The organism is Xenorhabdus doucetiae (assembly GCF_000968195.1).
GTDB classification, from domain to species: Bacteria; Pseudomonadota; Gammaproteobacteria; order Enterobacterales; family Enterobacteriaceae; genus Xenorhabdus; species Xenorhabdus doucetiae.
In genome coordinates this window covers 2,306,022-2,363,692 of the sequence record NZ_FO704550.1, presented here as the reverse complement: position 1 = coordinate 2,363,692, position 57,671 = coordinate 2,306,022, and the positions used below count along the sequence as shown (strand labels likewise).

The following is a 57,671-nucleotide window of genomic DNA, read 5'->3' as shown; positions in this document are numbered from 1 at the left end:
CCGGTTCGGCAGAGAACGGGTCGGCGAGGAAACGTTCGGCAGTCAGTTCAGGGCGATTGAGATAACCGCGCGCCACACCGGCACCGCCAATGTGGATTTCACCGGTCACACCGAGGGGAACCGGTTGACCCTGCGGGTCGAGGATATAGATCTGGGTATTGGCGATCGGGCGGCCAATGGGAATGGTTTGGTGGCTGTCTTTATTTTCTTCCGCCTCAGGGATGATATAGGCGGTAGCAAAAGTGGTGGTTTCCGCTGGCCCATACATATGCAGCAAATATTGGGGGGGATATTCGGTGCGCAGATGAGTCGCCGGACGCGTGTCAGTCTGTTCTCCCCCGAACAGGACATAACGTAACCCCGCCAGTGAAGGCCCAATCAAATGGGCGTAGTGGTTGAAGAGAGCAGAAGTGAGGAACAGGATACTCACCCCTTGCGCTGACAGGCAATGACCAAATTCGGCGGGTTGCAGCAGAGCTTTTTCGGGGATCAACAGAAGACGGGCACCATGAACCAAGCCAGACCACACTTCCCACGTAGCGGCATCAAATGAGATATTGGCGCAATGGGCAATGCAGTCATCCGGGCTGATATCCGCGAAACCACTGTTAACGATAAGACGCAGCACATTGCGGTGCTCCACCATCACCCCTTTGGGCTGGCCGGTGGAGCCGGAGGTGTAGATCACATAGGCCAAATGACGGGCAGTCAGCCCCAAGGCTTGAACATCAGGGTTGTCAGCCGGCTGTGCGGCGAGTTGTGCCGCTAACAGCGGGTCTTGCTCATCAAGGACGTGATCAAGTAACACCGTCGGCAGGGAGCCGGGCAGTTTGTCGCGTTGGGCGGTCTGGGTCAGTAAGACCGCGGGAGTCGCATCTTCAAGCATATAAGCCAACCGCTCGGCCGGATAAGCGGGATCGAGCGGCAGATAAGCTCCGCTGGCTTTCAGGATAGCGAGCAGGCCGACGATCAGTTCCGGACTGCGTTCGGCACAAATGGCGACACGATCATCCGGGTGCACCCCCAGTGCAATCAGATAATGAGCCAGTTGATTGGCCCGACGGTTCAGTTCGCCATAGCTGAGTGTTTTATCCTCAAATACCAATGCAGTAGCATCAGGACGTTGTTCCGCCTGAGTCTCAATCAGTTGGTGGATCAGGGCATCTTGCGGGAAATCCGCCTGAGTCGCATTGAAATCGATTAACAGTTGTTGTCGTTCCGATGCCGGCAGCATCGGCAAAGTCGCAACAGGTTGCGTTTCATCCGCCGCCATCGCCGTCAGAGTATGGGTAAAATAGGCGACCATACGCTCAACGGTTGCGCGATCGAACAAATCAGTGGCATATTCCAGATCCCCCACCAAACCGGTCTCGGTTTCACTCAGCGATAATTCACTTAAAGACAATTCACTCAAAGACAATGCTAAATCAAAATGGGCACCACGACGAGCCGGCTCCATCGCTGTCAGTTGTAAATTTGGCAACGTTAGCGCTTGGGTTGGCGTATTATTCAACGCCAGCATCACCTGAAAGATCGGGCTGTAGCTGAGGCTGCGTTCCGGCTGGAGGGCTTCCACCACTTGCTCGAAGGGCAAATCTTGATGGGCATAAGCCGCCAGCGCCCGTTCCCGTACCTGCACGAGGAGTTCTTTCACGCTGAGGTGATCATTGAATGTCACGCGCAAGGCCAGTGTATTGACAAAGAAACCCATCAGCCCTTCCAGTTCATGCTGCGAACGGTTGGCCACCGGCGTACCAATGACAATCTCCTCCTGACCGGTCAGCCGGGCGAGTACGCTACTCCAGGCGGTCAGCATAATCATAAACAAGGTGCTGTGATGGCGCTGTCCCAGCGCCTTAAGGGATGCCAGCAGCGGAGCATCAAGCTGGAAAGCAACGTGGTCGCCGGCGTAAGTCTGTACGGCGGGGCGCGGCCGATCCGTGGGCAATTCCAGTAAGGCTGGCGCGCCCTCAAGTTGGGCACGCCAGAAATCACGCTGCTCGGTAAGGGCAGTCTCTTTTAACTGCTCGTGTTGCCAGACCGCATAATCCGCATACTGAATCGGCAGGGGTGGCAAAGAGGCATCACGGCCATCAAGGGCGGCGCGGTAGAAAGCCCCCAGTTCGCGCACCAGCACCCCCGTAGACCAACCGTCAGTGATAATGTGATGCAGGGTCAGCAGCAATACATGCTCTTCATCAGCCAGTTGCAGCAATTGGCCGCGAATCAGTGGCCCCTGGGCAAAGTCGAAAGGGGTCAGGGCTTCAAGATCAGCGAGTTCGGCCACCTGACGGGGATGTAAGTCGGGATCGGTTTGGCGCAAGTCATGGTAAGACAGGGCAAAACCGATATCGGCCGGATCGAGTTGCTGGCAGGGTTGGCCTTCGACCAGCACAAAACGGGTGCGCAGGCTTTCATGGCGGGCTATCAGGCGGTCGAGTGATGTCGCCAGCGCGTGGAGGTCAAGCTGACCGGTGAGTTGCAGTATCACCGGCAAGTGATAGGCCAGCGCCGCCGCCGGATCGATTTGGCTGAGAAACCATAACCGCTGTTGCGCGAAAGAGAGCGGCAGAGGCCGATGCCGGTCTGCGGGGGTGATCAATGACGGTTGTTGTTGACACCCACGGACTTGCAATTGTTCTTCAATTCTTTTTTCCAGCACAGCGCGTTTCAAATCATCGAGGTTCATATGAGTTCTTGCCATTAGTGACTGTCTCCGCGGGGATTTTCTCCGCCTAAAATTGCCATCAATTCTTCTGCCGACATTGAGTCAAGATCGCTTTGCAGTGATTCAATCTCGTTTTCCCCTAGCGCTCCCATTTGCGCTGATAAAATGACGGCGGCTTGTTCCGTCAATGTGGGCGACATAAATAATTCGGTCAGGGGAATATTGACCAAGAATCGGTTTTTTATCCGTGTTATCAGCCTGACGACCATCAATGAGTGGCCGCCAAGTTCAAAGAAATGGTCGTGACGGCTGATACATTCCAGACCTAATAATTCTTGCCAGATCTGAGCCAAAGCCGTTTCTATTCTTCCCTGTGGTGGCTCATGCTCATGCGCCACCATGGCCGACGAATCCGGCGCAGGCAGTGCCTGACGATCAAGTTTACCGTTGGGGGTGAGCGGGAAAGCCTCAAGCAGGACAAAGGCGCTGGGCAGCATATAGTCAGCGAGGTGTTGGGCGAGTTGCTGACGCAGATCCGCCGGAATCAGTTCACAACCGTCCAGCGGCAGCAGATAGGCCACCAGCCGTTTCTGATCCGGTTGGTCTTCGCGCGCCAGTACGACCGCTTCGCGCACGCCGTGGCACTGCCTGAGCCTTGCCTCGATCTCCCCCGGCTCAATGCGGAAGCCGCGCAATTTGACCTGAAAATCATTGCGGCCAAGGTATTCCAGCGTGCCATCGGGCAGCCAACGGCCGAGGTCGCCGGTCTTGTACATCCGGGCATCGGGTTCGGCAGAGAACGGATCACGCAGGAAACGTTCCGCCGTCAGTGCCGGCTGGTTCAGATAACCACGGGCGACGCCGGCACCGGCAATATGGATTTCGCCGGCCACACCGAGCGGAACCGGTTGACCGTGTGGGTCGAGGAGATAGATCCGGGTATTGGCGATCGGGCGGCCAATGGGAATTGAACGTGCCGAATCGACGGGGGAGGCAATGGCATAAGTGGCCGCAAAGGTGGTGGTTTCCGTCGGGCCATAGCCGTTAATCAGATGGGCGGGTTGAGATTCAGCCTGTTGCACCTGTTGGATTTTCCGTGGGTCGAGCACCTCACCGCCGACCAGCAAGTAACGCAATTGCCCGAACAACGGCTTGAGCGCCTCCAGATATTCGTTAAATAACCCCGCCGTTAACCAAAGGGCGGTGACTTGCCCGTTGATCAGGGTCTGGCAGAACTGCGCCGGGTCAAGCAACACTGATTGAGGAACCACATGCAGGCGTGCGCCATTGAGCAGGGCCGCCCAGATTTCCCAGGTGGAGGCATCAAAAGCCGGATTGGCACAGTGGGCAATGCGGTCATTCGGACGGATATCCGCAAAACCACTATTCACGATCAGACGAAGGACATTGCGATGCTCAACCATCACGCCTTTCGGTTGGCCGGTCGAACCGGAAGTATAGATTACATAGGCCAAATTTCGTGATGTCAGCCCCAAGCGCTGTGTCTCTGGGTTATGTGTTGGCTGTTCTGCCCAGAACGAGGCTTGTGTATCAAGCAATACGGTCGGTATCAGCGTGTCCAGTTTGTCCGATTGGGTTGTCTGAGTCAGCAAGACCACAGGTTCAGAATCTGCCAGCATATATCTCAGCCGTTCAGCCGGATAGGTGGGATCAAGCGGCACATAAGCCCCGCCGGCCTTAAGGATGGCAAGCAGGCCGATGATCAGCGCCGGACTGCGTTCGAGGCAAATGGCGACCCGATCATCCGGGCGCACTCCCAGCACAATCAGGTGATGAGCCAGTTGATTGGCACGACGATTTAGCTCACCGTAGCTGAGGGTTTGTTCCCCAAAGACGACAGCGGTCGCATCAGGACGCTGTGCGGCCTGCGCCTCAAACAGTCGGTGGATCAGCGCCTCTTGCGGAAAATCGGCTTGTGTTGCATTGACATCCACTAATAATTGCTGCCGCTCTGTTGCCGGCAGGATGGCGATATCCCGCATCAACCGTTGGGGGTCATGAGCCAGTGCCTCGATTAAGCCACCGATGGCTGTGACCAGATAGTGAGTGATGCGGTTCGGGTCAATACCCGCTACCGTCTGGGCAATAAGCTGGAAACGGGTGCCTAAATCATCCACGGACAGGGTGATGGGATAGTTGGTGCGCTCCTCCGCGGCCAAAAGACGGATGCCTGCCCAAGTGGTAGCAACCGCCCCTGTTTTATCGGATTGGCTGTGACGATAATTCAGCAAGGTACTGAACAGGGGGACTGACTGCGCCATACCGCTGCAACGTTGTGCCAGTACCAAGGGAGCTTGTTCGTGTTCCAGCAACATCATCAAACCGTGATAAGTATCTTGTACCACTTCCTGAACGGTGCGATCAGTCAGGGAAACCCGGATTGGCAGGGTATTGATAAACATGCCCAATACGCGTTCTGCATTGGCACCGCCCTGAAGCCGGCCCAACAGCACGGAGCCAAACACCACATCATCACGGCCGCAGGTCTTGGCCAGTACCTGAGCCCAGGCAACATGGAATAGCACACTGGGGCTGACGCCCAGACGGCGCGCTTGAGCACGAACCGCTGTGGCCAGATCAGGCGCGACAGGGAGACGAGCTTCAGTCACGAGTTCACCATCTGTTTGCACTTTCAGTACCCCAAACGGTGCTGTCGGTTCATCAACATCCGCCAGTTGGGTACGGAAATACGCTTCGTGCTCGTCAGTGGGTGTGCTCACGCTTTGAGCGATAAAGTTGCGATAGGGCAGTGCAGCCGGCAACCTCTCCGCTTTTTCCTGCAAAATCAGCGCAATTTCGGCAAAGATAAGCTCCAGTGTCAGATGGTCACTGACCAAATGATGAAAGCGCAGCGCCAGTAACCATTCACCTTGTGCCGGATCATGGGCGATATCGGCGGTGAACAACGGCGCGCGGTTCAGGTCAATACGATGCCGGCGTGGATCAGTGTCAGCCCGTAGCTGGGCAGAGACCTCCTCCGTCGTGATGGGGGTAAAGGTGTTGATCGCCAGTGGTGCCTGACGCCAGACCACTTGAACGGGTTGAGCCAGATCTTGCCAGTAGGCCGCCGTGCGCAGAATATCATGACGGTCGATAACCTGTTGCAGCGCCGTCAGGAAAGTATCGAGGCGCTGACGATGATCGAAGGCAAGCAAACTTTGCAGCAGATAATTATCCCCCTGAGTCTGGAGCAGATGATGGAACAAGATCCCTTCCTGCAACGGTGAAAGCGGATAGATATCCTGCACATTGGCGGCACCCCCCGGCACCGTCGCGACAATGGCATCAATCTCGGCTTGGGACAGTGAAACCAAAGGCAACATGGCGGGCATGATGGCCGTGCAGTTTGCCGGGATCAGGTTAGGCGGCACGACAAACGTCTCGGTCTGACGCCGGATAGCTTGCGCCATCTCAACAAGAACGGGGGCGACAAATACGCTGCGAACGTCAAGCTGCCAATCCAGCTTACGTAACTCTTCGATCAGACTGACAATCATCAGCGAATGGCCGCCGAGTTCGAAGAAGTGATCATGGCGACTGACTCGCTCCAGCCCCAGTAAGTTTTGCCAAATCTGGGCGAGCGCCATTTCCATTTCACCCAGCGGTGCCGCATATTGACGTACCACAACCGAGGATGAATCGGGGGCAGGCAGTGCCTTGCGGTCCAGTTTGCCATTGGGGGTCAGTGGGAAGGCGTCAAGCGTGACAAAGGCGCTGGGCAGCATATAGTCAGCGAGGTGTTGGGCAAGCTGTTGGCGCAGTTCTGCCGGTATTAGCTCGCTGCCTGCCTGTGGCCGCAGATAGGCCACCAGCCGTTTCTGATTGGGTTGGTCTTCGCGCGCCAACACGACCGCCTCGCGCACACCGTGACATTGCTCAAGTTTGGCCTCGATTTCCCCCAGTTCAATGCGGAAACCCCGCAGCTTGACCTGAAAATCGTTGCGGCCGAGATATTCTATATTGCCGTCGGGAAGCCAGCGGCCGAGATCACCGGTCTTATACATGCGGGCGGCTGAATCCGGGAAGAACGGATCGGCAAGGAAGCGCCCGGCAGTGAGTTCAGGGCGATTCAGATAGCCACGGGCCACACCGGCACCGACAATATAGATTTCCCCTGCCACACCAAGCGGAACCGGTTGGTCGTGGGGGTCGAGAATATATATCCGCAGATCAGCAAGCGGCCGGCCAATCAAGCTGCCACGCCCTGAATGGATATCGGACTCCGTCAGTTCACGGTAGGTGGCATGTACCGTAATCTCGGTGATGCCATACATATTCACCAGACGGGTTTGCGACGTCGGATTGCGGGCCACCCATGGGGCAAGCGTATGCAGTTCCAAGGCTTCGCCGCCGAAAATGATGCAGCGCAGGGTGTGCACAGTGGCATCCTGGGCGGCGATTAACTGGCGAAACGCACTGGGCGTCTGGTTGAGGATCGTGACGTGTTCACGGCACAGCAGCGCATAGAATTGCTGGGGTGAGCGGGCACATTCGGCTGAGATAATGACCAACCGGCCGCCATAAACCAAGGCGCCCCACAATTCCCAGACTGAGAAATCGAACGCAAACGAGTGGAACAGCGTCCATACATCTTGGTCATCAAACTGAAAACGCGATTGGGTTGCGGCCAGCAGGCGAATGACATTGGCGTGTTCAACCATCACCCCTTTCGGTACGCCGGTTGACCCTGATGTGTAAATGACATAGGCCAAATGACGTGATGCCAACCCCAGTGCCTGTGCGTCTGGGTTGTCAGTCGGTAGATTGTCAGCCGAAAACGATCCGTGACTCTCCAGCGTATTATCCAGCAAGACCGTCGGCAAGGTGCTGTCCAGCTTGTCGCGTAATTCATCGTGTAACGTCGCTTGAGTCAGTAAGGCCACCGGTGCCGCATCTTCCAGCATATACGCCAGCCGTTCAGCGGGATAGGCGGGATCAAGCGGCACATAAGCTCCGCCGGCTTTGAGGATCGCCAGTAAGCCGACCACCATCGCCAGACCGCGCTCAACACAAATGGCGATGCGATCATCCGGTTGGACACCGAGTGCAATCAGGTGATGCGCCAGTTGATTGGCCCGGCGATTGAGTTCGCCATAACTGAGAGTTTGTCCCTCAAATACGACGGCGGGAGCATCAGGACGTTGTGCGGCCTGCGCTTCAAATCGTTGGTGGATCAGTGTGTCTTGCGGGAAAGTTTCGTGATGGGCATTGAATCCCACCAACAATTGTTGCCGCTCCGCTTCCGGTAGCATGGGCAGGGCCGTAAGGATTTGGGTTTCATCGTCCGCTATGGCTGCCAACACATGGGTCAAATAACCGACCATACGCGCAATGGTTGCCGCATCGAATAAATCAATGGCATAGGCCAGCTCACCGATCAAACCCGATTCGGTTTCCGTCAGGGAGAGGGTCAAATCAAAGTGGGCGCTCTGGTGTTCCTGCTCAACCGGGGTGAGTTGCAGATCAGGTAATGCCAGTGCCTGTAATGTCGTACTCAGCGGCGTATTGTTCAAGGCCAGCATCACCTGAAAGATCGGGCTGTAACTCAGGCTGCGTTCTGGCTGGAGGGCTTCTACCACCTGCTCAAAAGGCAGATCCTGATGCGTGTAAGCCGCAAGGGTCTGTTCCCGTACCTGTGCGAGCAAGTCGGTAACACGGGCAGAATCATTCAGGGTGACACGCAGCGCCAGCGTATTGACAAAGAAACCGAGCATTCCCTCCAGTTCATGGTGCGGACGGTTAGCCACCGGTGTACCGATCACAATCTCATCCTGACCACTCAACCGGGCCAGTACAATACTCCAGCCAGTAAGTACCGTCATAAACAAGGTGGTGTTATGGCGTTGCCCCAGCGTCTTAAGCGCAGCCAATAAGTCAGCATTCAAGTGAACCGGTATTCGGCTGCCAACATAGCGCTGCACCGCGGGACGTGGCCGATCCGTGGGCAGGGTCAGCAAGGCCGGCGCCCCTGCGAGCCGGGCGCACCAGAAATTGCGTTGCGCAGTCAGGGCAGCTTCTTGCAGCCTGTCACGCTGCCAGACGGCATAGTCGGCATACTGAATCGGCAGGGGAGGTAAAGGCGCGTCCTGACCATCAAGGCTGGCACGATAGAGGGCGGTTATCTCATCTATCAGCACACCGATCGACCAGCCATCAGAGATAATATGATGTTGGGTAATCAGCAAGACATGCTCTTCATCGGCCAGTTGCAATAAGTGACCGCGGATCAGCGGGCCTTGGCTGAAATCGAAAGGTGTCTGTGATTCAAGCGCAGTCAATTCCGCGATCCGGTTAGCGTGGGCTTCTGGCGTTAACGAACGCAGATCTTGGTACGACAGGGCAAAACCCATGTCAGCCGGATCGATGTGCTGGTAAGGTTGGCCTGAAACCAGCACAAAACGGGTACGCAAAATTTCCTGACGGGCAACTAAGCGATCGAGGGCGTGGATTAAGGCAGGGCGATTAAGCCGCCCGGTCAGGCGTAATGCCACGGGGATATGGTAGGCCAGGCTGGCCGCCGGATCGAGTTGCCCCAGGAACCACAGCCGTTGCTGGGCAAAGGATAACGGCAGGGGCTGATGACGGTCAGCCACGGGAATGGTAACCTGCGTGGTCACCGCCGCCTCCGTCAGGCTTTGAGCCAGATCGCTCAGCCGCGGCTGGTCAAAGAGTTGCTGCAAGGGTAGCTCGCGTGCGAATACCTGACGCACCCGTGAAGCAAGCTGAACGGCCAGCAGGGAATGCCCGCCGAGTTCGAAAAAGTGATCGTGGCGGCCGATGTGTTCCAGCCCCAGCAACTCTTGCCAAATCTGAGCCAACGCGATTTCTGCCTCCCCCAGCGGCGCTTCATACGTTTGCGTCACCACGGACGATGAATCAGGGGCAGGCAGGGCCTGACGGTCAAGTTTACCGTTTGGCGTCAGCGGGAAAGTGTCGAGCGTGATGAACGCGCTGGGTAGCATATACTCGGTAAGGTGTTTGGCGAGTTGTTGACGTAGTTCAGCCGGCACCAATTCAACCCCTGCCTGCGGCCGCAGATAGGCCACCAACCGTTTCTGATTGGGTTGGTCTTCGCGCGCCAGTACGACCGCCTCACGCACGCCATCGCACTGCATCAGCCTTGCCTCGATTTCCCCCAGTTCAATGCGGAAGCCACGCAGTTTGACCTGAAAATCATTACGCGCAAGGTATTCGATATTGCCGTCGCGCCGCCAGCGACCGAGGTCGCCGGTTTTGTACATCCGGGCACCGGGATCTGAAGCGAACGGATCAGCGAGGAAACGCCCGGCAGTCAGTTCAGGCCGGTTCAGGTAACCGCGCGCCACACCGGCACCGGCAATATAAATTTCCCCTCCGACCCCGATGGGAACCGGCTGACCTTGTTTATCCAGAATATAGATCTGGGTATTCGCGATCGGCCGGCCGATGGGAATGGCTTGGCGGCCGTCTTTATCTTCCGTCTCAGGGATAACATAGGCAGTGGCGAAAGTGGTTGTCTCCGTTGGCCCATACATATGCAGCAAGTGCTGGGGGGGATATTCGGCACGCAGGTGAATGGCAGGGCGGGTGTCAGCCTGCTCACCCCCGAAAAGAACATAACGCAACCCCGATAAGGCAGGCCCAATCAAATTGGCATAGTGGTTGAACAGGGAGGTAGTGAGGAACAGGGCACTCACGCCTTCCGATGACAGGCATTGGGCAAAATCGGCGGGTTGCAGCAAGGTTTTTTCCGGGATCAACAGAATACGGGCGCCATGAACTAAACCAGACCACACTTCCCACGTAGCGGCATCAAATGAGATATTAGCGCAGTGGGCAAGGCAGTCATCCGGGCCGATATCGGCGAAGCCATTATTGATCAGCAAACGCAGGACATTGCGATGTTCGACCATCACCCCTTTGGGTTGACCGGTGGAACCGGAGGTGTAGATCACATAGGCCAAATGACGGGCGGTCAGCCCCAAGGCTTTAGCGTCGGGATTATCGGCCGGTTGTGCCGCCAATTGCGGGTCTTGACCATCAAATAAATGGTCAAGTAACACCCTTGGCAGGGTGCCGGGCAGTTTGCTGCTCTGGGCGGCCTGAGCCAGTAAAACAACCGGGGCTGCGTCTTCCAGCATATAAGCCAACCGTTCAACCGGATAGGTGGGATCGAGGGGCACATAAGCCCCGCCGGCTTTGAGAATAGCGAGTAAGCCGACAATCAGCGCCGGACTACGTTCGAGACAGATTGCTACCCGATCATCCGGACGTACGCCCAGTGCAATCAACTGATGGGCCAGACGATTGGCGTGTTGGTTCAATTCGCGATAGCTCAAGGTTTGGCCTGCACAAACCACTGCCGTCGCATCGGGGCGTAACAATGCCTGAGCTTCAACATGTTGATGGATCAGCGCGTCTTGTGGAAAATCCGTCTGCGTGGCATTGAAATCGACCAGTATTTGCTGCCGCTCTGCCGCCGGCAGGATCGGGACATCCAGAATCCCTTGTTGCGGATTGTGGACTAAGGCATCAACCAAGCCGCCAATGGCCGTTGCCAGATAGGCGGTGACTTGTTCTGGTACAACCTCGGTGACAGTCAGGGCGGTCAGTTGGAAATCATCCCCTAAATCATCGACAGATAGCGTAATCGGGTAGTTGGTTCTTTCCTCAGCCCTGATCAGGCGGATATCAGACCATAGGGTATCAACGATCTCATCCTGACCCGTTTGACTATGGCGATAATTCAGCAAGGTACTAAACAGGGGCGTAGGCTGCGCCACGCCACTGCAACGCTGTGCCAGCGCCAACGGTGCCTGCTCGTGTTCCAGTAAGGTGGTCAGGTTGCGATAGGTCTCCTGCACAATGTCTTGTACGTTGCGTCCGCTCAAAGCAATACGCATTGGCAGGGTGTTGATAAACATGCCCAAGATTTGGTCGGCACCCGAAATACCTTGCAGACGTCCCAGTAGCACGGAACCAAACACCACATCATCACGGCCGCTGGTTTGCGCCAATACCTGTGCCCAGGCGACATGGAACAGCACACTGGGGCTGACGCCCAGACGACGAGCCTGAGCGCGAATGGCCTTAGCCCGTTCAGGCGTCAGTAAAAGCCGGGCTTTTGCCACTGGCTCGCCATGGTTGTCGGGCCATTCACCCGATTTGGGCGCTGCTTTTGGCATGGTCAGCACACCGAACGGTGCGGTGGGTTCGTCGATATCGGCCAGTTGTTGGCGGAAGTAATCTTCATGGATTGACGCCGGAACACTCAGCGTTTGCGCGATGAAATTACGGTAGGGCAGTACCGTGGGCAGGGTTTTCATATTTCCCTGTGCCACCCGAACAGAGAGTATCCGGACAATCTCAGCGAAGACCAGATCAAGCGTCGTATGGTCACAGACCAGATGATGGAAACGCAGTGCCAGCAACCACTCCTGTTGTTCCGGATCATGGGCAATATCCACTGTGAACAAGGGCGCACGGGTCAGGTCGATACGGTGCTGACGAGGATCAGTCTGTTGTTGCAGTTGCGCCGCGATAGCGTCCGTCGTGGCAGGGGTGAACACATTAATATTCAGGGATGCCTGACGCCAGACGACTTGAACCGGTTGCGTCAGATCTTGCCAGTAGGCTGCGGTACGCAAAATATCATGGCGGTCAATCACCTGTTGCAGGGCACTCAAGAAAGCATCAAGGTGCTCACGCGTAGCAAACGCGAGCATGATGTGCAATAAATAGTCATCGCCTTGGGTTTGTAACAGATGGTGGAACAGAATGCCTGACTGCAAGGGTGCCAGTGGATAGATATCCTGCACATTGCCCGCTCCATCCGGAATGTGAGCAACGATGGTATCAATCTCAGTCTGGGACAGCGAAACCAGCGGCAACATCGCGGGAGTGATGGCCGTGCAATCTGCCGGGATCAGGTTAGGCGGTACGACAAAAGTGTCGGTGTTATGCTGGATAGCCTGAGCCATATCCGCGAGGACGGGGGTGGCAAATACATTGCGGACACTGAGTTGCCAACCCAGATGGCGTAGTTCTTCAATCAGGCTGACAATCATCAACGAATGGCCGCCGAGTTCAAAGAAATGATCATGGCGACTGACTTGCTGCAATTTCAATAGCTTCTGCCAGATCTGAGCCAGAACCGTTTCCGTTTCACCTGTTGGAGGCTCATGGCGGCGTATGACGATCGAAGACGCATCAGGCGCAGGCAGTGCCTGACGGTCGAGTTTGCCATTCGGCGTCAGCGGGAAGGATGGAAGCGTGACAAACGCACTGGGCAGCATGTGTTCAGCGAGATGGTGAGTCAACTGTTGGCGCAGTTCAGCCGGAAGGAGTTGGGCCTCCGGTTCAGGCAGCAAATAAGCCACCAGACGCTTGTGATTGGGTTCGTCTTCGCGTGCCAGTACAACCGCTTCACGCACGCCGTGGCACTGTCTGAGACGGGCTTCTATTTCACCCAGCTCAATACGGAAACCACGCAGCTTGATTTGAAAGTCATTGCGGCCAAGATACTCAATATTGCCGTCGGGCAGCCAACGACCGAGATCGCCGGTTTTGTACATCCGGGCATCTGGATCGGCAGAGAATGGATCACGCAGGAAGCGTTCAGCCGTGAGTTCAGGCCGATTGAGATAGCCGCGGGCGACGCCGGCGCCCGCAATATAAATTTCCCCGATAACGCCCAGCGGGACAGGTTGGGCATGGGCATCAAGCAGATAGATTTGGGTATTGGCAATCGGGCGGCCAATCGGCGGTGCATTCTCTTCCTGACTATTTTCTTCCTGACTATTCTCTTTCTGATTACCACATGGATAAAGGGTGGCACAGACGGTGATTTCCGTCGGGCCATAGGCATTGAGCATCCGCCTGCCGGGTGACCAGCGTTTGACTAAGGTTGGCGGGCACGCTTCACCGCCCACCAGCAAGGTGTGTAAGGTATCGGGCAAAGCATCCATGGCCGCCAGTACGGTCGGTGACAACAGCACATGGCTGATGGCATTGGCGGCCAGATAACCGGACAGTACCGCCCCCGGCAGCAGATCGGCACGTTTGGCGAGATAGAGACGACTCCCCGCCCCGAAAGCCATGCCGCATTCCCAAATACAGGCATCAAAACTGTTCGAAGCAAACTGTAAGACACGACTATCAGGGGTCAGTGCCAGTGCCTGTTGTTGCGTGGTAATCAAGTTGCACAGACTACGATGTTCGATCATCACCCCTTTCGGCTGGCCTGTTGATCCTGACGTGTAAATCACATAGGCCAGATGGCGTGATGTCAGCCCCAGCGTTTGCGGATCTGGGTTATCTGCGGGCTGGGTCGCCAAGAACGGATTAGGGTTGTCAAAGGCGTTATCAAGCAAGACCGTCGGCAAGGTGCCGGAAAATTTATCCATCCACTCGGTTTGCGTCAGTAAAGCGACAGGGGCGGCATCCTCAAGCATATAGACCAACCGTTCGCTGGGATAGACGGGATCGAGAGGGACGTAAGCGCCCCCCGCCTTGAGGATCGCCAGTAAGCTCACCACCATCGCCGGACTGCGTTCGACACAGACCGCGACCCGATCGTCTGGGCGTACCCCCAACGTCATCAGATGATGAGCCAACTGATTGGCCCGGCGATTTAGCTCTCCGTAACTGAGGGTTTGTTCCTCAAAGACAACTGCGGTGGCATTAGGATGTTGTAATGCCTGATTTTCAACGAGCTGGTGGAACAACGCCTCTTGCGGGAAATCCATCCGGGTTGCGTTGAAGCCCAGCAGAAGTTGTTGCCGTTCTGTTTCCGGCAGCATGGGCAGAGTCGCGATGCGTTGTGTCTCATCCGCCGCCATGGCGGTCAACACATTGGCTAAATAACCGACCATACGTTCAACGGTTGCGACATCGAACAGATCGGCCGCATAGACCAGCTCCCCGACCAAGCCCGCTTCGGTTTCAGTCAGCGACAAGGTCAAATCAAAATGGGCGCTGGGATACCTCTGCTCAACGGGCGTACATTGTATATCGGGTAAGGTCAGCGCTTGGGGTGGCGTGTTGTTTAAGGCCAGCATCACCTGAAAGATTGGGCTGTAGCTCAGGTTGCGTTCCGGCTGGAGGGCTTCCACCACTTGCTCAAAGGGCAGATCTTGGTGGGCATAGGCCGCGAGTGCCCGTTCACGGATCGCCTTGAGGAGATCAGCCACACGGGTGGAATGATGCAGGGTGACCCGCAAGGCCAGCGTATTGACGAAGAAACCGATTAGCGGTTCAAGTTCATGATGCGGGCGGTTAGCCACCGGCGTGCCGATGACAATCTCATCCTGACCACTGAACCGGGCGAGTACGATACTCCAGGCGCCCAGTACGGTCATAAATAAAGTGGTGTGATGGCGTTGCCCAAGCCCTTTGAGTGACGCCAGTAAATCCGCATCAAAATGGACAGGCAGCCTGCCACCGACAAAGGATTGTGTCGCCGGGCGTGACCGATCGGTCGGCAGGGTCAGTAAAGCCGGAGCGCCTGCAAGTTGGGAACACCAGAAGTTACGCTGTGCCGTCAGTTTAGCTTCCGGTAACCATTCGCGTTGCCAGACGGCATAATCGGCGTATTGAATGGGCAAGGGTGGTAGGGGATCGTTTTGACCCGCAAGGGCGGCACGGTAGAGGGCGCTCAGTTCACGCATCAATACGCCGATGGACCAGCCATCAGAGATAATGTGGTGTTGGGTGAGCAGTAATACATGCTCCTCATCGGCCAGTTGCAGCAAATGACCACGGATCAAGGGGCCTTGGCTAAAATCAAAAGGTGTCTGCGCTTCGAAAGCGGCGAGTTCAGCGAGACGGTCGGTCTGCGAGGCTGGCGCTAATGCGCGCAGATCTTGGTAAGACAACATTGAACCCATAACAGCCGAGCCGCTGTCAGCCGCATCGATTTGTTGGCAAGGTTGACCGGCGACCAAGACAAAGCGGGTGCGCAGGATTTCATGCCGGGCGATTAACTGGCTGAGTGAGCGGGTCAAGGCCGGGTGATTAAGGTGCCCGCTCAGGCGCAATGCCGCAGGAATATGGTAGGCCAGACTGGCAGCCTGGTCGATCTGACTCAGGAACCACAATCGTTGCTGCGCAAAGGACAAAGGCAGGGGCGGGTGACGGTCAGCCACCGGGATCGCGGCCTGAGCGGTTGCCGCAACGCCAGTGAGCGTTTGAGCTAAATTCATCAAGACAGGCTGGTCGAAGAGTTGTTGTAATGATAATTCCCGTGCCAAATCCTGACGGATATGGGCCATGAGTTGGACAGCCAGCAATGAGTGCCCACCCAGTTCAAAGAAATGATCATGGCGGCCAACCTGTTCCAGCCCCAGTAATGTTTGCCAAATTTGAGCTAATGCAATTTCCACCTCACCCATTGGCGCTTCATAACGGTGAACTGCCACATCTGTTGAATCCGGCGCAGGCAGTGCCTGACGATCCAGTTTACCGTTGGGGGTGAGCGGGAAAGCCTCAAGCAGGACAAAGGCGCTGGGCAGCATATAGTCAGCGAGGTGTTGGGCGAGTTGCTGACGCAGATCCGCCGCAAGTAGCTGGCAACCCTCCAGCGGCAGCAGGTAGGCCACCAGCCGTTTCTGATCCGGTTGGTCTTCGCGCGCCAGTACCACCGCTTCGCGCACGCCGTGGCACTGCCTGAGCCTTGCCTCGATCTCTCCCGGTTCAATGCGGAAGCCACGCAGTTTGACCTGAAAATCATTGCGGCCAAGGTATTCCAGCGTGCCATCGGGCAGCCAGAGGCCGAGGTCGCCGGTTTTATACATGCGGGCATCGGGTTCGGCAGAGAACGGATCACGCAGGAAACGTTCCGCCGTCAGTGCCGGCCGGTTCAGATAACCACGGGCGACGCCGGCACCGCCAATATGGATTTCGCCGGCCACACCGAGCGGAACCGGTTGACCGTGTGGGTCGAGGAGATAGATCCGGGTATTGGCAATCGGGCGGCCAATGGGAATCGAACGGTCAGTATCGACGGGGGAGACAATGGCATAAGTGGCAGCGAATGTCGTGGTTTCCGTCGGGCCATAGCCGTTAATCAGATGGGCGGGCTGGGATTCAGCCCGTTGCACCTGTTGGATTTTCCGTGGGTCGAGCACATCACCGCCGACCAACAAATAACGCAATTGCCCGAACAACGGCGTGAGCGCCTCCAGATATTCATTAAATAACCCCGCCGTTAACCAAAGGGCGGTGACTTGCCCGTTGATCAGGGTCTGGCAGAGCTGCGCCGGGTCAAGCAACACCGATTGGGGAACCACATGCAGGCAAGCGCCATTGAGCAGGGCCGCCCAGATTTCCCAGGTGGAGGCATCAAAAGCCGGATTGGCACAATGAGCAATACAGTCATTCGGACTGATATCAGCAAAACCACTATTCACGATCAGACGAAGGACATTGCGATGCTCAACCATCACCCCTTTCGGTTGGCCGGTCGAACCGGAGGTATAAATGACATAGGCCAGATGACGTGACGTCAGCCCCAACGCCTGAGCCTCTGGATTGTGCATCGGTTGTGCTGCCCAGAACGAGGCTTGTGCGTCAAGCAATACGGTCGGTATCAGCGTGTCCAGTTTGTCCGATTGGGTTGTCTGAGTCAGCAAGACCACAGGTTCAGAATCTGCCAGCATATATCTCAGCCGTTCGGCCGGATAGGTGGGATCAAGCGGCACATAAGCCCCGCCGGCCTTAAGGATGGCAAGCAGGCTGATAATTAGCGCCGGACTGCGTTCGAGGCAAATGGCGACCCGATCATCCGGCCGTACTCCCAGCACAATCAGGTGATGAGCCAGTTGATTGGCACGGTGATTTAACTCACTGTAGCTGAGGGTTTGTTCCCCAAAGACGACGGCGGTCGCATCAGGACGCTGTGCGGCCTGCGCCTCAAACAGAGAGTGGATCAACGCATTGTGTGGGAAATCCACTTGAGTAGCATTAAAGTCCACCAATAACTGTTGCCGCTCTGTTATTGGCAGAATGGAGATATCCTGAATCCGTCTTTGTGGGTTGTGGGCCAAAGCCTCAACCAGCCCCCCAATGGCGGTTGCCAGATAGGTGGTGATGCGGGCGGGATCAATACGGGTCACCGTCTGCGCGGTTAAACGGAAACCGGCCTCCATATCATCCACCGATAAGGTGATCGGATAGTGAGTCCGTTCCTCAATGGCGACGATACGCATATCTATCTGAGGTATTTTAATGACATGGGTTTCGCCATCTTCGCTGATTTGGCTGTGACGATAATTCAGCAAGGTACTGAACAGGGGGACTGACTGCGCCATACCGCTGCAACGTTGTGCCAGTGCCAAGGGGGCCTGTTCGTGCTCCAGCAAAGTCGTCAAATTGTGATAGGTGGCCTGTATGGCTTCTTGCACACTACGGTGCGCTAAAGCGATCCGTATTGGCAGGGTATTGATAAACATCCCCAGCGTTCGCGAGGCACCTTCACCGCCCAGTAACCGCCCCAAGAGCACGGAACCAAAGACGACATTGTCGTTGCCACTGGTTTGTGCGAGCACTTGTGCCCAGGCGACGTGGAACAAGACGCCTGGACTGACGCCCAGACGGCGGGCTTGAGTGCGGATCGCCTGCGCCAGAGCCGGATCGAGTGAAAGATGAGCTTCTGCGATCGGGGCATTATCATCCTGAATGGCAAGTACACCGAATGGCGCGGTCGGTGTGTCGATATCAGCCAGTTGAGCACGGAAATATGTTTCGTGCACCGTGGGCGGCACACTTAACGTTTGGGCGATAAAGTTGCGATACGGTACGGTTTCGGACAGGTTATCAGCCTGTCCTTGCTGTATCTGGGCAATCTCAGCAAAAATTAGCTCCAGTGTCATATGATCGCAGACCAGATGATGGAAACGCAGGGACAACAACCATTCATCCTGTTGCGGATCATGGGCGATATCCGCCGCGAACAGGGGGGCGCGACTCAAATCGAGACGATGACGGCGTGGATCAGTGTGCGCTTGTAGTTGAGAGGGGACATTATCCGCTGCTGTATTAGAAATAGTATCAGGAACAAACACATTGATGCGCAATGGCGCCTGCCGCCAAACGACCTGAACAGGTCGTACTAATCCCTGCCAGCAGACGGCAGTACGCAGAATATCGTGGCGAGCGATGACTTGCTGGAGCGCAGACAGGAAAGCGTCCAGCCGTTCGCGACTTTCGAAAGCCAGCAGGCTCTGTAACAGATAAGTATCACCTTGCGCTTGTCGCAAGTGATGATACAAGATCCCTTCCTGAAGCGGTGCCAACGGATAAATATCCTGTATATTGCGGACCCCATCGGGCGTTGCCTCGGCGATGGCATCAATCTCGGCTTGGGACAGTGAGATAAGCGGCAGCATCTCCGGCGTAAGGGTGGTGCAGTGGGCGGGAATGCGGTTGGGTGGCACGATAAAGCTATCGATATCCCCTTTAATCGCCTGGGCCATTTCAGCCAGGATCGGGGCGGAGAACACACTGCGGACATCAAGCTGCCAGCTGAGAAGGTAGAGTTGCTCGATCAGGCTGACAATCATCAGCGAATGACCGCCAAGCTCAAAGAAATGGTCATGGCGCCCGACTTGCTCCAGTCCCAGTAGCTCTTGCCAAATCTGAGCCAGTGCGGTTTCCGCTTCACCGCATGGGGCGGCATAATCACGCGAAATCACCGCAAGCCGATCAGGGGCGGGGAGCGCCTGACGGTCAAGTTTGCCGTTGGCCGTCAGCGGAAATGTGTCGAGCATGACGAAGGCACTGGGCAGCATGTACTCAGCAAGGCGTTGGGCGAGTTGCTGACGCAGTTCCGCCGGCAGGAGTTCAATCCCGTCCAAGGGTTGCAGATAAGCGACCAAACGTTTCTGCCCCGGCTCATCTTCGCGGGCGATCACGACGGCATTGCGCACCCCGTGGCACTGCATCAGTTGCGCCTCAATTTCCCCCAGTTCAATGCGAAAGCCACGCAGTTTGACCTGAAAATCATTGCGGCCAAGGTATTCGATATTGCCGTCAGGCAGCCAGCGGCCGAGATCACCGGTCTTGTACATGCGGGCATCCGGCTCTGGCGAGAACGGATCGGTGAGAAAACGTGCTTTGGTCAGTTCAGGGCGATTGAAGTAACCACGGGCCACACCAGCACCGGCAATATGGATCTCACCTATCACACCGAGCGGTACGGGTTGGCCCTGCGTATCCAGAATATAAATCTGGGTATTGGCAATCGGGCGACCAATATGGTGATGAAAGCCGGTGGTTCGCTTCATTCTGGTCCAGGTCGAGTAAATCGTCGTCTCAGAAGGGCCATACAGATTGCACACATCCTGTACGGTGGAGTGAGCGAATAAATGTTCCACAACATGGGCTTTCAGGGCCTCGCCGGCTAAATTAACCGTCTGGATACAGGAGGGAACAGCACGGGCTTCAATCAGATGGACAATGGCTGACGGCACCGTGTTGATCAAGCTGAGTGATGGCGTTGTCGCTGCATTGACCAATGACAGGATATCGGGCATCAAATGAACCGTGCCGCCAACGAGCAGGGGAGCAAAGCACTCAAACACGGAGATGTCAAAATTCAGTGAAGTTGCAAAAAGCGCCTGCGCCAACTCGTCACGCTGAAAAGTTCGCTGTGCCCAAGTCAGGAAATTCACCGTATTACGGTGGGTAACGGCGACGCCTTTGGGTAAGCCGGTGGAGCCGGAGGTGTAGATGACATAAGCCAGATGATGTGATGTCAGCCCCAGTGTCTGCGGATCGGGATCACCAGCCGGCAATGCCTCCATCGCCATAAAGGGTTCTTGGCTGTCGAGTAGCACCGTGGAGACAGTACTGACCAACTTGTCGGCGAGCGTTGTTTGGGTCAGTACCACGATGGGAGCGGCGTCTTTAAGGATATAGGCCAGCCGTTCAGCCGGATAAGCCGGATCTAACGGCACGTAGGCACCACCCGCCTTAAGGATAGCGAGTAAACCCACCATCATTTCCAGTCGGCGCTCAACACAAATGGCGACCCGATCATCCGGTCGTACTCCCAGCGCAATCAGATGATGGGCCAGCCGATTGGCGCGTTGGTTCAATTCACCATAGCTGAGCGTTTGGTCGCCGCACACTACCGCTGTGGCCGTGAAGTCGTGCGTCACCTGCGTTTCGAACAGTTGGTGGAGCAGGGCGTTTTGCGGAAAATCGGCCTGAGTTGCGTTGAAATCCACCAGCAGTTGTTGTCGCTCCGACGCTGACAACATCGGCAGGCGAGTAATCGATTGTGTTGCGTCGGCGGCCATTGCCGCCAGTATTCGTTGCAAATAGCCAACCATGCGCTCAATGGTGGCGGCATCGAACAGATCGGTGGCATATTCCAGCCCGCCGACCAAACCGGTGTCAGTTTCCGTCAACAACAGCATTAAATCAAAATGAGCACTATGGGACGCCAGCTCAATGCGGGAGATCTGCAAATCAGGCGATGCCGGTTCTTGAACTGGTGTATTGTCCAGCGCCAGCATCACCTGAAAGATAGGGCTGTGGCTGAGACTACGCTCAGGCTGGAGCGCTTCCACCACCTGCTCAAAAGGCAAATCCTGATGGGCATAGGCAGCCAGTGCCCGTTCCCGTACCTGTGCCAGCAGGTCGGCGACACTGAGGTCATCCCTGCATGTCATACGCAAGGCCAATGTGTTGACAAAGAACCCGATTAATCCCTCCAGCTCATGGTGCTGGCGGTTGGCAACCGGCGTACCAATAACAATCTCCTCCTGACCACTCAGCCGGCTGAGGACAATACTCCAGCCCGTGAGCAGGGTCATAAATAAGGTGGTGTGATGGCGTTGCCCCAGTTGTTTCAGTGAGGCCAGTAATGACGCATCAAGGTGGAAAGCAACCTGACGGCCGGCATAGGTTTGTACCGCAGGGCGTGGCTGGTCGGTGGGCAAGGTCAGTAAGGCTGGTGCCCCTTCAAGCTGATCACGCCAGAAATCACGCTGCGCGGCGAGCACCTTATCGTTTAATTGTTCATGCTGCCAGACCGCATAATCCGCATACTGAATGGGCAGGGGTGGCAAGAGCGCATCATGACCAGCCAGCGCCGCGCGATAAAAGGCCCCCAATTCGCGGACCAGCACCCCAAGCGACCAGCCGTCAGTAATAATATGGTGCAGGGTGAGCAATAATACATGCTGCTCTGCGGCCAGTTGCAGCAGTTGACCGCGGAACAATGGGCCTTGGGCAAAATCGAAGGGAGCCTGAGATTCACGTTCGGCAATTTCGGCGACGAGGCCGGCGTGCAAGGCCGGATCACGCGGGCGCAGGTCTTGGCAGGACAGGGTGAAACCGGTGTCAGCGGGATCGAGTTGCTGGCAGGGCTGGCCTGCAACCGAGACAAAACGGGTACGCAGGCTCTCATGGCGGGCCACCAGCCGGTTAAATGCCGCCGCCAATGCCCGCTGATCCAGTGAGCCGGTCAGGCGCAGGGCGACAGGAATATGGTAAGCCTGACTGGCCGCCGGATCGAGCTGCCCCAGAAACCACAAACGCTGTTGGGCAAATGAGAGTGGCAAGGGTTGATTGCGGTCAGCCGCAGGGATCACCGTCTGTGGGGTTGCGGCCGTTTGCGCCAGCGTATGCGCCAGTGTCATCAAGACAGGTGTCTCAAAGAGTGTCTGTAACGGCAGTTCGCACGCCAGCTTCTGCCGTATGCGGGCGACCAGTTGGACAGCCAGCAGTGAGTGCCCGCCAAGCTCAAAGAAATGGTCATGGCGGCCAACCCGTTCCAGCCCCAGCAGCGTCTGCCAGATGTGCGTCAGTGCCGTTTCAGTTTCACCGATTGGGGCGGCATAGCCCCGGGTCACCACGGCAGCGGCGTCCGGTGCCGGCAGCGCCTGACGGTCAAGTTTGCCATTGGGCGTGAGCGGGAAAGTGTCCAGCACCACAAACGCACCGGGCAGCATATAGTCGGCCAGATGTTGGGCAAGTTGCTGACGCAGTTCAGCCGGAAGGAGTCTGGCCTCCGGCTCCGGCAGCAGATAGGCCACCAGCCGTTTTTGCCCCGGTTCCTCTTCGCGTGCCAGCACCACGGCGTCACGCACGCCGTGGCACTGCCTCAGTTGGGCCTCGATTTCCCCCAATTCAATGCGGAAGCCGCGCAGCTTGACCTGAAAATCATTGCGGCCAAGGTATTCGATATTGCCGTCAGGCCGCCAGCGGCCGAGGTCACCGGTCTTGTACATGCGGGCATTTGGGTCGGCAGAGAACGGGTCACGAAGGAAGCGCTCGGCCGTCAGTTCCGGCCGGTTGAGGTAACCACGGGCGACCCCGGCACCGGCGATATAGATTTCACCGGTCACCCCCAACGGCACGGGCTGGCCGTGCGGGTCGAGGAGATGGATTTGGCAGTTGGCTATCGGGCGGCCGATGGGCGGCAGGGCTGGCTCGTGTTCCGGCGTTGTTCCCAAGGTGTAGGCCGTGACAACATGGCTTTCCGTCGGGCCGTAGTGATTGTGTAACCGGCAGTGGCCGGCCCGTTGCAGGAAACGCCGGATGGCCGGGGTGATGCGCAACTGTTCACCGGCGGTAATAATATGTGCCAGACAGGTTAAATTCCCCTCACCATTCCTTTCAGCGTAGTCGGCGGCCTCAGCCAACTGCTGGAGCGCAATGTAGGGCAGGAAAACCCGGTCAATCTGTGCTTGCTGAATCAGCCGGAGAAGCTGTTGCGGTTCACGGCGCAGGGCTTCATCAATCAGCACCAGACAGCCGCCCTCACACAGGGTGGTAAAGATTTCCTGAAAGGCGACATCGAACCCCAGGGCGGCAAATTGCAGGGTTTTGCCGCTGCCGGCGGGTTGTGAAGGGGAGCAGTGCCATTGCAGCAAGTTTGCCAATGCCGCCAGCGGCATCGCTACTCCTTTGGGCAGGCCGGTGGAGCCGGAGGTGTAGATGACATAGGCCAGATGGTGCGGTGCTAGCCCCCGTGCCTGCGGGTCAGGATTGTGGTCCGGTTGTTCAGTGAGTGAAGCGATGGGCGCATCCAGTAATACGGTGGTGTAACCGGCCGCGGGTACGGCCTGATGCAACCGGCCGGCCAGAGCGGTCTGGGTCAGTAAGGCCACCGGTGCCGCATCCTTGAGCATATACGCCAGCCGTTCAGTCGGGTAAGCCGGGTCGAGTGGGACATACGCCCCGCCGGCCTTAAGGATAGCCAGTATCCCGGTCACCATTGCCGGGCTGCGCTCAACACAAATCGCCACCCGGTCATCCGGCTGTACGCCCTGTGCGATTAAATCATGCGCCAGCCGGTTGGCACGGCGGTTGAGTTCGCCGTAGCTCAGGGTTTGTTCCCCAAAGACCACGGCCGGGGCATCGGGCTGTTGGGCGGCCAGCCTTTCAAACCGGGGATGAACCAAGCCATCCGACGGAAAATCCACCTGGGTGGCATTAAACGCCGCCAGCCGCTGTTGTTCTGATTCTGGCAACATCGGTAAATTTCGGATTGGCATCTCAGGAGACGCAAGGGCGGCTTCGATCAACACCCTAAGACGCGCTTGGAGTGCTATCACTTCAGTACGGCTCAGGTAATCGGGAGAAAAATCAAACTCAAACGTAACAGGCTTATGGGCATCTTCACTATTGGCGAAGGCATATTGGTGGACAGCGATAACCAGAGGAAACGGCGCGCCACGTTGTATTTTTGAATATTTGAGCGTGGCATTGGGTATATCCGCATTCACTTCTATCCACTCAAATGACAGCATGATATCGAATAGTTGAGTACGTCCGCTCTTCTGCTGGGTTTGTATAAGCCGATTGATTTCTGCGATTGGCAAGCGCTGACGCTTATAGCAACGACGCAATTCTGCTGCGGTTTTGTTCATCACATCAAGGAAGGTATCATCGGGTGCAACGGTGATTCCGACCGGAATCACTGACGAAAACATGCCTATGGTGCGTTTTTGTTTGACGTTTTTACGGTTGTGTACGGGAATACCCATCACAATCTCTTCACTATTGTCTTCCGATGAAAAGTCTGCCCGTGAAAAATAAGTTGTTCGTGAGAAATAGCAGGCCAAGACCGCATACATAAAGTGCAGGACAGATAAACCCTGTGCGGCGACAGCATCTTCGATGCGCTGAAAAAACGCCCTGTCCCATTGCCAAACCAGCGGTTCGGGGTGTTCGTTATCGGCTTTTTTCTCTGTACTGGACGGTTGGATTAATGCGGGCGGCAAATTTTTGTAACGTTCCAGCCAGAATTGTTGATCTTGCTGATAGCGCTGTGAGTGTAAATAGGCATGATCTTCATCAATAAAATCGAGATAGGAGGGCGCGGCTTGTGGGATTTCCTCGCCTCTGGTTAAGCAACGATAAGTATTGGCTATCTCTTCAGCGATGAGTCCTAACGTGATCGCATCGCCGATCAGATGATGACAACAGAACTGCCAGTACCAACGATTATCACTCACGCGTAACAACTCAAAACGCCATAGTTCACCGTTTAAATCAAACGGACAGCTAAAAGCAGCATGGATATATTGTTTCGCCTGTTCTTCTGCGTCTGCATAGTCTGAAAAATCACGAATTGTCACGAATACATTGCTTGTGTCCGTGAGTTCTTGCAATGGTAATTCCTGAGTACTGATGAGCCGTAAACGCAACGCATCATGACGATAAACAACGGTTTTAAAGGCGTGTATTAACAGGGCTTCATCCAACTTTCCCTCAATCAGAACGACTGAACCCAGGTTGTAACAAGTGCTATCAGGACGGAGGTATTGATCGAGCCAAACGACTTGCTGAGTAGAACTGAGAGAGAATTTACCAGAGGCAGAAGGATCCGCTGGCGGAAGTGGATCTCGGTTGTGAGTACTGTTGTTAATACTATCGTTGTTAATACTATCGTTGTTAATACCATTGCATGACATAGGCATTGCTTAACTCCTGCTCGTAAGGCTGGTGCACTTGGCTAATGAATTAAATGTCAGTTATGTGACGTATAAGTCACAGTAAAGATATTAATGATCTAAATCGTTTATAAATTGGATACTTTATTTTTTAAATCCACACTGTAAAAGTGTTTTTATCCATTTATTTTTGATAGGTATTATTAAAAATTCTGGTGGGTATATTGGGGGATATGACGCTAAAATAGTCAGGGCACATTCAACGTTAATTTCTGTGCGCTAGCGTGATGTAATTGAAATATCTTGAAAAGTCACCGCCAGTCATTTGGCGGTGATGATGTACAGGCTAAACGTTATAATAATTCAAATGCCCGTTTGATGACGGCATCAGAATAAGGCTGTCGGCCGTTTTCCATTTGGATAATGGCCTTAACCAGTCGGCTCATGGTGGCGATATTATCTACATCGATGACAGCGCTGTCAGGCACGCCAACGGATTTGCACACATAAGCAATATAACTCTCGGTATTATTTTCATTGGGCGGTGCCCAGCGGGAAATAAACTGGCGGATCGTGTTATATCCATATTTGCGTTCATAATTACGCAGAATTTTCAGCATTGCTCGTATGCCATATTCTGGTGCGATAAACTGACAAAATGATTTATCGGTCTGAATATCACGCAAACCCTGCCATTTATCCCCGTGGCGAATATTGCCGGGATTGTGGTTACGTATCCCTCTGGTCATTGTTTATCTCCTAAACGTTTATTGATGGCCCGAAGCGCAATCTCGCGGATTTTCTCGACGCCAATAAAACCCACAGCACCGCCGAGGGCAGGTGAAATACTGTTTGGAATACCAAATAGTTCCAGCCCGCTGGAGAATCCCCACGACAGCGCGCCGCAGAGTAGCGGTTCAACCCAGCGATTTTTCCGCTCCACACCGTCATAAATCAGTCGGCCATAACAGATCATGACGGCCAAAATAGAGCCAGAAATTTGCGGCCAAGCGTTTTTTAGACCATTTAATAAATCGGCCCATAAATCAGGATGTTCTTTCATTATTCGTCCCGTAATTTAATGATGGGCGTCATCAATGATGCCCGGTACTTTTCTATAGTAACGTCAGGAAAGAAGATCCACATGGTTACGCCATTGTGCGCTGGCTCTTACTAAAGCTGCGGTTAAATTGACATGAGGTAATTATCTGATTTTACTTAAGAAGAGAGATCAATCACAATTTTACTGATGTACTTTTATCCACTCTGGAATAGATAAGCATTACTGCTATATCCTGTTTAATTGATGCTGTTATAAGCATTCATTGAAAATCAGATGACAGGAGACAGGCATGTCCTATCTTATTTATTTGTCGTTAAAGGGTAAGAAGCAAGGCTTAATCTCGGCGGGCTGTTCAACGCCGGAATCTATCGGTAACTACTGAGGAACTTGTCCAGAAATGGGCATCACCTAATGGAATAAAATTATTGAAAAAAAGACTTGACGGAAACGTAAATAAAATAGGGTATTCTGATTCGGCAATTGAATTAGATATATATGCACAAGTAAACTATAAAGAAATTGGTTCTTTGACGGATGCTATAGATGATTATTTTGGCGCTATAGGGAAAGCAACATTAAAATTAGCAGTGAGGGGATATGTGGATAAATGGGTTTTTATAAAGATAATATGTGGCGAGAGTTGTCGGCAGGAGAATATTCAAGATACGTTCCTGTATATAATGAAGATTTTAGAAAATGGCAAAATAAACATAATAAAGGAGGGGATTTTATTGTGTTTTCAGATGTTTTATGGGTTTCTCCTTTGCCAAAAGATAGAGTAATTTATTTATGATGATAAAAAAACAGTAAAGTATATTTTATGTTTTATGCTGCTCATGTTTTTCTTATGGTGGTTTTTTTTATCACATGTTACTTTTTTGAAAGAAAGTGATACACGGAACGAAATTAACTCTGGTAAGAGTGAGTATTACGCAAAATATTACAAGCCTAAACCTATTAATTTATTTGGAATGTATTTAACCATAATGGAGCAAGAACCTATTTTTGTGGTTTTATATGATAAACATGGTAAATATATAGGTCAAACATCACCTTTTAATATGATGAATATTTATTCATTCTTTGAAGGGAATCCTACCTTACCAGAAAAAAATCCCCAAGATATATTGGATACGCACTTTTATATTGTAGTCGTTGGGGATGTTGAAAGTGCTTATGACATAGATATAAACCACAAAAAATGGTGGAGCAAAATACTGCAATATTTTCATTAAACAAATGAAAATACTGTAAACATTCTATCCTTAAGTTTTCCTCTGTTTAGCCTCTGAAATTCAGGGGCTTTTTAATTATTTATCATGATGTTAAATAGTGTCTTGATGACATAAAAACCAATGCCTTTAGTACCAGTCTAACAGCGGGTTGCTGATGTCAGGAAAATTTGGAGGGAATATTCAATAAATACACTGTGAAGATAAAAATAGCACATCATAGATTCATTATATAAAAAACCAATAGAATAAATAAAATCCAATCAAAAAAGTAATTGAAATAAGATATTAAAATACCGTTATTGGCAATTTTTCCTGTTTTTTCAATAGATATGGCATGGGTTCTGTGTCGATAAATCTATGTGCTGCTGATTTGCTTAAATTGCACAAGTTCAAATAGATACTATATTGTTCAATATGATTTTTAATGGGCAACTATATTTCAAAAAATAGTTAATCAATATGATTATGTTACTGGCAGTTTTTGCTATGACTCACTCGGCATCGTTAAAAATACTTTTAATCATTTTATCTAGGGTCACTGTCAGGTAATCCTGAATTTATCCTTTTAGTTCAAATAGATGTAGCGTAAGGAATAATGTCATGAAAGTATTGATAGCCAAAAACGAAGTGGGTACACGATATCATAGCCACTATATTGAAAATGCGGTGCATAGGTTGGCAGATAAATTAGTCGGGAAAGACGTTGAGGTGGTGATTGCTGAGTCTTTTGATGATAGCTATACAATAATTTCAGCGAATGAGCCGTTCGATTGTTTAATGATAAGCTGTGCGCTCATGGATGATGATTTATATCTGCAAATACAGAAGCTATTGAATAAATTATTTGAGCGACAGGAAAATGTGCCGGTATTTTTATTAAGTGACCGGGAAAAAACGGTATTTTTGCTCAATCACGCATTACTGGAACAGCTAACTGAGTTTGCCTGGATATTGGAAGACTCGGCGGATTTTATCGCGGGTCGTGCTATTGCAGCCATGCAGCGTTATCGTCAACAATTATTCCCGCCTTTGATGTCTGCGTTGATGAAATACAGCCAAACCTATGAATATTCCTGGGCGGCACCCGGACATCAAGGGGGCGTCGGGTTTAATAAGACACCGGTTGGCCGCTTTTATCATGATTATTATGGGGAGAATCTTTTCCGTACCGATATGGGGATTGAACGCGCCTCATTAGGTTCACTGCTGGATCATTCCGGTGCATTCGGTGAAAGTGAAAGAAATGCCGCCAGAGTGTTTGGTGCAGACCATTCGTATTCGGTCGTGGTCGGCACATCCGGTTCTAACCGCACGATTATGCAGGCCTGCATGACCGAAGATGACGTGGTCATTATTGACCGAAACTGCCATAAATCCATTGAACAGGGGCTGATCCTGACAGGCGCAAAACCGGTTTATATGCTGCCAAGCCGTAACCGCTATGGCATTATTGGGCCTATCTATCCGCAAGAGATGCAGGCCAAGACCTTACAGAAAAAACTGAAACAAAATCCACTGACGCAGGCGTCGGCTAACCGGAAACCCGTCTATAGTGTCGTGACAAACTGTACCTATGATGGTGTCTGTTATAACGCCAAACAGGTTCAGGAACTGTTGGATAAAAGCGTCGATAGGATCCATTTTGATGAAGCATGGTATGGTTATGCGCGGTTTAACCCGATTTATCATGATCATTATGCGATGCGGGGGGAACCGAAAAACCACGCCGGGCCGACCGTCTTTGCGACCCATTCCTCCCATAAATTGTTGAATGCGCTCTCCCAAGCCTCTTTTATTCATGTCCGCGATGGCCGTAGCCCGGTGGATTTCTCACGGTTTAATCAGGCCTACATGATGCACGCGACCACCTCTCCGCTGTACGCGATTTGTGCTTCCAATGATATTGCGGTTGCCATGATGGACGGTAATAGTGGTTATTCTTTGACGCAGGAAGTGATTGAAGAAGCGGTTGATTTTCGTCAGGCACTGGCGCGTTTACACCGGGATTTCAGTAAGCAGGGGGATTGGTTTTTTAAACCCTGGAATCAGGAAAAAGTCACCGATCCGGCAACCGGCAAGAAAATAGCTTTTGCCGATGCCCCCAGGGAGTTACTGACGAAAGATCAAGGCTGTTGGGTCATGCGTCCGGGCGACAGTTGGCACGGGTTTGAAGATTTGCCGGATAATTGGAGTATGCTCGATCCGATTAAAGTCAGCATCCTGGCGCCGGGCATGGGAGATAACGGGAAGTTGCAAAAACAGGGTGTACCGGCTGCCTTGGTCACTGCATGGTTAAGCCAGCACGGTATCGTACCGACCCGTACCACGGATTTCCAAATTATGTTCCTGTTTTCAATGGGTATCACCAAAGGAAAATGGGGAACCTTACTCAACACCTTACTCTCTTTCAAACACCATTATGATGCCAATACGCCTTTGAGTAAGGTTTTGCCGGATTTAGTGGAGCAGTATCCGGAGGTGTATGAACATTTAGGCTTGCAAGAATTGGGCGACAAAATGTTCGATTATTTACGCCAGAATAATCCGGGCGAAAAGCTCAATCAGGCCTATGCGGGCTTGCCCAAAATGGAAATGACCCCGCGAGCCGCTTATCAAGCCATCGTGACCAATGCGGTGGAAATGGTGGCACTGGACAATCTGCCTCATCGCATTGCCGCCAACTCTATCATCCCGTATCCGCCGGGTATTCCCATGCTGCTTTCAGGTGAAAATTTTGGTGATAAGTCCAGCCCGCAGATTGGCTATTTACACGCATTGCAAAAATGGGATCACCAATTCCCCGGTTTTGAGCATGAAACGGAAGGCACGGAAATTATCAACGGCATTTATCACGTCATGTGTATAAAAAAGTGAAAACGGGAAGATAAATTATGGCTACGGTTTCAGAGGCAAAAAAAGTCGGATTGATCCCGGTAACGCTGATGGTGGCGGGTAACATCATGGGATCGGGGGTTTTCCTCCTGCCCGCCAGTCTGGCGGCAACCGGGGGCATTGCCATTCTTGGCTGGCTGGTGACCATCATTGGCGCGGTGGGGTTATCAATCGTCTATGCAAAGATGGCCTCACTGGATGACAGTCCCGGTGGTTCTTATGCCTATGCAAGACGGGCCTTTGGCCCCTTTTTAGGCTATCAAACGAACGTGTTGTATTGGCTGGCGTGCTGGATCGGCAATATCGCGATGGTGGTGATTGGCGTGGGTTATCTAAGTTATTTTTTCCCCATCCTGAAAGACCCCATCGTTTTAACCCTCACCTGTACCGTCATACTGTGGATATTTGTCATTTTAAATATCATCGGGCCGCATGTGATTACCCGAGTGCAGGCGGTCGCGACAACATTAGCCCTGATTCCGATTGTCGCCACTGCGGTATTGGGCTGGTTCTGGTTTAACGGCCAGACTTATATGGCGGCGTGGAACGTCAGTGGGTTGAATACCTTTGGTGCGATCCAGAGCATTTTAAACGTCACATTATGGTCCTTTATCGGCGTTGAAAGTGCTTCCGTTGCAGCGGGTGTGGTTAAAAATCCCAAGCGCAACGTGCCGATTGCCACCATTGGCGGTGTGTTGATTGCGGCGGTCTGTTATGTGCTGTCCAGCAGCGTGATTATGGGCATGATCCCCAATGCCGCGTTGAAAATCTCATCGTCACCTTTTGGTGATGCGGCCAGACTGGCATTGGGCGATACCGCCGGCGCAGTGGTTGCCTTTTGTGCGGCGGCAGGCTGTTTGGGATCACTGGGCGGCTGGACACTACTCGCCGGGCAGACGGCCAAGGCTGCGGCAGACGATGGGTTGTTTCCTGCCATCTTTGCCAAAGTGAACAAAGCGGGGACACCGGTGGCGGGCTTGTTGATCCTCGGCATCTTAATGACGATTTTCCAGCTCAGCAGTATTTCCCCCAATGCGGCGAAAGAATTTGGCTTGGTCTCGTCTGTCTCGGTTATTTTTACCTTGGTCCCTTACCTGTATACCTGTGCTGCCTTGTTATTAATTGGTCATGGCCATCTTGGGCAGGAAAAAACGCAATATATCATCGTTACGTTTATTGCCTTCATTTATTGTATCTGGGCGGTCTTGGGAACCGGAGCAAAAGAAGTGTCTTGGACACTGGTTGTCATGATGGTCATAACGGCCATGTATACTTTTAACTACAACACAAAACATCCTGTTCCTTTTCCGTTAGATAAAAAAGCTTAATCTGATTTTGGGTGTCACATACTTGGCGTTATTTTGGTGCTGAATATCAGCACCTTTTTTATTTGCGGTATTACCTGAAATTTATATTGGGTCATTATTTGATTTTGTTTAAGGATAGAAGTTAATCACAATTTTGGCGGTGCGTTTTTATTCACGCTGGAATAGATAAGTATTACTGTTATATCCTGTTTAATTGATGCTGTAATGAGCATCCATTGAAAATCAGATTACAGGAGACAGGAATGTCCTATCTTATTTACTTGTCGTTAAAGGGCAAGGAACAAGGCTTAATCTCGGCGGGCTGTTCAACCCCCGAATCTATCGGCAACCGCTATCAGGCCGGGCGGGAAGATGAAATACAGGTATTGCACCTCAGCCACATGATGACCCGCGATCAGAACGTCAATCACCTTCCGGTCAGCTTTACCAAACCCATTGATAAATCTTCCCCGTTGCTGGGGTTGGCGATAGACAAGAACGAGTTGCTGGATGCCCTTTTTAAGTGTTACCGCGTAAACCTTGCCGGACAGTTGGAATTTTTTTATGAGATCAAACTGACAGGCGCAACCATTGTTGATTTTTCCTGTCACTATCCGCATTCGATAGATGACAATGACCAGATCCCGTATGAAACGGTACAGCTTGATTATAAGTCGATATCATTCACACATCGTGCGGCAGGGACAACAGGCTATGCGATATCGCAATTGCAGGGGCGTGAAGAGGAAAGGCCGTTACTTTCGGGGTTTTCGTCTATTCTGCCTTTGGCGGAAACTATTGCGTCCTTGTTTAGCCATCAGTTCAAACTAAAAAATCAGCATAACGGCGATAACTGCTAACATTTTGCGTATGGAATACAGATGAATAAAGGATTGGTAGAGGGTATATGTCAAACATCGGGTGTGACAAAGCAATTTGATACCAAGCAAGAAGAAAACCTCGACGTAGAATATGTATTTCAAACTAAAATAGGGATTTAATTATGGCAATTTATTCAACTAAAACGGTTAAAGGTGGCAAGGTCACGGAAATAGAAGTCGATATTTTTATGTTAAATGAACTTCCCGATGCAATGGAAATGATGGGATGGGAAACAGCACCTAAATTAATGCGACATTGGTTTGATACTGAGCCAGTATTTGCATTTAAGGATGCAGAAGAAAAGAGAAAATATGCTGTAGATATGGATTCAATAGATATACCAAAAGAAATAATTAATGATTCTATTGTGAAAATGGCATGGGCAATAAATTATACACAGGTAAGAGCGCTTATAGAAGAATTACATTATATGTGGGCTTCACCTTTAGGAATAAGGCTACTAAAAAAAAGACTAAGCAAAAGTAAAGATAAACGTATAGGGTATACTGATTCAGCTATTGAATTAGATACATATGCTCAGGTGAATGCCAGAGAGATAGGAGCTATGACTGATACAATCGATGATTATTATGGAGCGATAGGTAAAGCAACGATCAAATTAGCCGTAAGAGGTTATGTTGAGGTAAGAAATTCGAAAGATGTTTTTGTCACAGAACTTGTTGGTATTTATTTGAAAGATAGTTACGACTTTGTAACAAAAGGCGAGTTTCTTGGCGTGTGGCACAAAAATGGTGTTTTGAATAAGATGAAGACATTGGCATACCTACCACGTTATGATAAAGGTCTGTGGCGAGAGCTTGCGGGAGAGTTTTCGGGGTGTGTTCCCATCTATAATGACGATTTTAGAGCATGGCAAAGAAAACATAAAAAAGGTGGCGATTTCATCGTGTTCTCTGACGTATTATGGATGCCGCCATTACCCGCACATAGGATTATAGAGCTATGACTTTAAATAATCTTATGAAGAAAATATTATTTCTTATATTGGGGATAATTTTATTTTGGTGGTTTTTTCTATCACACTCTACCTTTCTTGTGGGAAAATTTAAAGTATATGAAGACACAAATGGGGAATATATTGTTAAGTATTATAAACCATTACCAACAAATTTGTTTGGAATGTATTTCCTAACAGTAGAAAGACCTCCTGTTTTTGTGGTTTTATATGACATTAATAATAACTATATTGGTCAAAGTTCTCCATTTTATATGGCTGGTGATCTTGATGTTTTAGGTAGTAATCCGATGTTTCCAAATAATGATAACTCTGATCCTTTTCATGATCGTTTTGTTGTTGTTAATTCGGATGATTTTTCCGATGCCTATGAAATATCAATAAATCATAAAAAATGGTGGAGTAAAATTCTTCAATATTTCCATTGATTAAAATGGCGATTGTTATCGCCATTCAAAATGAAGAGTTTTGTAAATATTCTACCCTCATATTTTCCTCTATTTAGCCGCTGAGATTGGATGTCATAGACTTTGGAGTCATTTTGGTGCTGAATATCAGCACCTTTTTTTATTTGTGGTATTACCTGTTCTTGTTGAAATAGCGTTGTCAAAATGACAAGGTTGCAAGCTCTCACTATTATGAAATTTATTTAAATTGAAAGTAGAAGATATTCAGGGATATATACCGGTATTTCATGAAGTCAGTGAAAAACTGAATCTTAAATAGGTTTTCATAATTGTGATACACCCATTTTTCTCATCCCCGGTTTCTGCTGTTGTAAGGAAGCGGTTTCCATGAAGATTTTGACATGGTGAAGCAACTGCCACATAAATTGGCAGCAGTGGTTTCGTGTCACGGTTTCATGCAAGGATTGCCATAGACGTTCAATTTTATTCAACCACGGGGAATAGGACGGTAAAAAGAGAAGGTTAAATTGGGGATTTTTTGCCAGCCAAACCCTGACCTTCCGGCTCTTATGAATGCAATAGTTATCTAAAATTAACGTGATTGTCTTGGCACTGGTATATTGATGATTAATTTCCTCTAACAATTTGATAAATAAATCTGAGTTCTTTCTCAAGCCACCGACATACGTGATTTCTTTCGTTTTCGCATTGAGGCAACCCGCAAGGTAAAGTGTTTGGTTCTTTCCGGGGGTAACAACACGCTTTTGCTGTCCTTTGAAGCACCAGTCTGCACCGATTTTCGGGTTAAGGTTGATGTCCACTTCATCCTCATATAAGACAGGATGTTTCCCTGAGGCATTGGATAACGCCTCGCTGATTTTGGCCATTTTTTCATCATACTCAGGGTCAGGTAATTTTAAGGTTGGCGCCGCCCTTCGCCAAACGATGCCCGCCCGACAAAAGTAGCGATAGAGTGTACTTTGAGAGAGCGATATATTCAGTATCTCATTGATTTTAAGTGTAATCAGTTCAAGGCTCCATCGTGAACGGAGATAGCCAAGATGTTGTGGAGAGTGCTGTAATAAGAAAGAAATGACGGAGAGAAGCGGGGCTAAATTCCAGATGGCAGGCCTTCCCGCAGGGAGGCTTTTAAGCCCTTCCAACCCGTATAATGTTAACCAATTTACCCAACGATTAACTGAAGAACGTGAACAGTGAAGCGTTCTGGAAACGTGAGAAACCGTACTCCCTTCATGCAACATCAAGAGCGCGGTGAGGCGACGTGCATAGTTCTTATCCCGGGTTTTCTGGATAGCTTTTTTCATTTGACGTCGTTCATTTCGGGGTATTGATGTTATGATTGGCATGACTCAGTCCATTTTGGGATTTGTTTTGATTTGGCGATTAATCAGATCGCGAAAATCGGACTGAGTTCCCTTCAAGTGATCTACTATTTTGAAAACCTATTTAGTGTCATGAGTTTTCTCAGGTTTTCCGGACGTATGCGTCTGCCTACTGCATATTGCAAAGTCACAACCACAGCAGCATTCACCGGCAATACCACACCGATAACCGCTTCAGCCAAGGCACTGTCAGCGACTGTCAGGATATATTGCGAGATCCAGATGCTAAAAGAGCCGAACACCAGTGAACCAAGAAACGTTGACAGAACAAACCAGATCAGTGCGCGATCACGCAACATGGCTGCTGGCTCCCACACTGTTGCTGATCTATCACTGTCTGCGGCAACGCTGACGCTTTGAACATAGCGCTGAATAAAAACAATGGGAACGGAAGCAGAAACTGCCGCCAACCAGAACGGAAGGTGGGTGCTGTACATTAAAAGCCATGTACCGATTGGCGGGCCGATAGTCCAACCTATATTAACAAAGGTGTAGTTCAGTGAAAAAACTTTCGCTTTCGTTGACGTTGGCAGTGTGTCAGCAAAATAACCTTTCAGTACCGTCGAAAAGACAGAATAGGAGCAATTTATCAACGAGATAAAAACGACAACCAAGCCTGCGTGATTGATCAGGGGAATGGCAATAAAACCACAGATAAACGCCATAACGGCCAATAACATATAGCGTCTTTTATCGAATTTATCCGCCAGAATCCCAAACCCCATACTGAAAAGTACGCCAATAGTTAAAGCAACAGAGATAGCCAGCCCAACCTTATTAACCGGCATCTGATACTGACGAGTCAGGTAGATAGCCATAAAGGGCAGGGTGGCTCCACGCCCTATGGTCAAAAGCAGAGAAGAAACCAGTAATGCACTGATTGAGATATTTGATTTGGAAAACATTCACCCACGACCTGAAAACATTTATTGTTACGTAATTGTTATCTAATTAATAACTAAATTACAGAATTTTTTAGTAATAAGGAATGACTTGGGTAGGCCAAAATAGTGAAAAGGGCAAAAACGGTATCTTTGTAAAAAATTAAATTTGTTAAACATAAGATAGTGACCTGATGAAAGAGGATTCATTATGACCTTGCTAAGACTGGACCATGTTCAACTCGCTATCCCCGTGCATATGGGGAACACAGTCCCGTGGTTTCGGTGTCTAAAAATAACGGCGGTTTATCCCCGTACCTACGGGGAACACTGTATAAAGATCCCGAAACAACCACGCCGATGCGGTTTATCCCCGTACCTACGGGGAACACAATTTACGCGCAATGATCGTGTCCTCTATAGCCGGTTTATCCCCGTACCTACGGGGAACACGTGGACACCGAACCGAAATCGGTTTATTGATCCGGTTTATCCCCGTACCCACGGGGAACACTTGACTGTGGAACAACCAACTTATCAAATTTCCTGGTTTATCCCCGTACCCACGGGGAACACAAACGCATCGGTAAATTGCCGGATAACTCACACGGTTTATCCCCGTACCCACGGGGAACACAACCTCGTATTGATTTTATTGAAGGTGAGTGACGGTTTATCCCCGTACTCACGGGGAACACGGGCAGTGGAGGAGCAGAGAATATGAGCACAGCGGTTTATCCCCGTACTCACGGGGAACACTTCACCGCTGAATATCCCCGTACTCACGGGGAACACGCCCTCCGTACCGTAGCATTATGGATATGAAGTCGGTTTATCCCCGTACTCACGGGGAACACCTCATGGTAACGGTTCATAAAGGCAGACAAGGCGGTTTATCCCCGTACTCACGGGGAACACGTCTGAAAAACCATTCACCAACGTTTCAGCCAACGGTTTATCCCCGTACTCACGGGGAACACTTTGTTGTACTGAAAGTTTCCAACGGAATAGGCGGTTTATCCCCGTACTCACGGGGAACACCAGTTTGGCCGGGATGCCACGGGAGGAGGTGCCGGTTTATCCCCGTACTCACGGGGAACACGTTGATGCGTTTTCCATTCATCCAGTAATCCTCGGTTTATCCCCGTACTCACGGGGAACACGCTTCCTGCTCATTGTCTCCTAAAGAGTGGTACGGTTTATCCCCGTACTCACGGGGAACACCATGTGCCGCGCTCATTACCACCGTGATTAGTCGGTTTATCCCCGTACTCACGGGGAACACTACTTCGTATCCAGTTCCGTGTAATCTCTGGCCGGTTTATCCCCGTACTCACGGGGAACACAGGAAGAACGTTTAGAAACTGGTGATATCAAGCGGTTTATCCCCGTACTCACGGGGAACACAGGAAGAACGTTTAGAAACTGGTGATATCAAGCGGTTTATCCCCGTACTCACGGGGAACACTCAATGACATCTGGTGTTTCAACGCCTAATTCCCGGTTTATCCCCGTACTCACGGGGAACACTAGGAAAGAAAGCCTGAAACTCTCTCTGAAAACGGTTTATCCCCGTACTCACGGGGAACACGTGATCGCTAAATTTATTTCATCAACCCACTGCGGTTTATCCCCGTACTCACGGGGAACACTACGCCAATTATTCTGGCTACGTTCCGAGAGCCGGTTTATCCCCGTACTCACGGGGAACACTTTTGAATGATGTTACGCTTGTGGGAATTTTCCCGGTTTATCCCCGTACTCACGGGGAACACGTGGTGTGATCAATCCATTGACCGTTGGCATCCGGTTTATCCCCGTACTCACGGGGAACACAAGCCATAGCCTGCGAGAACTGGATCATGACGCGGTTTATCCCCGTACTCACGGGGAACACCACGAACCTCTAATTCGTAGCGGCGGCCAAATCGGTTTATCCCCGTACTCACGGGGAACACTGGTTCGCAGTTATTCCAGAATTTATTGCGTTCGGTTTATCCCCGTACTCACGGGGAACACCAGCCTCTATTTGAGCATCTGGTAACGGAGTGCGGTTTATCCCCGTACTCACGGGGAACACAATCTCAGATTCACCATTGAGGATTGCACCCACGGTTTATCCCCGTACTCACGGGGAACACAACCACACTCTCGCAGTGGTCGCGCTCATGCCCGGTTTATCCCCGTACTCACGGGGAACACATTCCATATCTCCGCCTCCGCCATTGCCATTTCGGTTTATCCCCGTACTCACGGGGAACACATCTCGTCGTTCTGTTCTCTCCGCACCGATAGCGGTTTATCCCCGTACTCACGGGGAACACCCTAGATTTACCATGCAACCATTTATAAACGGCGGTTTATCCCCGTACTCACGGGGAACACATCAGTGAGATCAGAGATAGGCTGACAAATTGCGGTTTATCCCCGTACTCACGGGGAACACAACTTCAAGTTGCTAATTTCACCGTTAGTATCCGGTTTATCCCCGTACTCACGGGGAACACAACAAACCCAGTCATGATTTAACCTCTAAATACGGTTTATCCCCGTACTCACGGGGAACACTGATGATTAGATACGTGCTGGCATGATTAACACCGGTTTATCCCCGTACTCACGGGGAACACTTTTTTCCCTGCCTTTCCTCGAGCTATGTATTCGGTTTATCCCCGTACTCACGGGGAACACTCAGTTGTAGAAAAGTATTTGCCATTTCCATACGGTTTATCCCCGTACTCACGGGGAACACAGGAAATTTTATCAGCTCCGTGTTGCAATTTTCGGTTTATCCCCGTACTCACGGGGAACACTCGAGGAATGAATACTTTTGTTTCTCGTCCACCGGTTTATCCCCGTACTCACGGGGAACACCGGGACGGGTACACCAACCGGTAACGCTGAGCCGGTTTATCCCCGTACTCACGGGGAACACGAATAAAAGGGAAAAACACCCTGACGTCAGCTCGGTTTATCCCCGTACTCACGGGGAACACGCCGCAGATGGGAAAATGCGAGATATGATTTGTCGGTTTATCCCCGTACTCACGGGGAACACGTATTGCTTACTATTTATCGAATCATCTACATCGGTTTATCCCCGTACTCACGGGGAACACCCATATTCGGCAGACTCAAACCGACAGAACCGCGGTTTATCCCCGTACTCACGGGGAACACGCCGTTCCATGATTTCTTCATGGGAAGCTCACCGGTTTATCCCCGTACTCACGGGGAACACACGCAGCTTCGCAGGGTTGCTTAACAACTCAGCGGTTTATCCCCGTACTCACGGGGAACACTCCAGTACGTCATAGCCCGTATCAGCCCGAGCCGGTTTATCCCCGTACTCACGGGGAACACTCAGTGACAACGTATTCAGCGGACGGGCGGGGTCGGTTTATCCCCGTACTCACGGGGAACACCCCCAACCTGTTCTTGAGTCCGTTCAGGGTTTCGGTTTATCCCCGTACTCACGGGGAACACCTGAACAGGATTATGTACGTCTCCTCGGAGAACGGTTTATCCCCGTACTCACGGGGAACACTTGTTTGTAACTTTACAGATTTTGACTATCTTCGGTTTATCCCCGTACTCACGGGGAACACATTCCATATCTCCGCCTCCGCCATTGCCATTTCGGTTTATCCCCGTACTCACGGGGAACACGTCTCGGCTATTTGTCATGGCTGGAAGGCGGGCGGTTTATCCCCGTACTCACGGGGAACACCCCTTCAGCTATAGCATCCTCCACGCTGATATCGGTTTATCCCCGTACTCACGGGGAACACTAATTAATCCCGCTTCCCTTAAAACCCTAACTCGGTTTATCCCCGTACTCACGGGGAACACACAGGTATGCCAATGGAGAGAGCGTCCTCAGCCGGTTTATCCCCGTACTCACGGGGAACACTCCAGTACGTCATAGCCCGTATCAGCCCGAGCCGGTTTATCCCCGTACTCACGGGGAACACGGACGGTAAAATAGCTGCAACTGATGGTTTCATGCGGTTTATCCCCGTACTCACGGGGAACACTCTAATTTTATCCAACTGTTTTATAAACCCTTTTTAGGGCGAAAAAATTCTACCATTTTTTCAGCCTATAAATCAGTGAAATTCTTCTGTTCATCTTTCCTGATTTATTATCTGTAATGCAGATCGCATTTCATTCATATCCTTCATTTTTATCTATCAAATTATGGGATCTCCATCACACAGTAGTGCCAATCATTACCTGCTGGCATCTGAGCGTCAGGTCGCATAAAAAAGGGCATATTTTATTATTGTGAGAAGAGTTAGACTGAATATGGAAAGGCATTAAAGGAGCCTTTAGCAGGCTCCTTATAAAAGGTGAGTTTTTTATTCTTAAAATCTACGCTGAACCCGAAAAAACTGGCTCACCAGCACTAATATGCCGACTAACAGATAAGCGGCAAAAATGCCAATCAGCCATTGCGGCATATCCAACGTTAAAAATTCCCACTGTTTTATTGAACAATCCCCAAGCGCCTGAAATACCGAAGGCAACCAATCATTTAAGGGTAACCAAGATGGGAATTGGACAAAGAACTCACAAGTATTAAACGGGGAAGGATATAACTGCATCATGGTGTGATCCCATGCCAGTTGCAATCCTTGCCATGCGCTGTAAATCCACAGCAGGATCGCTAACCAGCGTAAAGGTGTTTTAGGGGCAATTGCGCCAAGCAGCGCAGCGCCTAAAATACCAAGTAATGCAACACGCTCATAAATGCACATTACGCAGGGTTGTAATTGCATGACATGTTGAAAATAAAGCGCTGTCGCTTCCAGGATAAGAGCGGTTAACGCCATCAATAACCATGCGCCTCGCCCTTGGGAACTCTGTTTTAAAAATTGAAACATTTTCTTTTCTTCCCATCTTTTCAAAATGAATTGGCTTATTGTGCCGTGTCATCCGCCATAAAAAAATAAAATTAAAATCAACTGAACCATTATAGTGGCGTGATCAAACCGAGCCTGATCAGATATTCAGTCGCAGGCACCAACCAAAATTCAACACATAACAGGCCGACTAAGGTCATCACAATGGTATAAGGCAGCGCCATCATGACCATACGGCCATACGAGAGACGGATCAGCGGAGATAAGGCCGAAGTCAGCAGGAACAGGAAAGCCGCCTGCCCATTAGGCGTTGCCACGGATGGCAAATTAGTGCCTGTATTAATGGCAACGGCCAAATATTCATACTGTTGTTGTGAAATCAAACCGTTTTTCAGGGCGGATAGCGCTTCGTTAATGTAAACCGTACCGACGAAGACGTTATCAGAAACCGTAGAGAGTAACCCGTTGAACAAGTAAAACAAGGAAAGCTGTGAAGCGGATGAAGACTGTAAGACAAATTGGATAAATGGCGTAAACAGTTGTTGGTCAACAATCACGGCAACGACAGAGAAGAACACCGTTAACAGTGCAGTAAACGGTAAGGCTTCCTCAAAGGCTTTACCCAGTGCATGTTCTTCGGTAATCCCACAGAAGGCCGTTGTTAAGATAATGACTGACAGACCAATCAGACCCACTTCGGCCAGATGAAAAGCCAGTGCCACAATCAGCCAAATGCCGATCAATGCCTGAACGACAAGTTGGGCTTTTTCTTGGCGGGTACGTTTTTCACTGGCTTTTTGGTCATAATCTTTCAGGACAGAGCGAACACGCTCAGGCAATTCAGCGCCATAGCCAAACAATTTAAAATGTTCGACCAGCAAACAGACTAGCAAGCCGCAAATAAACACGGGAAGGGTGACCGGAGACATACGAATAAAGAATGTGACAAAATCCCAACCGACGTGTTTGGCAATGATCAGGTTTTGCGGTTCACCGACCATTGTCATCACGCCGCCTAGCGCGGTGCCAACTCCTGCATGCATCATCAGGCTGCGTAAGAATGCCCGGAACTGTTCCAGTGACTGCCTTTTATCCTCACTGTCAAAGCACTTATCATCATTCAGTTCAGCGTTGCCATCTTGGGAAAGAAACTGGTGATAGATAGCGTAAAACCCGACTGAGACACTGATAACTACAGCAATGACGGTCAGGGCATCAAGAAAAGCGGATAAAAAAGCACTGGCCAGACAAAATGCCAGTGCCAGCATTTTCTTGGAGCGGATACTTAACAGCAGTTTTGTGAAAACAAACAGCAATAATTGTTTCATGAAGTAAATGCCCGCCACCATGAAAATCAGCAATAAAATCACTTCCAGATTATTGGCAATTTCATGACCGACTTGTTTGGGTGAAGTCATCCCGATGATGATGGCTTCAATGGCGAGCAACCCACCGGGTTGCAGGGGATAGCATTTTAATGCCATTGCCAGTGTGAAGATAAACTCAACAACCAGCATCCAGCCAGCAACAAAGGGACTGACAAAGAAATAGACCAGTGGATTGATGATGAGAAAAACAATGATCGCCAGTTTGTACCAATCCGGCGAGTTGCCGAGAAAGTTTTTCACCACTGAACGTTGCATACTGATTTCCATTATTATTAACATTCCTCTTTGTGAATACTTGGAACAAATCCAAGCAACTATATATCTAAACAACCCTATAGGAATATAGGGGATAGTACGCTCAACGCGATAGCAATTTAAGGGCATTGGCGCATAGTTAATCTACGAATGATGGCATTTTTTATGAGCCCTTTCACTCTTTCACGGTTTATTTATCGGGTAACTATATCGAACAAGCACATTCTGGTATGATCAATCGCTATTATTAGCCAAGAAAACTGCTTTGGAATAATTAAAATTATGGTAATTAAGGCTCAAAGTCCTGCGAGTTTCGCGGAAGAGTATATCATTGAAAGTATTTGGAATAATCGCTTTCCACCCGGCTCCATACTGCCAGCAGAACGTGAATTATCTGAATTGATCGGTGTCACCCGTACGACCTTGCGAGAAGTGTTGCAGCGCCTTGCCCGTGATGGTTGGTTGACTATTCAGCATGGAAAGCCAACCAAAGTTAATAACTTCTGGGAAACATCCGGTCTTAATATTCTGGAAACGTTGGCGCGCCTTGATCATGATCGCGTTCCCCAGTTGGTTGATAACTTATTGGCCGTGCGAACAAATATTGCCGCCATCTTTATCCGTACTGCATTCAGGAACAACCCTGAAAAATCACTGGAAGTTCTGGCAGAAAAAGAACATGTGGAAGATACGGCTGAATCTTTCAGTTCTGTGGACTATGACATTTTCCGCGGTCTGGCTTTTGCGTCAGGAAACCCTATTTATGGTTTGATTATTAACGGGCTGAAAGGGTTGTATACCCGTGTTGGCCGTTATTATTTCTCCAGTCCTGAAGCGCGTAATCTGGCATTGAATTTCTATCAGCAATTAAGTGCACTGTGTCAGGAAAAATCCTATGACAAAATTATGGATTGTGTGCGTAATTATGGTAAAGAAAGTGGGACTATCTGGCATAGCATGCAAAGCATTATGTTTAATGAATTAGCGGAAAGATAAATGAATTAACGTAAGCACGTCTTGGTTAGTTAAACTCTTCGTTTTTTGATTACCCCGCTGTCAGTTGCACTTTATTTACCCCAGATATGTGGTTATATCATAGTTCGGTCATATAATATCCAATTATATGATGCAGGATTATCTATGTTTCTGGGGTATTCCTCTAATCACTCATTAACCTCCCTTCCAACTGTGTAATTCAGTTTTTTAAACTATTATCCTATTTAACCAAGATTGATATTATATAAAAAACTATAAATTTCTATTTGTACAGAATTATACAAATTCCGAATTTGTGAATTTAATGTTTCTTTTTCCCGTAAAAACTTCTTTAACAGGTGGAAAATTAAAGGGGCAAATAGAATCTTTATCTATATTAACTGTTTGATTTTTATTTATATTAATGAATATTGTGTATTTTTTGAAGGAAGGCGTCACTTGTGGTTTGTAATTGAAATGTGACTTAAATCCTAAAAGTTAATTAATTGTGTTGCAGTCTATTATTCTGTATTGGATTTTTTTGTTTAGCATATTATGCTTGCCAATATCACTTATCAGTAGGGGGTAAAATGAAGGTCCTTATTTTAGGCAGCGGTGTTATTGGTGTAACCAGTGCATGGTATCTTGCGCAGGCAGGCCATGAAGTTATCGTTATTGATCGCCAGAATAGTGCTGCGGAAGAAACCAGTGCCGCTAATGCTGGTCAAATCTCACCAGGATATTCAACCCCTTGGGGCGCACCAGGTATCCCGCTGAAAGCAATGAAGTGGATATTTCAACGTCATGCACCTTTGGCAGTCCGTCCTGATGGTTCTCTGTTCCAGTTGCGCTGGATGTGGCAAATGCTGCGCAATTGCGATGCAGGCCATTACGCGATGAATAAAAGCAGAATGGTACGCTTGGCAGAATATAGCCGGGATTGCATTAAACAATTAAGAGCCGATACCGGGATCCAATATGAGGGACGTCAGGGGGGAACCCTGCAATTGTTTAGAACTACCAAGCAATTTGATAATGCCGCTAATGATATTAAAGTGCTGGAGCAAGAAGGCGTTCCTTATCGATTATTGACTGCCGAGCAATTAGCTACCGTAGAGCCTGCGCTCGCCAATACTTCCCATAAACTGACAGGCGGATTGCAATTACCCAATGATGAAACGGGTGATTGTCAGGTTTTTACCAAGACTCTGGCTAAAATGGCAGAAGATATTGGTGTGAAGTTTATCTTCAACAAGCACGTTAAACAGATTTTGGTGGATGGGAATAAAATCACGGGTATTCAATGTAATGATGGCGTGATGTCAGCGGATCACTATGTGGTAGCGATGGGATCTTATTCCACGGAGATATTGAAAGATTTAGTTAAAATTCCGGTTTATCCGATGAAAGGGTATTCATTGACGATGCCAATCGTGGACGAAGCAAAAGCTCCTGTTTCAACTGTATTGGATGAAACTTACAAGATTGCGATTACCCGTTTTGATAATCGTATTCGTGTTGGTGGCATGGCGGAAGTCGTCGGATTTAATTTGAATGTTCCTCAGAATCGTTGTGAAACATTAAAAATGGTTGTTCAGGATCTTTATCACAATGGGGGTAATATCGCGGAGGCGTCATTCTGGGCAGGTTTGCGTCCTATGACGCCGGATGGTACCCCTATCGTGGGGCCAACCAAGTATGCGAATCTTTATTTAAATACTGGGCATGGAACACTGGGATGGACAATGGCTTGTGGTTCAGGGAAGTTACTGGCGGATTTAATTTCTGGCAAAAATCCTGATATTGCGGCAGAGGATCTCTCTGTATTCAGATATATTGACGGTTTCAATATAAAAGTGTTTCCAATGAAACCTCATTTACACACTGCATAAATTAATAAACGATAAGAAGGGGTCGTCATGCCACGTCCTATTTTGGCAACGATCCATCTCGATGCATTCCGCCATAATTTGTCGGTTATTCGCCAAAAAGTGGGTAACAGTAAAATTTGGTCGGTAGTCAAAGCGAATGCGTATGGGCATGGATTGGACAGAATATGGCAATCACTCATTCAGACAGATGGATTTGCACTGCTTGATATGAATGAAGCTATTTATTTAAGGGAGCAGGGATGGCAAGGGCCAATCTTGCTATTGGAAGGTTTTTTCAAGCCCGTGGATTTGCAGATGATCAATAAATACCGTCTGACAACCGCAGTACATAGCCATTGGCAACTTGATGAAATAGAAAAAGCCAAATTGGATAATCCCATTGATATCTATTTAAAACTCAATAGTGGTATGAATCGATTGGGGTTCACCTCAGAAGAGTATCCAAAAATAGTTTCAATGGTGAGAAAGATTAAAAATATTCATTCAGTCACTTTGATGACCCATTTTGCTAACTCAGATAATGAAGTGGGTGTTGGTGGACAATTTGCGGTTGTTGAACATCTGCAAATGCGTTCATTGCCTCATTGCCTGGCGAATTCGGGTGCCGTGTTGTGGCATCCGAAAACACATAGAGATTGGGTACGGCCGGGTATTATTCTTTATGGCGCATCCCCAAGTGGAAAGTGGCGTGATATTGCTGATATTGGGTTGAAATCAGCCATGACATTGCAAAGTGAAGTGATTGCCGTGCATGAACTTCCCGAAGGAGAAAAGATCGGCTATGGCAGTCGTTATACAACCCCGAAGCCGATGCGTGTCGGTACAATCGCCTGTGGTTATGCAGATGGATATCCGCGACATGCTCCAACAGGAACACCGATTATGGTTGGTGGTATTCGCACCCAATTATTGGGCGCGATATCAATGGATATGATGACGGTTGATTTAACGCCATGCCCTGAAGCCAACGTAGGCAGTATTGTTGAGTTATGGGGAGAAAATCTACCTGTAGATGAAGTTGCAGAATCGGCTGGAACCATTGGTTATGAGCTTTTGTGCGCGTTAGCGAAGCGGGTTCCTGTCACTGTGGTTTAACCTTTCTATATTCAGACATGCAGGCATTTTTACCTTGGTTTGGAAAAAATGCCTGTTTTATCTATTATCTGAAAACTTACGGCAGCGGATAATGACAGAAAGTCGGTCAGGGATGCTATTCTTAGACCGTAATGGATTATTGATACGGGCTGTTTCGATACAAGCCATATTCTTATAACCATTTTTACTCATATCTTTCATGCTACTGGAAAGTGCAGCGCCGGGGTTCCAGCATACGACATCACTATGGTGATAGTGGTGTATTTCAATGGTTCGTTTCCATAAAGGATCTCTGAGCAGGCTAAAATCGTCTGGCTCGGTATAAATACGGTCGGTTCTCCCGTGAAAGACTAAATCTTCATCAATAACTTGCTCTCTATCGGAGAGGGTATCAATAAAATGAGCGCCAAGTCCGCTCACTCGAATTTGATCGATGTCACTGACATTGAAGTAAGAGTGAAGGGCGCAAGTAGCCTGATATTCACCGTGGGGTTCTAGCTCTATTTCGCAAGTTTCCCCTAATTTAAAGCGGGCAATCAGCGTGAATTCATGTGGCCATAACTTACGGGTATAGGCGTTATCCTGCAATGTGAACGTCAAAATAACCCCGTTTTCATTCTCATTATGCGCTTTGAGTTCCCAGGGTAATATTCGTGCAAATCCATGACTGGGCGCTGAGGATGAACCAAACCAAGGCCAACAGATGGGAATACCGCCGCGGATGGGCGTGCCGGCATTAAAAAGCGTGTTATCGCTTACCCATAATACGGGTTTTTCGTTATTGGGCTGCCATGTAATTAGGTGGGCACCTTGAATACTGATCACCCCACGCGCTTTAGGATGGGAAACTACAATTAACGGAAAACCATCAATATTTCGCTGGCTGATATAAGGGGAGATCTGTTCTACAACGGGTAATGAGAAAATTTTATCAAGCATCGGTCATGACCTTATGTAACCTTGAATTGGCAGTGGAACCAAGGGACAAGAATAGCTCAATATTTTAGATAGATAAATATAAAAGCCATCTGTAAACAGATGGCTTTTGAACGTGGATAACAGCGCAATTATTTGGAGATATGAGCGACCAGATCCAGAACTTTGTTGGAATAGCCAGTTTCGTTGTCATACCAAGAAACCAGTTTTACAAAGTTATCGTTCAGTGCGATACCCGCTTTAGCATCAAATACAGAAGTCAGTTTTTCGCCGTTGAAGTCAGTGGAAACCACGTCATCTTCAGTATAGCCCAGAATGCCTTTCAGCTCGCCTTCTGCTGCTGCTTTGATTGCGTCACAGATTTCTGCGTAAGTCGCTGGTTTAGCCAGACGTGCAGTCAGGTCAACCACAGAGACGTTAGGCGTAGGAACACGGAAAGACATACCGGTCAGTTTGCCGTTCAGTTCTGGGATAACTTTACCTACTGCTTTTGCTGCACCAGTGGAAGATGGGATGATGTTCTGTGCCGCACCACGGCCACCACGCCAGTCTTTTGCTGAAGGGCCGTCAACCGTTTTCTGGGTAGCCGTTGTTGCGTGAACGGTAGTCATCAGACCTTCAACGATGCCGAATTTGTCATTGATAACTTTAGCCAGTGGCGCCAGGCAGTTAGTGGTGCAGGATGCGTTGGAAACGATATCCTGGCCTGCATAGGCATTGTGGTTAACACCCATAACGAACATTGGCGTATTGTCTTTGGATGGGCCAGTCAGAACCACTTTTTTCGCGCCAGCCGCGATGTGCTTACGTGCAGTTTCGTCGGTCAGGAAGATACCCGTTGCTTCTGCAACAACATCAACACCCACTTCATCCCATTTCAGGTTAGCTGGATCTCTTTCAGATGTAACGCGGATGGTTTTGCCGTTAACAACCAGTTGACCGTCTTTAACTTCAACAGTGCCGTTGAAGCGGCCGTGGGTTGAATCGTATTTCAGCATGTAAGCCATGTATTCTGCATCCAACAGATCATTGATCGCAACGATTTCAACGTCTGAACGTTCTTGAGCAGCACGGAAAACAATACGGCCGATACGACCAAAACCGTTAATACCTACTTTGATAGTCATAGTATTCCACCAGCTATTTTTTAGTGAATTAAAAGTTGTGTCTAAAGTTACCAAAATCTTGCCAGCCGTCAAGCGGAATCGTGTCAACCATTGAAAAAGATCAACTTAACAATCACCATCTGGACGCTTGCTATACAACTGGAACAAGCTCTACGCACCACATTATCGGGGTATAAGGAGATATTTAAAGTTACCATCGGTTAGATATGTGAGACTTATCACAATTAGTAAAGTAAATTGCTATGTTGAATGGGTTAGAATGCATTTTGACATTTTGTTGTTAATTTTTTGTTGTTTTCGATGATTCTTTATTGAAAATATTGGCCTTAAAAGGTGGTCATTATGACTAAAAGTCAAAATATTTTCCTTTCTATAGAACAGCTTAGTAAAATGCAGCACCATGTTACACAAGAAGCAGGGACTGAGCCGCCATTTTCCGGAAAACTACTGCACAACAAGAAAAGTGGTATTTATTATTGCCTGTGTTGCCGCCAGCCACTATTTATTTCTGAGACGAAATTTGATTCAGGGTGTGGATGGCCGAGTTTCTACCAACCGATCAGTGATGACTCTATCACCTATATTGATGATTATTCTCATAATATCCATCGGATAGAGGTACGTTGTAGTCAATGTCAGGCACATTTGGGGCATGTTTTCCCTGATGGCCCCAAACCGACAGGAGAACGTTTTTGTATCAATTCAGCATCACTGTGTTTTATTGATAAGGAAACCGGCGAAGAAACAGCGGGTTAATGTTATGCCTGCATACTCTGAATTTAAATAATTTCGATAGAATTTGGGATTGGACAGTTGAAAAAGAAACGATTCAGCCTATTTTTAATAAAACATGCCGTGTATACAGGCAAATAGCGCATATAGCCATTAAAGCCATTAAGGAAATCTCGATGAAGTTGGATGATTTACTCTCCGCCATGACGCCTGAAATTTATCAACGATTAGTTCAGGCTGTTGAACTGGGAAAGTGGCAGGATGGTGTTCCCCTCACGCCAGAGCAGAAGGAGTACAGTTTACAAGCAGTGATGCTTTGGCAGGCAAAAAATAATCATGATCCTGACCATATGACGATTGGTACAAATGGCCAAATTGCCATAAAAAGCAAACAGGAGTTAAAGGCGATATTTCAGTCTGAAATGGTCGCGAAATTAAAACCTCAGTCGGAAGAGTGAAAGAGGGTGAATTTGCAACCTCGCCCTTGCAGAAAGCAGGGCGAGGCAGGTTTAGATCACTGATTATTCATCCGCATAACTCAATTCTCCCCGCAGATTTTGTTGCATCAAGTAGCGGATCTCTTCAGGGGTATAAGCTTGGCTCAGTAAATAGTGCAATTTCGTTAAAGCGGCTTCGAAAGTCATGTCATAACCACTGATAACGCCTGATGCAGCCAGAGAATGACCTGTTGCATAGCCTTCCATGTTGACCCGGCCAGAAATACATTGCGTCAAATTAACCACAATAATGCCTCGCTCGGTGGCTTTCTTTAATGTTTGCAACAAATCAGCACGTTGAGGCGCATTACCTACACCGTATGATAGTAAAATCAATGCCTTAACGGGCTGCATCAGAATATTTTCTACCACTTGACTGGATAACCCTGGATAGATAGTCACCACCCCAATGGGTTGTGATGTGATTGGATTCACAACAAACTCGCCGTGCCTGACAGGCAGGGGATTGGTTTTAAAGGTGCGGATATTGATTCCGGCTTCCATCAGGGGTGAACAGTTAGGGGATGAAAAGGCATCAAAACCATCTGCATGGGCTTTAATTGTTCTGTTTCCACGAAATAATTTATTGTTGAAAAACAGGCTGACTTCGTTGATGGGGTAATTTGCTGCGAGATACAGCGCATTAAGGAGATTAGTTTGCCCATCGGAACGCAGTGCTTCCAGCGGAATTTGTGACCCTGTCACAATAATCGGTTTATTGAGGTTTTCGAAGATGAAAGAGAGTGCTGACGCCGTGAAAGCCATGGTGTCCGTACCGTGCAGAATAACAAAGCCATCATAGTCATGGTAATTCTGATCGATATCATTTGCGATAACGCTCCAGTCGTCAGGACTCATATCAGAAGAATCAATCAGGGGCTGATGTTCACGGATCGTGAATGTTGGCATTTCTGGACGGTGAAATTCTGGCATTTTTGCGAGTTGTTGCTGTAAATGACCGGAAACGGGAATGTACCCATTGGGGGAGTGCTGCATCCCAATTGTGCCGCCAGTGTAAACAACATAGATGGATTTCTTCTGCATGATAATGCCTCACTAAAAACAGTTAGCTGGATTATAGGGAGTATCAGGAAGAAAAAAAGCCTGATGGTAAAATCAGGCTTTCAGTTTGCCAGAAACTTACTGTCAGAAAACCAGTCAATGGTTTTTAACGGGTATCTGTTTTTAGCGGATATCGACGCAATTCAGACAGAATGTATAGATATTCTGCGGATCGTTCATGTTCTTATAAAACACGGCTTGTTTTTTCATATCTTGGGCAACGTCGGCAAGTGGCGCCGGCAACATTGACTGCAAGGTATTTGGCAACAGTGCTTGTGCTGATGCAGTCAGTCCCAGCATGAGTTTTTCAGAGAATGAAGGCTCAGGTTGCATCCAATTCAATGACGCATTTTTGACCCCTGCTAATGCAGCCGCTTTTGTCACCGCATCATCAAAATCACCCAACTGATCCACTAAACCGTGTTTTTTAGCATCAATGCCACTCCAAACACGTCCTTGGGCAATGTTATCAATTTCGTCCAGAGATTTATTGCGGGCAGTGGCAACCAGTCCAATAAACTTACTGTAACCATTTTCAATAGAGAGCTGTATGACATCTGAGACAGTCTGGTTTAGCCCTTTGGTTGCAGAGATATCGGCTAATGGGGTTGTTGAAACACCGTCAGTATTCACACCAAGGTAATTGAGGCTTTTTTCAAGGGTTTGAACCACACCAAAAATACCAATAGAACCAGTTAATGTATTCGGATCAGCAATAATGTAGTTAGCCGGGGTGGATATCCAGTAACCGCCTGAGGCAGCGATCCCGCCCATCGAAACGACGATAGGTTTCGCCTTGCCCGTTTTGTCATTGCGGATAGCGGCCAGTTCATTACGAATAATTTCAGATGCGCCGATACTGCCACCCGGGCTGTTTACGCGTAATACAATCGCTTTTATATTGGGGTTATGGTGTGCTTCACGCAGTTGTTCAACGAGCGTGTCACTGCCAACGATACCCGGCAATTGCTTCCCTTCCAAAATTGGCCCTTCAGCAATAATGACGGCAATATTGCCTTTATCGTCGGTATCTTGGACAGGTTTTTGGTCAATGTAGTCATAAATGCTAATGTAATTGAAATGTTTTTGTTCTTCATTCCAACCAAATTTATCCCGCATTATTTTTTCAACGCTATTGCGTGGTTCAATCGCATCCACCAGTTTATTTTGATACGCATACAGTGACGCATCTCCGCCGGCTTTACGGAATTTCTCGACAAAATTTGTTGCACCGGGGAAGACCTGATCGGCGGGGATATGCCGATTAACGGCAATGGTACTTAAGTAATTGTTCCACAGTTCGTTGAGCCAGAGGCTGTCAGCGTCACGCGCTTCTTGTGACATATTGTCACGCAGCAGGGGTTCAACGGCGGATTTATAGGTTCCGACACGGAAAATATGGGTAGAGACTTTCAACGTATCCAACAATGACTTGTAGTATAAATGGTTGGTGGAGAAACCGTGGATATCCACTATACCTAATGGGGACAGATATATCTTATCGGCATAGCTGGCTAAATAATATTGTGACTGGCTGTAGGTATCACCAATGGCAAAAACAGGTTTGCCCGTTGCTTTAAATTCGTTGATAGCCTTGCCAATATATCTCATGGAAGTCTGATCTGCGCCGATGAATTCATTCAGCTTTAATACCATGCCCGTAATTTTGGGATCGCTTTTTGCGCGACGAATGCTGTCAACAACGTCAAACAAGGAAGTTTCTCTACTATTACTACTGAATGGGTTAAAAAGATCCTTTCCGAATTGTTCAAGCGAACTGCGGGCAGAGACGTGATCCAGAACAATACCAGACAGATCGACATACAATGCACCATTGTAGTTATCGTCACGTTTGGATTGTTGTTGATAAGCGATGACGCCAACAACGACAACCACGATAAACAGAATAAAAATAAGGTTGAAAATAAATTGGCGGGCAAAATTCAGGAGTTTCCAACTCCATTTAAATAATGCTGCCGTGAAATTCCATAAAGTACGCATATTGGCTCCGGGTTAGGGTATCAAATGGAGTTATCCTAATCAGCTCGTCTGGAAATGTCAGCCAGAAATCAGTTAATGATTGAAAAAACAGTTTATGTGCTTTCATTCATTAACGAATAAACAGAGAATGTTGGTTTGTGACAGATTATCTTATTTAGGAGAAAATAATGAATGCTTTGGAACTTTTGTTAAATCGCCGTTCAGTTTCACGTTTAACCACCCCCGCCCCAGAGGGAGATGAGTTGCAATATATTTTAGCCGCAGGGATGAGAGCACCTGATCATGGGGCTTTGCGTCCTTGGCAATTTGTTGTGATGCAGGGAGAAGGCATTGATAAATTCAGCAAGCTCCTTGAAAAAGCCGCTATTGAAGCGGGATTAGGCGAAGAGGTTGAAGAGAAAGCGAAAAATGCCCCTTACCGGGCTCCCATGATTATTACTGTTATTGCTAAAGTCGTTGAACATGCAAAAGTTCCGGCATGGGAACAAGTCGTTGCCGCGGGTTGTGCCGTTCACGCCATGCAGATGGCCGCCGTTGCCCAAGGTTTTGGCGGTATATGGCGTTCAGGTTCATGGACAGAAGATCCCACTGTCAGGGCAGGGTTGGGGTGTGGGGAAAACGACAAAATCGTTGGATTCCTCTATTTAGGAACACCAGAACTCAGGGCACCGGCAAAAGTCGCAACCCCAGATATGACAAATTTTGTCAGTTATTTCTAATTTGTCAGTCAATAACTGGAGCGACTAATGTCAACTGAAATCCGTCTGACTCAATACAGCCACGGTGCCGGATGTGGCTGCAAAATTTCGCCCAAAGTGCTGGAAACTATTTTACATAGTGAACAATTGCACAGTGAACAGGCAAAATTTTTCGATCCTAACCTTTTAGTCGGCAATGAAACCCGTGATGATGCTGCTGTGTATGATATTGGTAATGGTACAGGCATCATCAGTACGACGGATTTCTTTATGCCTATTGTTGATGATCCATTTGATTTTGGCCGTATTGCGGCCACAAATGCCATCAGCGATATCTATGCGATGGGCGGAAAGCCGATCATGGCGATTGCGATTCTAGGCTGGCCAATTAATACGCTGGCGCCGGAAATTGCCCGACAAGTTATTGAGGGAGGCCGGGCTGTTTGCCAGGCAGCAGGTATTTCTCTGGCTGGCGGGCATTCTATTGATGCCCCTGAACCGATATTTGGTCTGGCAGTCACCGGGATTATCAATATTGAACGGGTCAAGCGTAATAATCAGGCCAAAGCGGGAAGTCTTCTGTTTCTGACTAAACCTTTAGGCGTTGGCGTATTGACGACGGCGGAAAAGAAAGGTGTGCTTCAACCTGAACATCAGGGTATTGCGAAAGACATTATGTGTCAGTTGAATAAAGCAGGGGCAGATTTTGCAGAAATTGAGGGTGTGACAGCGATGACGGATGTCACAGGCTTTGGTCTGTTAGGGCATTTGAGTGAAATTTGTGAAGGTTCTGGCGTTCAGGCGAAGGTCAAATTTTCACAAGTTCCAAGATTGCCAGATGTTGATGTTTATATCGAAAAAGGTTGCGTACCGGGTGGCACAGGGCGCAACTTTGACAGTTATGGGCACTTAATGGGAGAGATGACGTTGCCTCAACGTCATCTCTTGTGTGATCCACAAACCTCGGGTGGTTTATTGCTGGCGATTTTGCCGGATGCCGTGGAAAAGGCGAAAGCCGTTGCACGCAGCCACAACATTGATTTTGTTGCTATTGGTGAACTGACTGAACCCTATTCAGGCAGGGCACTCATTGAAGTTTTTGAATAATTCCATGCGTCTTTTTATTGCAGAAAAACCCAGCCTCGCCAGAGCGATTGCGGATGTTTTACCAAAGCCCCATCGGCGTGGGGATGGGTTTATTGAATGTGGTAATAACCAATTTGTGACTTGGTGTGTTGGTCATTTATTGGAACAGGCTGAACCCGATGCCTACGATAGCCGTTATGCCCGTTGGGTATTGTCTGATTTACCGATCATTCCTGAAAAATGGCAGTTAAGGCCACGGGCAGCCGTGGCCAAACAGCTCAACACCATAAAATCCCTGTTGGAAAGGGCGGACGAAATCGTCCATGCCGGAGACCCTGACCGTGAAGGTCAATTGCTGGTGGATGAAGTGCTGGATTTTTTAAACCTGGATACCGCGAAAAAACATAACGTCCAGCGATGCCTGATTAATGACCTGAATCCTCAGGCGGTAACCAAAGCGGTTGAGCGGCTGAGGGATAATCGGGAATTTATCCCCTTGTGTGTTTCTGCCCTTGCCAGGGCCAGGGCGGACTGGCTGTATGGCATCAATATGACCCGGGCTTATACCTTGTTGGGTAAAAATGCAGGCTATCAGGGCGTATTATCGGTTGGACGTGTCCAAACCCCCATTTTAGGGCTGGTTGTACGCCGTGATGAAGAGATTGAGCACTTCGTGCCGAAAGACTTCTTTGAAGTTAAAGCCCATATTGTTACCCCGAATGAAGAGCGATTTACGGCGTTATGGCAACCGAGTGAATCTTGCCTTGATTTTCAGGATGAAGAGGGAAGGATTATTCACCGGCCGTTGGCTGAACACGTTGTGGCACGTATTACTGGTCAGCCTGCTTCTGTTTCTGCCTATCAGGACAAACGTGAATCAGAAACGGCGCCATTGCCTTTCTCCCTTTCGTCCTTGCAGATTGAAGCGGCTAAGCGTTTTGGTTTAAGTGCGCAGGATGTCCTTGACATTTGTCAGCGGCTTTATGAAACCCATAAATTGATCACCTATCCACGCTCTGACTGTCGTTATCTGCCGGAAGAACATTTTGTGGGGCGTCATGCGGTTTTGAATGCCATCTCCGTTCATGCTGCCCATTTACTTCCGCAAGAGGCTTTGAATGTGGAGCAAAAGAACCGTTGTTGGGATGATAAGAAGGTTGACGCCCACCATGCCATTGTTCCGACGGCACGCAGTAGCCAAATCAATTTAACCGAAAATGAAAGCCATATTTATGGCTTGATTGCCCGCCAGTACCTCATGCAGTTCTTTCCTGATGCCGTATTCCGTAAGTGCACGATTGAACTGGATATTGCAGGCGGGAAATTTATCGCTAAGGCGCGTTTTCTGGCAGAAGCGGGTTGGAGAACGCTGCTTGGCAACAAGGAGCGGGATGAAGAGAATGAAGGTACTCCACTGCCGGTTGTAGCTAAAGGGGATGAGTTGTTGTGTGAAAAAGGGGAAGTGGTGGAAAGGCAGACCCAACCGCCACGGCCTTTTACTGATGCCACATTATTGTCTGCAATGACGGGCATAGCTCGATTTGTACAAGATAAGGCGTTGAAAAAAGTGCTTCGTGCCACTGATGGTTTGGGGACGGAAGCGACCAGAGCGGGGATCATTGAATTGCTATTCAAACGCGATTTTCTGTACAAAAAAGGGCGCCATATTCATGCGACTCCGGCGGGCAGGGCGTTGATCCATGTATTGCCGGATATGGCGGTATTGCCAGATATGACCGCCCATTGGGAATCCCGGCTGACGCAAATTAGCGAAAAGCAATTCCGTTATCAGGATTTTATGTTACCGCTTCAGGAAACGTTACAGCAGTTGATCTGGCAGGCAAAACAGTATCGTAATTTGAAAGCTTTCAGGGACTTGCCTCCGGTTCCCGTGAATGCCAAAAAAGGGAAGGGAAAGCAGGCAAAATCCGGTAAAAGCAGGGCAAAGAAAGATCAAACCCATCAGGGGTAACCCACATGCTGACACAGCACCATAATATAATGAGTGGTGCTGTGTTTTATGATCGCTGCTGCTTATAGGTTGAATTCTGTCCAAACCGGGGCGTGATCAGACGGTTTTTCCATGCCACGGATAGCATAATCGATACCCGAAGAAATACATCTTTCTGCCAATGGATGGCTGGCAAGCAGCAAATCAATGCGTAGCCCACGATTATCATCAAATCCCTTTGAACGATAGTCGAACCACGAAAATTGGTCATTAACTTCGGGGTGTTGTGCCCGGAATGTATCAATGAAACCCCAGTTTTTCAGGCGTTCCATCCATTCTCTTTCTTCGGGCAAGAAAGAACATTTTCCGGTCTTTAACCAGCGCTTCTGGTTGTTTTCTCCAATACCAATATCAAAATCAGTGGGACTAATGTTCATGTCACCCATAATCAGAATATTTGACTGCGGGGAGTGGTTAGTTTCCAGGTAAG

At 49.4% G+C, this 57,671-nt stretch carries 27 protein-coding genes, 3 pseudogenes and 1 CRISPR repeat array (2 of these 31 cut by a window edge); of the genes and pseudogenes, 17 read left to right on the top strand and 13 right to left on the bottom strand.

Features of this window, described 5'->3' with window-relative positions; translation table 11 throughout:
* The 4 genes from XDD1_RS10500 to XDD1_RS10485 all read right to left on the bottom strand — a co-directional run.
* Nucleotides 1-2,704 carry the 5' end (the start) of a non-ribosomal peptide synthetase gene (locus tag XDD1_RS10500; protein WP_045970991.1) on the bottom strand. 4,025 nt of this gene lie to the left of the window's left edge, so 2,704 of the gene's 6,729 nt are visible here — the first part of the coding sequence; it begins with the start codon at nt 2,702-2,704; its stop codon lies beyond the left edge, outside the window.
* Complete coding sequence (locus XDD1_RS10495) at nt 2,704-25,602, bottom strand: non-ribosomal peptide synthetase (protein ID WP_052705683.1); 22,899 nt, start codon at nt 25,600-25,602, stop codon at nt 2,704-2,706. The genes XDD1_RS10500 and XDD1_RS10495 overlap by 1 nt, the downstream gene beginning before the upstream one ends.
* Before the next feature lie 326 nt (nt 25,603-25,928).
* Nucleotides 25,929-26,324, bottom strand: coding sequence for a structural protein (locus XDD1_RS10490; protein ID WP_045970989.1), 396 nt, complete (start codon nt 26,322-26,324; stop codon nt 25,929-25,931).
* Nucleotides 26,321-26,638, bottom strand: coding sequence for a phage holin, lambda family (locus XDD1_RS10485; RefSeq protein ID WP_045970987.1), 318 nt, complete (start codon nt 26,636-26,638; stop codon nt 26,321-26,323). Before XDD1_RS10485 ends, XDD1_RS10490 begins: the two co-directional genes overlap by 4 nt.
* Nucleotides 26,639-26,927: 289 nt before the next feature.
* Between XDD1_RS10485 and XDD1_RS20395 the strand changes: the two are divergent.
* The 9 genes and pseudogenes from XDD1_RS20395 to XDD1_RS10450 form a co-directional block, all read left to right on the top strand.
* Nucleotides 26,928-27,014: pseudogene (locus tag XDD1_RS20395) on the top strand (Hcp family type VI secretion system effector); the annotation flags it as partial.
* Nucleotides 27,015-27,063: 49 nt separating this feature from the next.
* Nucleotides 27,064-27,186 (top strand): annotated as a pseudogene (locus XDD1_RS19970) (DUF6402 family protein); the annotation flags it as partial.
* A 59-nt stretch (nt 27,187-27,245) separates the two neighbouring features.
* Nucleotides 27,246-27,431, top strand: a complete 186-nt coding sequence (locus tag XDD1_RS19965) for a DUF6402 family protein (protein ID WP_071827265.1) — start codon at nt 27,246-27,248, stop codon at nt 27,429-27,431.
* A 34-nt stretch (nt 27,432-27,465) separates the two neighbouring features.
* Entirely contained in the window at nt 27,466-27,873 is a 408-nt protein-coding gene (locus XDD1_RS10475; RefSeq protein WP_045970983.1) for a DUF6201 family protein, read from the top strand.
* Between the two features lie 600 nt (nt 27,874-28,473).
* Complete coding sequence (gene adiA, locus XDD1_RS10470; protein WP_045970981.1) at nt 28,474-30,747, top strand: arginine decarboxylase; 2,274 nt, start codon at nt 28,474-28,476, stop codon at nt 30,745-30,747.
* Nucleotides 30,748-30,764: 17 nt separating this feature from the next.
* Nucleotides 30,765-32,093, top strand: a complete 1,329-nt coding sequence (adiC, locus tag XDD1_RS10465) for an arginine/agmatine antiporter (RefSeq protein WP_045970979.1) — start codon at nt 30,765-30,767, stop codon at nt 32,091-32,093.
* 242 nt (nt 32,094-32,335) lie between these two features.
* Nucleotides 32,336-32,932, top strand: a complete 597-nt coding sequence (locus tag XDD1_RS10460) for an Hcp family type VI secretion system effector (RefSeq protein WP_197540986.1) — start codon at nt 32,336-32,338, stop codon at nt 32,930-32,932.
* A gap of 143 nt (nt 32,933-33,075) precedes the next feature.
* Complete coding sequence (locus tag XDD1_RS10455) at nt 33,076-33,921, top strand: DUF6402 family protein (RefSeq protein ID WP_045970977.1); 846 nt, start codon at nt 33,076-33,078, stop codon at nt 33,919-33,921.
* A complete protein-coding gene (locus XDD1_RS10450; protein ID WP_052705682.1) occupies nt 33,918-34,358 on the top strand; it encodes a DUF6201 family protein in 441 nt (146 codons plus the stop codon). Before XDD1_RS10455 ends, XDD1_RS10450 begins: the two co-directional genes overlap by 4 nt.
* Before the next feature lie 302 nt (nt 34,359-34,660).
* Here XDD1_RS10450 and XDD1_RS10445 read toward each other — a convergent pair whose 3' ends face one another.
* From XDD1_RS10445 to nhaB, 4 genes and pseudogenes are all read right to left on the bottom strand, one after another.
* The gene (locus tag XDD1_RS10445) at nt 34,661-35,704 is read right to left on the bottom strand and encodes an IS630 family transposase (protein WP_071827264.1); all 1,044 of its coding nucleotides are present in this window, start codon (nt 35,702-35,704) and stop codon (nt 34,661-34,663) included.
* A gap of 104 nt (nt 35,705-35,808) precedes the next feature.
* Nucleotides 35,809-36,645: pseudogene (locus XDD1_RS10440) on the bottom strand (MFS transporter); the annotation flags it as partial.
* A 278-nt stretch (nt 36,646-36,923) separates the two neighbouring features.
* Nucleotides 36,924-40,658: a CRISPR direct-repeat array (repeat unit 29 nt; unit sequence CGGTTTATCCCCGTACTCACGGGGAACAC).
* A gap of 330 nt (nt 40,659-40,988) precedes the next feature.
* Complete coding sequence (gene dsbB / locus XDD1_RS10435; protein ID WP_045970973.1) at nt 40,989-41,507, bottom strand: disulfide bond formation protein DsbB; 519 nt, start codon at nt 41,505-41,507, stop codon at nt 40,989-40,991.
* Nucleotides 41,508-41,596: 89 nt separating this feature from the next.
* On the bottom strand, nt 41,597-43,141 hold the full coding sequence (gene nhaB / locus XDD1_RS10430) for a sodium/proton antiporter NhaB (protein ID WP_045970972.1): 1,545 nt from the start codon (nt 43,139-43,141) through the stop codon (nt 41,597-41,599).
* A 270-nt stretch (nt 43,142-43,411) separates the two neighbouring features.
* Here nhaB and fadR point away from each other — a divergent pair, with 270 nt between their 5' ends.
* From fadR to alr, 3 genes are all read left to right on the top strand, one after another.
* Complete coding sequence (gene fadR / locus XDD1_RS10425; RefSeq protein WP_045970970.1) at nt 43,412-44,125, top strand: fatty acid metabolism transcriptional regulator FadR; 714 nt, start codon at nt 43,412-43,414, stop codon at nt 44,123-44,125.
* A 569-nt stretch (nt 44,126-44,694) separates the two neighbouring features.
* Nucleotides 44,695-45,996, top strand: coding sequence for a D-amino acid dehydrogenase (locus XDD1_RS10420; RefSeq protein WP_045970968.1), 1,302 nt, complete (start codon nt 44,695-44,697; stop codon nt 45,994-45,996).
* A 27-nt stretch (nt 45,997-46,023) separates the two neighbouring features.
* A complete protein-coding gene (gene alr, locus XDD1_RS10415; RefSeq protein ID WP_045970966.1) occupies nt 46,024-47,091 on the top strand; it encodes an alanine racemase in 1,068 nt (355 codons plus the stop codon).
* A 57-nt stretch (nt 47,092-47,148) separates the two neighbouring features.
* Here the strand turns inward: alr and XDD1_RS10410 are convergent, their stop codons facing one another.
* Complete coding sequence (locus XDD1_RS10410) at nt 47,149-48,030, bottom strand: D-hexose-6-phosphate mutarotase (protein ID WP_045970965.1); 882 nt, start codon at nt 48,028-48,030, stop codon at nt 47,149-47,151.
* Between the two features lie 128 nt (nt 48,031-48,158).
* Nucleotides 48,159-49,154: a glyceraldehyde-3-phosphate dehydrogenase gene (gene gapA, locus XDD1_RS10405; RefSeq protein ID WP_045970963.1), complete on the bottom strand. Its 996-nt coding sequence runs from the start codon at nt 49,152-49,154 to the stop codon at nt 48,159-48,161.
* A 342-nt stretch (nt 49,155-49,496) separates the two neighbouring features.
* Between gapA and msrB the strand changes: the two genes are divergently transcribed.
* Nucleotides 49,497-49,910, top strand: a complete 414-nt coding sequence (gene msrB, locus XDD1_RS10400) for a peptide-methionine (R)-S-oxide reductase MsrB (RefSeq protein ID WP_045970961.1) — start codon at nt 49,497-49,499, stop codon at nt 49,908-49,910.
* Nucleotides 49,911-50,062: 152 nt separating this feature from the next.
* The gene (locus XDD1_RS10395) at nt 50,063-50,344 is read left to right on the top strand and encodes a YeaC family protein (RefSeq protein WP_045973489.1); all 282 of its coding nucleotides are present in this window, start codon (nt 50,063-50,065) and stop codon (nt 50,342-50,344) included.
* Nucleotides 50,345-50,407: 63 nt separating this feature from the next.
* Here XDD1_RS10395 and ansA read toward each other — a convergent pair whose 3' ends face one another.
* Nucleotides 50,408-51,427, bottom strand: a complete 1,020-nt coding sequence (gene ansA, locus XDD1_RS10390) for an asparaginase (protein WP_045970959.1) — start codon at nt 51,425-51,427, stop codon at nt 50,408-50,410.
* 141 nt (nt 51,428-51,568) lie between these two features.
* The gene (gene sppA, locus XDD1_RS10385) at nt 51,569-53,446 is read right to left on the bottom strand and encodes a signal peptide peptidase SppA (RefSeq protein WP_045970957.1); all 1,878 of its coding nucleotides are present in this window, start codon (nt 53,444-53,446) and stop codon (nt 51,569-51,571) included.
* 167 nt (nt 53,447-53,613) lie between these two features.
* Here sppA and XDD1_RS10380 point away from each other — a divergent pair, with 167 nt between their 5' ends.
* From XDD1_RS10380 to XDD1_RS10370, 3 genes are read left to right on the top strand one after another with little or no spacing between them, the layout of a single operon-like run.
* A complete protein-coding gene (locus XDD1_RS10380) occupies nt 53,614-54,165 on the top strand; it encodes an NAD(P)H nitroreductase (protein ID WP_045970955.1) in 552 nt (183 codons plus the stop codon).
* Nucleotides 54,166-54,192: 27 nt separating this feature from the next.
* The gene (gene selD / locus XDD1_RS10375; RefSeq protein WP_045970953.1) at nt 54,193-55,251 is read left to right on the top strand and encodes a selenide, water dikinase SelD; all 1,059 of its coding nucleotides are present in this window, start codon (nt 54,193-54,195) and stop codon (nt 55,249-55,251) included.
* 4 nt (nt 55,252-55,255) lie between these two features.
* Nucleotides 55,256-57,202, top strand: a complete 1,947-nt coding sequence (locus XDD1_RS10370; RefSeq protein WP_045973488.1) for a DNA topoisomerase III — start codon at nt 55,256-55,258, stop codon at nt 57,200-57,202.
* Between the two features lie 62 nt (nt 57,203-57,264).
* On the opposite strand, the gene xthA is transcribed toward XDD1_RS10370, so the two are convergent.
* Nucleotides 57,265-57,671 carry the 3' portion of an exodeoxyribonuclease III gene (xthA, locus tag XDD1_RS10365; protein ID WP_045970951.1) on the bottom strand. 400 nt of this gene lie beyond the right edge of the window, so 407 of the gene's 807 nt are visible here — the last part of the coding sequence; the start codon falls outside the window, past its right edge; the stop codon is at nt 57,265-57,267.

Excerpts from the sequence above, each read along its gene's own strand:
- XDD1_RS10495 (WP_052705683.1), bottom strand. The coding sequence starts at position 25,602 with ATGCCTATGTCATGCAATGGTATTAACAACGATAGTATTAACAACGAT.
- XDD1_RS10490 (WP_045970989.1), bottom strand. The coding sequence starts at position 26,324 with ATGACCAGAGGGATACGTAACCACAATCCCGGCAATATTCGCCACGGG.
- XDD1_RS10485 (WP_045970987.1), bottom strand. The coding sequence starts at position 26,638 with ATGAAAGAACATCCTGATTTATGGGCCGATTTATTAAATGGTCTAAAA.
- XDD1_RS19965 (WP_071827265.1), top strand. The coding sequence starts at position 27,246 with ATGGGTTTTTATAAAGATAATATGTGGCGAGAGTTGTCGGCAGGAGAA.
- XDD1_RS10475 (WP_045970983.1), top strand. The coding sequence starts at position 27,466 with ATGCTGCTCATGTTTTTCTTATGGTGGTTTTTTTTATCACATGTTACT.
- adiA (WP_045970981.1), top strand. The coding sequence starts at position 28,474 with ATGAAAGTATTGATAGCCAAAAACGAAGTGGGTACACGATATCATAGC.
- adiC (WP_045970979.1), top strand. The coding sequence starts at position 30,765 with ATGGCTACGGTTTCAGAGGCAAAAAAAGTCGGATTGATCCCGGTAACG.
- XDD1_RS10460 (WP_197540986.1), top strand. The coding sequence starts at position 32,336 with ATGTCCTATCTTATTTACTTGTCGTTAAAGGGCAAGGAACAAGGCTTA.
- XDD1_RS10455 (WP_045970977.1), top strand. The coding sequence starts at position 33,076 with ATGGCAATTTATTCAACTAAAACGGTTAAAGGTGGCAAGGTCACGGAA.
- XDD1_RS10450 (WP_052705682.1), top strand. The coding sequence starts at position 33,918 with ATGACTTTAAATAATCTTATGAAGAAAATATTATTTCTTATATTGGGG.
- XDD1_RS10445 (WP_071827264.1), bottom strand. The coding sequence starts at position 35,704 with ATGCCAATCATAACATCAATACCCCGAAATGAACGACGTCAAATGAAA.
- dsbB (WP_045970973.1), bottom strand. The coding sequence starts at position 41,507 with ATGTTTCAATTTTTAAAACAGAGTTCCCAAGGGCGAGGCGCATGGTTA.
- nhaB (WP_045970972.1), bottom strand. The coding sequence starts at position 43,141 with ATGGAAATCAGTATGCAACGTTCAGTGGTGAAAAACTTTCTCGGCAAC.
- fadR (WP_045970970.1), top strand. The coding sequence starts at position 43,412 with ATGGTAATTAAGGCTCAAAGTCCTGCGAGTTTCGCGGAAGAGTATATC.
- XDD1_RS10420 (WP_045970968.1), top strand. The coding sequence starts at position 44,695 with ATGAAGGTCCTTATTTTAGGCAGCGGTGTTATTGGTGTAACCAGTGCA.
- alr (WP_045970966.1), top strand. The coding sequence starts at position 46,024 with ATGCCACGTCCTATTTTGGCAACGATCCATCTCGATGCATTCCGCCAT.
- XDD1_RS10410 (WP_045970965.1), bottom strand. The coding sequence starts at position 48,030 with ATGCTTGATAAAATTTTCTCATTACCCGTTGTAGAACAGATCTCCCCT.
- gapA (WP_045970963.1), bottom strand. The coding sequence starts at position 49,154 with ATGACTATCAAAGTAGGTATTAACGGTTTTGGTCGTATCGGCCGTATT.
- msrB (WP_045970961.1), top strand. The coding sequence starts at position 49,497 with ATGACTAAAAGTCAAAATATTTTCCTTTCTATAGAACAGCTTAGTAAA.
- XDD1_RS10395 (WP_045973489.1), top strand. The coding sequence starts at position 50,063 with ATGAAGTTGGATGATTTACTCTCCGCCATGACGCCTGAAATTTATCAA.
- ansA (WP_045970959.1), bottom strand. The coding sequence starts at position 51,427 with ATGCAGAAGAAATCCATCTATGTTGTTTACACTGGCGGCACAATTGGG.
- sppA (WP_045970957.1), bottom strand. The coding sequence starts at position 53,446 with ATGCGTACTTTATGGAATTTCACGGCAGCATTATTTAAATGGAGTTGG.
- XDD1_RS10380 (WP_045970955.1), top strand. The coding sequence starts at position 53,614 with ATGAATGCTTTGGAACTTTTGTTAAATCGCCGTTCAGTTTCACGTTTA.
- selD (WP_045970953.1), top strand. The coding sequence starts at position 54,193 with ATGTCAACTGAAATCCGTCTGACTCAATACAGCCACGGTGCCGGATGT.
- XDD1_RS10370 (WP_045973488.1), top strand. The coding sequence starts at position 55,256 with ATGCGTCTTTTTATTGCAGAAAAACCCAGCCTCGCCAGAGCGATTGCG.